A 52,874-nucleotide genomic window follows, 5' to 3' on the forward strand; every position below is an offset into this window, starting at 1 on the left:
GGAGCTCCTGGGCGAGCCGGGGGGCGAGTGGGTGTTCCCCGGCCGAGCAAAGCCGATCACGCCCACGGATCTCGGGCACGCGATTCAGCAGTACCGGCGCCTCACCGGGGTGGAGCGCTTCACCCCCCACGACCTGCGCCGGACCGCGGCTTCGGGGATGGCCTCGTTGGGGGTGCCCCGGCTCGTGATCCGCCAGGTGCTGAACCACACCGACCCCACGGTGACGGCCGTGTACGATCGGCACAGCTACGACCGGGAGAAGCGCGAGGCGCTGGAGGCGTGGGAGCGGAGGGTGCGGGAGATCACGGGGGCCAGATAGACCGAAGGCTCCCTCCGGGGAGGGAGCCTTGCCAGAGCCCCAAGCGGCTTGTCATCGCCGTGTGCCCGCGGCCCGCTGCCCGAAGGCAGTCTCGCTAGCCCGATTGATCGGGAACAGCATCTCGCTGCCTACGCGGGAGTGATTTGCAAGAGCGTGTAGTGGGCTCGCTCCATGCCTGTGGCCTCATTGCGAATGACAACCTTTTCAGCCGCCCCTTTCACTCGTTGCCCAAGGTGGAGGGGGGTGATCATGTCGTGGAAAAGGTCTTGGGCGAAAGTGAGCGAGACCTTTTCACCGGTGTCCAGCATGACCTTGACCCGACCCCTGCGTGCCAGTTCGTCCACCACTCCCTCAAACTCGACCCTTTCCGGCTCCCGCTCTTTGAGTGAGTTCAGGATGCTGGTGATCCTATGCAGATCAGCCTTGCGTCCTGTCCATTGACGGGCCTCTCCCGCTGGGGTGCGCCAATAGAAGTTGGTCTCGAGGTCCGCCTTGAGTATCGCGTCTAGTAACTCTCCCAACTCCCGACCCGCTGCGGCTCCGACTTCCGTTGCGCACTCCACTGTTTCCTCAGCCGATTCTGCTTTCAGAACGTCGAACACTCGCTTGAGGGCCTCCTCGCTGAGGCTGTGACCGAAAAGATCCATCTGGTCTTTTTTGGCGAGTGTCTTGGTGGAGATGACGATTTTGGTCGATCCAGGAGACACAGCGGCTAGTCGCAGATCGAGGGTTTCTTTTAGGTCTCTGGGCACAGGGCCGCCACGGGATGACCGGTTAGACCTCATAAAGTGTGCCGTACGCAGCACTACCTTGAAAAAGCGAGCTGCGATATTCCCGGCGAGATCGAGCGGAAGCGTTCCCCAAACGGCCTTTTCTCCCTTGAGTTGGATGGTAATGTATTCGTTCCGCCTGGATTCGAGTTCTTGGCGCAGTTCTGCCTGGAGTTCCGCTAGGTGGCTTTCAAGGCTAGATGCGGAGAGCTGGTAGGCGAAGTCGTCTGGGGCTTCTTCGAGGTGCAAACGGTCTTTTTCCAGGAGCTTCTCGGCTTCGGAAATTCGTGTGCGGAGCCACTCGACGTTGGTAATCATGGCCGCACCTCCAGCCTGGCGATGCCCTTGGGGGTGTTGTGCCGGTCGAAACCGAACACGCCGCGCCAGTACATCATCAGGTCGTGATTCTCCAGAGGGTAGAAGAACGCATGGCACCCGAACCGGAGCTTCATCTCTTCTGGATGCATTACAAGCCATCCTAGCAGATTTTTGTCGCGCGGCGAGAGGGCATTCGCCTCTCGCGCGGACGCGCCGATCGCCAGGTCGACGTCCCCCGGGTACGGCTTCGTTGTGGCATAGGAACCATTGATCCAGACGACCATGGATATGGGCACCGTGAACAAGTGGCCCAGGTATTTCGTCAAGCCTTCTGTGAGCCGTGCCCGGTGTTCCCGTCCTTCGTTGAACGGGTCGACAAAGACCCGGTGAAGGTCGTCCAGAGCGACATCGTGAAACCCCGGCGGGAAAAGCGGTGGGTACCCCCCTGGCATAGCCTCTCCTTTCTCGAATGGATGGACTACCTCCTCAGGGCATGGCGTAAGAACCAATCGGCATCGTCAAGGCGCGGCTTTACGCCTCCCCCTCCTCCACTCCCACGGCGGCCTCGGGTCTGGGAGCGACCACAGCCCCCGCTTGGCGGCCCGGGCCTCGGCCTCGAGGACACCGAGCTCGTGGTCATCCGGGGCATAACGCCTGTACCACCACGCGAGGCCGGCGCGCACGAGCTCCCGATTGAGGCTCCGGCCGTCCGGGAGGATCACCTCGGCCACCAGTCGCCCGTACCGGTCCCGACCGTGCTCGATGAGGGTGACGGTCTTCCCGAAGGCGAGTTCCGAGGCGAACTGCTTCGCCCTCTTCCCGAAAGGCTGCCGGCGCTCCGGGCAGTCGATGCCGTAGAGGCGGACTCGGATCTCCTGCCTGTTGACGAGGATCTTCAGGGTGTCGCCGTCCACTACCCCCACTACCAGCCCCTGGAGGGAGGCCGCGAGGGCAAATAGAGGGAGAAGAACGAGGGCGGCCGCCGTTCTTCTCAAGGGGTCAAGTCCCAAGGTGCCGCACGGCGACCCTGGCCTCTAGCGAATTCGGGTGCCGCCGGAGGAGTTCCCGATAAAGCACGTCCGCCTTATTCTTGTCGCCGTCCCGCCTAGCCTCTGAAGCGAGGTGGAGGAGTTCCTCTGGTTTTGCGTTTTTCAATTCTGCTAGAAAGGGTGGCGGTTCTTCGGACGGCTTGGCAGGCTCTGACTCTCGCGCTCGTGGTTGTACGAGATCCGCCTGACATTTGGGACACCGGATCGCCTCTGGGTGAATCTTGCTTCTGCAGTAAGGACACCGTTTGCCCCCTGCGAACAGGGCGATCAGGAGCCCAAATGGTCCGAGAAAGACCCCCCCAATGAAACCAAGGAATGCGCTCCCACCTCTCGATGATGCAATGAGTGCTGAACAAACCCCGAAAAGAATCCAAATGACAAACGCGCCAGTGAACATTGCCAACCCCCTCCGTGCTTAGGCTAGCTTCCTCGCCATCCAAACCGCCTGTCCAATCACCCGGAATCCGGGTGCCCCCTCCTTGATCACCTCCTTTCCGTAGCGGGGGTTGTCGCTGATGATCTCGATGCCGCCGCCCAGGGCCGGATGCAGCCGTTTTACCAGCAGCCTGTCGTCGATTCCGATGGCGTAGAGCTTCCCAGGCCGCAACTCCCGTTTGCCCTGGTGGATCATGATCACGTCGTTCTCGTAGAGCGTGGGCTCCATACTGTCACCCTCCACCCGCATGAGCACGAGCTGGCGGGCCGGGCCGATTTGCTTGAGCCACTCTGTCCGGAAATGCAACCACGTTTCCACGCCCTCGTCAATCACCACCGACCCGCCGCCACCGGCGAGCTTGGGTTTCACCAGTGGGATGGGGGTGTAGGTGTCGGAGGAAACCACACCTTCTGATTTGCCTTCCGGTTCGATGATGTAGTCCTCCAGATCAAATGACACATCACAAACCTTCGCCACCCGCCTGAGAAGCTCCGCCTTTGGCGACGTTTCTCCGCGCTCGTACCGCTGGATGGTCGGAAGAGAAACCCCTACCAATCGGGCGAATTCTGACTGGCTCATCCCCATTTTCTTGCGAACCGCTCGCAACTGCTCACCGATAGTCGCCATGCTGGCCCTCCGGGAAAAAAACGCCAGGCATCGTTTTTGATGTTGACGATGCATCATGTTTGATCTATCATTCCCACATCCCGCCGCCCGCTGGCGGGAGCACAGGTTACCACAGGACCGGAGGGATGGAATGGACAAGAGGGAGATCTACCTGGAGCTGATGCGCAGGGGGGTGACGGCGGAGCAGATCGCGGTGGAGGTGGGGTGCGATTCGTCGGTGGTGCAGCGGATCATCCGCCTGGGCCGACCGGGTCGCCCCGGCACGAAGGGGCATGCTGCGGCCCACCGGATCGCGGAGGTGATCGAGCGCCCCTTCGACGAGGTGTGGGGGAAGGAGGCGGCGTGATGAGCGCAGACCACACCACCATCCACGTCCGGGTTCACCCGGAGGTGAAAGAGACGCTGGATAGGCTGTCGGCCAACCTGGAGCAGATGAACGACCTGCTCAGGGAGAACCAGCGCCTACTTGCCGAGTGCCTGAAGGGCGCGCTTTGGGTCACGGACCGTAGGGGAGAGGCCCAGGGCGGAGGGATGTGATGAACGAAAACCGTACGTATCGCCTCAACCTCGATCCAGAGACCAGGAAGGCGATGAATCGCCTCTCGGCCAACCTGGAACGGGTAGCCCCAGGGGTCCTTGCACGAATCCCAGGCTCATTGATCGTGGCGCTGGCTGTGTTCGTGTTTTTGGCCGCGGATGCCTTTTTGAAGCGCTCGGTGGATTACCCCCTCATCGATCGGGGTCTCATCACCATCAATTCGAAGCTGTACGTGAAACTTGACGACAGCCTGCTTGAGGCGGTGTGCCAACCAGCCGGCTATGAAGCCGAGCAAGGCCGCGTCCAGTTCGTCCCGGAGGGCCAGATGGATGAGGGTGAGGTTCTCGACGTTGAAGTCGAGAAACCGGCGCTCGATCGGCGGCGGGGAGAGAAAGACGACGCCCTCAGGGGCGGTGGCGCGGAGAACGGCATAGAGCGACGGGTTGGCGGTCTCGATGCGGATTGAAACGGGCATGGTTCGCTCCTCCTTGGGTGAAACGGGTTACGAGGCCGGGCCCAAAGTAGCCCAGGGAGGGGCCTTCGAGAAGGAGGCGGCGTGATGGAGAGGTTCATCCGGCCGAAGGCGTTGGCGGAGCTGTTGGGGATCGGCAAGAGCAAACTCTACGAGATGGTGCGAGACGGCGAACTCCCCCGGCCCTGCGTGTTGTCGCGAGACCGGAACGGACACCCGCGCATCGTCGGGTGGTGGGAAGGGGATCTTGAGGAGTTCCGGGAGCGCACCAGGAAGGAGGCTGTGTGATGGGAGACGTGATCCGGATCCACGACTCGTCAGTGGACCGGCGCCCCGGGATGGAGGCCGCGGCGGAGTACCTGGGCCGGCCCCGGCGGCGGGTCCCAGGGTGGGCGGTGGTGGTGCTGGGGGCGCTGGCCCTGGCGGACGCCTGGCTCCTGTGGGTGGTGACGCGATGATGGCGCTCACGGCAGCGGAGGCCAATGCGCGGATCGAATCCTGGGCGCGGCACGGGCTCGTGCTCTGGAACGATCTCGAGACGAAGAGCACTCACGCCAGCCGCGTGTGCCCGGAATGCCTCGGCGGCGTGCGCGTGGTGTCCCTGGGCTACCGGTGCGCCCGGGGCTGCGGGTGGGAGCACCTGCGCAGCGATAGCGACAGCGACCACCAAGACCACTGACCAACAACGGGAGGACCCGACATGACCGTGACCGAACTGCTCCGACACGCAGCCGACCAAATCGAGGCCCTTGGCCTCAGCGACGACGACATTGTGGGTGGCACGTGGATGCGTAACGGCGCCATGGGAGAGCCCAAGGCCCACATCCAGCTCTGGCCCGAGGCCTGGATGCGCATCAAGCCCCAGGCGGCCTGGTGGGAATGGCGTCGCGACATGCAGACGGGCAAGCACTACCACTGCACCGCGTTTCTGGGCCACGGGCTCTACGCCACCGTGGTGCTCGACCAGAAGCCCAAGGCCGACGGCAGCGTTCGTCGAGCCGCATGAGGAGGTGAGCCATGGCATGGGTGTACGTACCACCGACCGAGCGAGACCTGGCCGAGGCCGCTATGCTCGACCGCGCCGCCGAGCACCTGCGTGCCGCCGTGCGCGAGCTCGATGGCACCTTCAGCGGCGCCAAAGCGTTCGCCAGGCGCGCCCTGCACGAGGCCGAGGCCCGAGCCGCCAAGCTCCGCCGCGGCCCCGAGCGCTGGGTGCAAGACGAGGCCAGGCAGGCCCCGGCTGAACCAGAGAGCTGCTCGCGGTGTGGCAAACCTGGACCGTTCCGGCTGATCGAGATCCAAGGCGTGCCCGCCTGGTACCACCAACCTCCAAACGGATGCTGCGGGAGCTTTGCCGCGACCGATGAGCCGATCCCCGAGACCTACGGCGGCACATACCGCACGCAGACGGCATTCGGAACGAGAACAGGCGATTGAGCCCCCTCGTTGCCCGGGGCAGGGTTTTCCTCCTTTCCCCTCCCCGGGCCTTTTTGACAACCGCCAGGGCAACGAGGCCCTGGATCCAGCGACAGGAGGCACCAATGCAGACGGCAGAGAAGGCCACAGACCTCGTGGTGATCGACAACCAAAGGGCGCTTCCGGCCGTGCAGACGCGGCTTGCGACCGATGCGGCCGGCGCGTGCAAGGAGATCGTGATCCGGACGGCGCAGCAGATCAGCGGGCGCAAGTACGTCCGAGTGGAGGGCTGGCAGGCCATCGCCAACGCCTTCGGGTGCGTGGCGAGCGCCCGGGACGTGGAGCGCGTGGAGGGCGGATACCGGGCCATCGGCGAGGTCCGGCGCATCGCCGACGGCATGGTGATCGCGACCGCCGAAGGATTCGTCGGCGATGACGAAAAGCTCTGGGCCAAGCGGCCCGAGTACGCCCGCCGGGCCATGGCGCAGACCCGGGCGATCTCCCGAGCCTGCCGGAGCGCGTTCGCGTTCGTCGTGGTGCTCATGGACGCGGGGCTGGAGACAACGCCCGCCGAGGAGATGGTGGGGGTGGAGATCGTGGACGATTCTCCACGGCCCAACAAGACCCCGTCGAAAAAGCCCTCCACAAAGAAGAACGCCACGTCCGACCCCGTGGAGACCGTGCGCGCCCTGGCTCGGGAGCAGGGCCTCACCGACTCCGACCTACTGGACTACGTACGCGCCGCCCCGGGCGAGACCTTGGCCGACCTCGGCACCGAGGCCCTCCGGGAGCTCTACCGCGATCTCAAGGCCGGCGCAGTTCCAAAAATGGAAGACGTGAAGGATGAGCCGGCCAAGGCCGCAGTGTAGCACGTGCCAATACGCGGCATGGCGGGGTTGGGTGATGCGCTGCCGCAAGGCCACGGCAGACGTGGAGCCCACCCGCCCCGCCTGTAGGCACTACTGGGACCTCGAAGAGAAGCGTTACCCCCTGCGGGAGAAAGACCATGCCGAGCATCAATAGGGCGCAGATCCTAGGCCATCTCGGGCAGGACCCCGAGGTCCGGTACACGGCAGCAGGCACTGCCGTCGCCAATCTCTCGCTCGCCACGAACTGGAAGGGCAAAGACGGCCGCGAGTCCACCGAATGGCACCGAGTGACCGTGTGGGGCGACCAAGCGGAATGGATTGGGAACGCGGCAAAAAAAGGCGACCTCGTGTTCGTAGAAGGCCGGATCCAGACCCGCAAATGGGAAGACCGGGAGGGCAACACCCGGTACCAGACCGAGATCGTGGCACACACGGCCGTGCCGCTGGGTCGCACGAAAAAGGCCCAGAACGCCGAGCCCGATCCCAACGACGACATCCCCTTCTAGGAGGTGCGCCATGTTGCTGACGCAGGACCGATTGGACCAGGCCGAGCGGCACGCGGCGGTGCAGCGGGCGACGCTGGGGCTCAAGCGCGCCCTCCCTTGCCCCGGCTGCGGCCTAACGGCCGAGCTGGAAATCCTGGAGACGGATCCGGTCGGACATGAGCCCTGGTATCGCGTGCGCTGCGGCTGGTGCGACTGGCAGGGGCCGGAATGCGACACCCCTGCCCTGGCGGTGGCCGAGTGGAACACGAGGGGTTCGTGATGAGGCAACCGCTGAAGGAGGATAGCCCATGAAACCACAGACCCGAGCCGTGCTGCGTGCGCTGGAACAGGGCCACACCCTCACGCCCATGGAGGCCCTGCGGGACCTGGGCGTGGGGCGGCTCAGCGCCAGGATCAAGGAGCTGCGTGACCTGGGGTACCCCATCGAGACCGAGAGGGTCACGGTGCCCACCCGGGGCGGGGGCGCCGTGGTGGCACGGTACAGGCTCGTGGGGAGGGAGGTGGCGGCATGATTTGGCTCTTGATGGTGCTCATCTTCGTACTCGGCGGTCTCGTTGGTGTTGGCGTGGCGATTTTGTGGTTCTGCCACAACGTGAGGTTGTGGAGGTAAACGCTTGGGCAGAAGCAGACCGGAGAACGGCATGACGAGACGGCGGTTCGATCCACCAGTCAACGAACTCGAACGCCTCATCAACGAGGCAGACAGGATGTATGCCATGGCTAGCGCGGCCGGGACCATGACGTACGGCATCATCAGCCTACGCGATGGCCTGGTGAAACTGCACCGCAGGCTCTACGTGGCCGTGAACGCACACTGCACGTGCGGCGGCAGGGGGGCTGACGACCCTGATGCGTGCCCTGCGTGTTCGGTGTGGCACGCGGCTGTGGGGACTCTAGAGGAGTGACCTGGGCCGAAAGCGCGCTGCGGCGTGGTGGGAACACGCTGAGGCACGGGTAGGTCGAAGAGGAAGGGCCCCGTTCGACAGGTGGAGGCCACAGATCAGGGAACTAGGCCCTGCACAGCCGGTTCGAATCCGGCCAGCGCGTGAGTAGGCCCGCCAGTTCAGCGACATGAAACCCCAGGGTTTGGCATGAGTGAACAGGAGGCGACGATGCAACCGGACTTCGTGCTGGAAGGCGACCTCAAAGGCGTGACGGTGAAAGCCAACAACGGCAACACGAATCGGCTGGTGCTGACGCTCACGGGGGAGCGGGAGGACCTCTCGGATCCAGAAATCCAGCAGGCCATGGACACGGGCAGCGTGTACGCAAGGCGCGTGCTGGAGCTCACCGTGGAGGCTGGGCCCCGGTTCGAGGTGGGATGGATTGCCGCGATCGCCGTGAAGGCGCACCCCGAGCACGGAACGGTGCTGACCTGGCGGGTGGCGGCCGAGGTCCGACTGGACCAGGTGGCCGACGTGCTGGCGCAGATCGTGCCGAGGCAAGGCGCGTGGATCGGTGTCAGCGGCCGCATGCCGCGGCGGCAGCTCGACCTCGCTGGGATAACCCACGATGCAGCCAAGGAGATCGAGGCGGGCCTCAAGGCCAAGGGGCACGACGTCACGGTGGAGGTCGTCCGGCCGGACGGGGAGACGGATCCACATAGGGCCTTTGCCGACGAGATCGCGGCCGGGATGCAGGCTCATGGCGTCCCGGTCGTGGACGCAGGGGAGGCCGCGTGATGCGGCTGCGGGGGCCCACTGCCCGGCGCAGGCTGCGCATGGGGAGCCGAGCGGAGGAGGAGCTGGCCGTGCAAGTGCAGGTGGCCGGCCTGCCCGAGCCGGAGCGGGAGTTCCGGTTCCACCCGGCCCGCAAGTGGCGGTTCGACTTCTCGTGGCCCGACCGGAGGCTGGCCGTGGAGGTGGAGGGCGGGGTCTGGACCCAGGGACGGCACGTGCGGGGCCAGGGGTTCGAGGCCGATTGCGAGAAGTACGCCGAGGCCGTGGCCATGGGCTGGCGCGTGATGCGCGTGACGCCCCGGCAGATTCGCGATGGCCGAGCCCTGGACTGGATCACACGGGCGCTGAGACGGGAGGCGTGAGGTGGCACGGATACGGACAATCAAGCCGAGTTTCTTCTTAGACGACGAACTCGCAGAGCTCCCTTACGCGGCTCGGCTGCTCTTTGCGGGCCTGTGGTGCCTGGCGGATCGCGAGGGCCGCCTCGAGGACCGGCCCAAGAGGATCAAGGCCGAGGTTCTCCCCTACGACGACGAAGACGTGGACGCGCTACTCACCGCCTTGGCCGAAGCCGGGTTCGTGCAGCGCTACGAGGTGGACGGTGCGCGGTACATCCAGGTGGTGAACTTCGCGAAGCACCAGAAGCCGAACCACCGTGAGGCCGCGAGCACGATTCCACCGCCCGGTGGCAACGGGTCACAACCTTTCCCGGGCACACCCGGGCATGCCCAGGAAAGGCAGGGCACGCGTGACAATCCTTCCCGGGCATACCCCGGGGGAACAGGAAGGGAACAGGAAGGGAATATAGCATCCTCCTCCCTTCGGTCGGAGGATGCTTGCGCGGAGCCTTCGCGAGCTCCGGCTCCCGCGCTGCCGGCCGGCACCGCCCCGGGGCGAGATGAGGCGCCACCCGACAACGCCGACCCGCCCCCAGTGATCACGCTGCCCACGAACAGGCGAGGCACCGAGTACCCGGTGACCAAAGCCCAGGTCGCCGAGTGGGCCGAGCTCTACCCCGCCGTGGACGTGGTGCAGGAGTTGCGCAAGATGCGCGGCTGGCTCCTGGCCAACAAGACGCGGCGCAAGACAGCACGGGGCATGCCCAAGTTCATCAACGCCTGGCTGACCAAGGAGCAGGACCGGGGAGGCGCGAAGGCCAGGGCCTCGCCTGCGACACCCACGTCAGGCAACGGAAGGGGGCTGGCGGCTGCTGTGTCCAAGTTCGGCGCGAGAGTTCGGCAGGAGGTGCACCATGACGACGGAACAGGCGACCGAGATCGTGGCGAGGGTGTTCGCGCGTTACCCGGGGTCGGCCGCAACGGTTGACGAGCTTGTGGTTGCCGAATGGGTCGCGGAGTTCCAGGAACGGTTCGAGGCGTACCCGCCAGAGAAGATCTTGGAGTACGCCAGGGATGCGACACGTAGGATGCCAGGGCAGTACGCGCCGAGCTTGCCTCAGCTCTGCGAGGCGATCCTGGAACGGCTGCACCGGGAGGAACAGACCCTCTTGCGCCTGGTGGAGCCGCCACCCAGTGAGACCGAGCGCAAGCGGGCACAGGCGTTCCTGCGCGAGATCTCGGCCAGGATCGGCCGGGGAACGGAGGCTGCGTCATGAGCGGCTTGGTGGGACTGGACGTTGTGAACGCGCTGATGGACCGGGTGGCGGCCGTGGAGCTTGAGCACGGGCCGATCGCGACCGCTCACGAGGGCTACGGCCTCTTGGCCGAGGAGGTCGCCGAGCTCCTGGACGAGATCCGCCACCGGGACCGCGTCTGGCGCCGGATCGAGGAAGAGGCCATAGACGTGGCCGTGGTGGCCCTGCGAATCGCCGCGCTGGCCCGGGCCCACACGGCGGACCTGTGGAAAGACGAGGGTGGCCATGGGATACGCTGCGCTCAAGCTTGCTGATCCCACCCCTCCTGCCGCACCCCCCGAGCAACGCCTGTGGCAGGCCGTCGTGAGGCACGCTGTGGAGACGCTCCTCTACCCCGAGCAGCAGTGCCGACGGATGCAGCGGCGCGATCCAGAGCTTCTCGTAGAGCAGGAACAAGCGTACTTCAGGTCGCCCTTGTTCGAACTGCACTGTTCGTGGGCCGGACTCGATCCGTTCAAGCTACGGGCGGCGCTGCGGAAAGCGGGGCTGCTGTGAACCAGTGGCGTATGGGAGGGAGGTGACAGATGGCGAGATTGACGAAGTGCTCTTGTTGCGGCGGGGACGTGTCCTCCCGCGCGTGGTTCTGCCCCTCCTGCGGGCACCCTGTCTCTTCCCTGGAGTGGACGGACACGGACAAGGCTATAGCGGCCGTCCTCACCGTGATCGTTCCCGGAGGGGGGCATGTGTACAAGAAGCAGTTCCGACAGGCGTTCCTTTGGTTCTGCGGGGTGCTGCTTGGATACGCCCTCTTGCTTGTTCCGGGGCTGGTGTTGCACGGGTTCTGTGTTCTGTCCGCCATGAAGGCGCCAGAGTAGGCGGAGAGAGGCTGAATGAAGGGCGACCGGACCATCAGGCGTTGGCTGGTGTTCCTGCAGCGAGTACGGCAACAGCGCCCACTGCCTGTCTGGTGTCCCAAATGCCAAACCCCTCTGGGCAAGGTTTGGGGACGCTACGAGTTGCGCTGCACGTCATGCGGCAAGATCACGGCCGGGATGCGAAGTTGAGATAGGGCATGTTTCGCTATTGCGAGGCCTAGACATGCTCGTTTAACTGTGCATCGAGACTCCACGGAGGGAGTGCCCAGGCCGCGCAGGGAGAGGCTGACCATGGATGGAGCCGCCCGAGGGGGTGGAAGGCCCCCGCACCGAAAGAGACCCGCCTTGGCAACGGGATTGTCCGTTGTTCTGGCGGGTTTTGTCTTTACGGGTCCTTCCGGGGCCGAAAACCGCGGGTACGCGGCGAGGCGCGATGTTTTCCTAGGCACCGGGGCTGCCTAAGGGGACCGGGACCAATGGCAGCGGAGGGTTGCACGCAACGGCAGGTGGCCGAGGCCTTGGGAGTCTCCCCCCGCCACGTGAGGCGGTTGATCGAGGACGGGGTGCTCCCCAGGCCGAAGGGCCCCCGTCGGTACGACCTCGCGGCCTGCGTGGAGGCGTACTACCGGTGGAAGTTCGACCGGGGAGACGACGGGGACTCCCCCGACCTGGCCCGGGAGCGGGCGTTGCTGGCCCGCAGTCAGCGCCAGAAGGTGGAGCTGGAGCTCCGGGTGCGCCGGCAGGAGCTCGTGGAGCTCGACCGGGTGGAGGCGGCGCTCACCGACGTTTTCGCTCGGTGCCGGGCAAAGCTCTTGGCGCTCCCCACGAAGGCGGCGCCGCTCCTGGTAGGCGTGGACTCGCTTCCGCGGGTGAAGGACGCCCTCGATGGGCTCGTCCGGGAAGTCTTGACGGAGCTCGCCACGCTCGACGTGGAAAGACTGACGGAATCGCATGGGGCTGACGGAGACGATCCAACGGGCGCTGAGGACATGGGCCCCGCCGCCGAAGCTGACGGTGAGCGAGTGGGCCGACGCAAGGCGCGTGCTCAGTCCCGAGGCAAGCGCAGAGCCCGGGCAGTGGGCCACTGATCGTGTCCCGTACCTACGGGGGATCATGGACGCCTTCTCGGACCCCGAGGTGGACACGGTGACGGTGATGAAATCCGCCCAGGTGGGCGGGACGGAGTTCATCCTGAACGTGATCGGCTACCACATCGACCAGGATCCGGCCCCGATGCTCGTGCTCCAGCCGACGCTGGAGATGGGGCAGACGTTCTCGAAGGACCGGCTCGCCCCGATGCTCCGGGACACGCCATGCCTGAGGGGCAAGGTTCAGGACGCCAAGGCCCGGAACAGCGGGAACACCCTGCTCCACAAGACGTTCCCGGGCGGCCACATCACGATCGCTGGGGCGAACAGCCCGGCTGGTCTCGCATCGAGGCCCATCCGGATCGTGCTCTGCGATGAGGTGGACCGGTACCCCCCTTCGGCCGGCACAGAGGGCGACCCCGTGAACCTCGCGTTCAAGCGCTCGACCACGTTCTGGAACCGGAAGCGGGCTTTGATCTCGACCCCGACGATCAAGGGGCTCTCGCGGATCGAAGCGAGCTTCGAGGAATCGGACCAGCGGCGGTTCTGGGTTCCGTGCCCGGAGTGCGGGGAGCCCCAGGTGCTCCGTTGGGCTCAGGTGCGGTGGGAGCCGGGCAAGCCGGAAACGGCCTGGTACGAGTGCGAGCACTGCAGGGCCCACTGGGACGACGCGAAGCGTTGGGAGGCGATTCGGCACGGGGAGTGGAGGGCCGAGGGGGAGTTCCGCGGGCATGCCGGGTTTCATGTGTGGGAGGCCTACAGCCCGTGGGTGCGGTTGTCGGAGATCGTGGCGGCGTTCCTTGAGGCCAAGAAGCGGCCCGAGACGCTCCAAACCTGGGTGAACACGAGCCTCGGCGAGACCTGGGAGGAACAAGGCGACGAGGTGGACGGCCACGAGCTCCAGGAACGGTGCGAACAGTGGGATCCGGAGGTCCTCCCGGAGGGCGTCGTGGTGCTCACGGCCGGCGCCGACGTCCAGGACGATCGGATCGAGGTGGAGGTGGTCGGATGGGGCCGGGACGAGGAGTCCTGGTCTGTCGCCTGGGAAACGCTGTGGGGCGACCCGCGGAAGCCTGCTGTGTGGCGGGAGCTCGATCGGTTCCTGCAGCGGCGCTGGGACCACAGCCTGGAAGGCGTGCGGCTCGGCATCGCGGCAGCGTTCATCGACTCGGGGCACCTCCCCAAGGAGGTCCACAAGTTCACCCGCGGGAAGGCAGGGCGGCGGGTCTTCGCGTGCCGCGGCTCTTCGGAGCCCGGGAAGCCGCTCCTGGCCGGCGTAAGCCGCCGGAACGGCCAGCGCGTGCCCGTGTACTACGTCGGCACCGACACGGCCAAGGGCACGATCCTGGCCCGGCTGAAGATCGAGGAGCCCGGGCCGGGGTACATGCATTTCCCCATCGGCCGGGACCGGGAGTACTTCGAGCAACTCACAGCGGAGAAGGCCGTTCGGAGGTACCGGAAGGGGCAGCCCTACCGGGAGTGGATCAAGAAGCGGGCTCGCAACGAGGCCCTGGACTGCCGGGTGTACGCGATGGCGGCCCTGGAGCAGCTCAACGCCAACCTGGACAAGCTGGCGGCCCAGCTCGAACGGCAGGCCGAGGCGGCCCAGCAGAAGACCCGGGAGCTCCTCGAAGACGCGGAAGATGCTGGGGTGACCCGGGAGGCCGTGGCCGCGGCGCACAAGCGCGTCCGGCCGAGGGCGCGTCGAGCCAGCTGGGTGACCGGATGGAGGCGTTGACGTGAGAAACGTACCCGAGAAGCTCTACGCCGGAGACACGCTCAAGTTCGACGTCCCGGCCCCATCGGATGGCCACGCGACGTACCGGGCCTCCGACGGCTGGGCTCTCTCCTTCCGCCTCGTGGGATCCGGGGGGACCCCGTCGTTCGACGCCACGGCCAACGGGGACGGGTTCTCGGTCAACGTGGACGCCTCCACCACCGCGGGCTGGCCCCCGGGCTTCTACTCTTGGACGGCGTACGTCACCAAGGCCGGCGAGCGGCACATTGTCGGCTCGGGGCACCTGGAGATCGCGCCCGACCCGACGTCCGCTTCGGCTACGGATGCCCGCTCGCACGTCAAGCGCCTCCTGGACGCGATCGAGGCCGTTCTCGAAGGCCGGGTCACCAAGGACGTGGAGTCGTACACCATCGGCGGCCGCCAGCTCACGCGGATCCCGATCCCGGAGCTCCTGCGACTGCGGGACAAGTACAAGGCGGAGTACCGGCGAGAGCTCCAGGCCGAGCGACTGGCCAAGGGGCTCCGGAGCGGCCGGACGGTGCGGGTCCGCAACTTGGGTCAGAGGTACTGACGTGGGCCTCCTGGATTTCTTCCGGAAGAAGGCTGCGGACGCGGCGCCTCCGGCTGCGGCGCAGGCCAAGCGACTCGCTTCCGTGGGCCGCAGGCCGCCGCGGCGTTCATTCGACCTGGGGGGCGCGTCCTCCGTGACCGAGGGGTGGCCGGGTCGCGGGTCTCGCAGCATCAACGAAGACCTCCGGGCGCGGCTCCTGCTCATGCGCAAGCGCAGCCGGGACCTGGCCCAGAACAACGATTACGCGAAGCGGTTCAAGCGGCTGTGCATCACCAACATCGTCGGGCCGAAGGGCGTGGGGATGCAGGCCCAGGCCCGGAACCCGGACGGCGCCCTGGACGTGCCGGCCAACGAGCGGATCGAGGAGGGGTGGAAGCAGTGGGGCCGCCGCGGCAGTTGCGAGATCACCGGGATGCTCAGCTGGGTGGATGTGCAGCGGATGTGTGCCGGGACGGTTCCGGAGGACGGCGAGATCCTGGTGCTCCTGGTGGAGGGACAGGCCGCCGGGAACCCCGAGGGGCTCGCGCTGCAGGTGCTGGAGCCCGACGCGCTTCCCATCCACCTGAACCGCGAGCTGCCCAACGGGAACCGCATCGTGATGGGCGTGGAGGTCACCCCGGCCGGGCGCCCCGTGGCCTACTGGCTCTCGCGCAAGCGGGACGCGTACCACTCTCTGCAGGAAGGGGACTACGTCAGATTTCCTGCCGAGAAGGTGATCCACCTCTTCGTGCCGGAGTATCCGAATCAGCTCCGGGGTATCCCGTGGTTCCACTCCGCCGGCGTGCGGCTCAATCAGATCGGGGCATACGAGGTCGCAGAGGTCGTAGCGGCGCGGCTGGGGGCGGCAAAGATGGGCTTCTTCACGCCCTCGGAGTCGGAGGAGTACGAGGGCGAGGGCGAGGATGACGACGGCGACATCATCACCGAGGCGGAGCCCGGGGTGTTCGAGAAGCTCCCGCCCGGGGTGCAGCTCCAGACCTGGGACCCACAGCACCCCAACGCGAACTTCGACAAGTTCGTGAAGCGAGAGCTCATGGGCGTAGCGGCCGGACTCGGCGTCAGTTATCCGACCTTGGCCTCGGACCTGGAGGGAGTGAGCTACAGCTCCGGCCGGCTCGGGACCCTGGACGAACGCGACATGTGGATGTTCCTCCAGGACTGGTTTGCCGAGACCCTCTGCCAGCGCGTGTTCGAGGCGTGGCTCCCGAGGGCTCTGCTCTCCGGCACCGTGCAGCTACCGCTCCGAAAGCTGGACAAGTTCTCGGCGGTGCGCTGGCAGCCCCGCCGGTGGGCCTGGGTGGATCCCCTCAAGGACATGGTGGCCAACGAGAAGGCCGTGAAGCTGCGGATCAAGAGCCGCCGGCAGATCGTGGAGGAGAACGGCGGGGACTTCGACCAGACGATCGCGCAGCTGGAACAGGAGGAGAAGGCGCTTAAGGAGAAGGGCCTTCTGCCACCCGACAAGGAGGTCGGAAATGGAAAGGCAGCTACCGGCTGAGCTTCGGAGCACGTACGGCAACCGGGCCATTCGGATCGGGGAGCGCGAGTACCGCCTCGAACGCCCCCTGTACCGAACCTTCGCCCTCAGCCGGGAGGAGATCGACGAGGAGGCCCGGACCGTTCCGCTGAGCTTCTCCAGCGAGGCCCCGGTGGAGCGATGGTTCGGGGTCGAGGTCCTCGACCACAGCCCCCAGAGCGTCCGACTCGGGCGCCTCAACAACTCCGGTCCGCTGCTCGTGGACCATGACCCCCGCATCCAGATCGGCGTCGTGGAAAGGGCCGAGGTCGGCAGCGACCGGAGAGGTCGTGCCGTAGTGCGCTTCGGAAGGAGCGCACGAGCCGACCAGGAGTTCCGCGACGTGCTGGACGGCATCCGAGTGAACGTCTCGGTGGGGTACATGGTCCACCGGATGGTCCTGGAAGAGACCTCCGACGAGGACGGGGACGTCTTCCGGGTAGTGGACTGGGAGCCCCTGGAGATCTCCATCGTCAGCATTCCGGCCGACACGAGCGTCGGTGTCGGGCGCCAGGATGGTTTCCAGGGGGTGGAACCTGAGCGGCTCGTCAAGGAGGACCGCGGAAACCACACGGAGGTGAGAGACATGAACCGGAACACCACTCAGCAGACGCAGCAGACCCCGCCCCAGGCCCCCCAGGCCCGGGCGCAGGACCCGCAGGGCCCTCCCCAGGCGGCGCCCAAGGTGACCGAGCCCGACGGGAGCCGGGTGGCGGCCGAGCTGCTCGCCATCGCCGGGCAGTTCGTACGGCACGTCCCCGACGCGTACGAGATCGCCCGGCAGACGCTGGAGTCCGGAGGCGGCGTGGACGCCTTCCGCCAGGCCCTCCTGGAGAAGATGGGCCGGCAGGATCCGGTGGCGGCCGCGCCGGACCCGGTGGACATCCAGCTCTCCGAGGGAGAGCAGCGCCAGTACAGCATCCTCCGGGCCATCCGCATCGCGGCCGGCCTGGAGGACGACGGCATCGAGCTCGACATCTCCAACGAGATCGCCAAGCAGCTCGGCCGCGGAACCGAGGGGATCTACGTGCCCATGAGCCTCCGGAAGGCCCCCTACAGCCGCCAGGCCGTCGAGAACGCGCTCGGCCGGGCCCTCGTGTCCACCGGCGGCGAGGGCCAGGAGCTCGTGCCCACCGAGCTGAGCGACCTGATCGAGCTCCTGCGCAACCGGATGATGGTCCGCCGGCTCGGCGCTCGGGTGCTCTCCGGCCTGAACGGCAACGTCTCCTTCCCGCGCCAGACGGGCGCCGGGACGCTCTCGTGGGTCGCCGAGAACCCGGGGGCTGACCTGGGCGATTCCGACGCCACCCTGGACCAGGTGACCCTCTCGCCCAAGACGGCCATGAGCACCACGGCGTACAGCCGGCAGCTCCTGGCCCAGAGCTCCATCGACGTGGACATGTTCGTCCGCGACGACCTCATGGCGATCGGGGCCCTGGGGCTCGATTACGTGGCGATCAACGGCACCGGTACCAACAACGAACCCTTGGGCATCCTGAACACCACGGGCATCGGCTCGGTGGTGGGTGGAACGGACGGTGCGGCCCCCACCTGGGACCACATCGTGGACCTGGAGTCCGAGGTCGCCATCGACAACGCCGACGTGGGGAACCTGGCCTACCTCACCAACGCCAAGGTCCGCGGCAAGCTCAAGAAGACGACCAAGGTTTCGGGCGACGCCGGCGCCGGGTTCGTCTGGGACCGCGGCGACGAGCCGGGGTTCGGCGATGTGAACGGCTACCGTGCGGCCGTCTCGAACCAGGTGCCCTCGAACCTCAACAAGGGCACGAGCGTGGGCGTCTGCTCCGCGATCATCTTCGGCAACTTCTCCGATCTGCTCATCGGCGAGTGGGGCACGTTCGAGATCATCGCGGACCCCTACTCGAAGAAGAAGCAGGCCCTGGTGGAGCTCACCCTGTTCTTCCTGGCCGATGTCGCGGTCCGGCATCCGGAGAGCTTCGCGGCCATGAAGGACGCGCTGACGGCGTAACCGAGAGGCGGGGAGCGGGGCCCCGAGCCCCCTCCCCGTCCTGAATGGAGGTGACCCATGAAGGTGTTCATCCTGCGCAACACGGTGGCGGACGGAGGGAAGGTGCTCGAAGCCGGCAGGGTCGTGGACCTGTCCAAGGCGGACGCCGAGTTCCTGGTGCGTCTCGGGAAGGCCCGGAGGCCCACGCCGGAAGACGTGAAGGCGGCCAAGCGCGCCAAGGAGGGCTGACCCGTGCGCGTCAAGATCCTGGACACCGTCATGGCCTCGGGACGCGTCCTTGAGGCCGGCGAGGAAGCGACGCTTCCGAGGACCGAGGCCGAGAGCCTGATCCGCCGGAAGAAGGCCGAGGAGATCTCCGAGGGCAACAAGGGGAGGAAGGGCCGGAAGTGATCGACCTGGCTGACGACACGGCCGTCTTCTTCGACACCCAGGACGGGTTCGCCGAAGACTGCGACTTCCTGGGCGGAGGCCTCCAGGCACCCGTCCGGGCGCCGGTCGTGTGGACCGACGAGCGCCTGGAGGACCCCGACGGCGACGCGTACGCCGACCGGGCCGTGATCCTCGCGCCGGCCTCGGCGTTCATCGCCCCGGACGTGCCCGAGCGCGGCTGGACGGTGACCCGCGACCCCGACGGCACGCCCGAGACCTGGACGGTGCGGCGGGTCTCCCGGGACCCCTGGGCCTACCGGCTCGAGATCCAGCGGGGCACGCGGCCCGTTCCGGCGAGGTGACCATGCTCCGGGCGACGTTTCACACGGCCGTGGTCCAGGAGTTTACCCGGGAGTTCACGGGCGAAGCCCACCGCCGGAGTCTCCGGAAGGCGGCCCGCTCCGAAGCCTTCCGGTTGCGCCGATCGCTGCGTGAGCACCTGCGTTCGGGCGCCGGTGTGACTCCGCGGGCGCAGCTTACCCGGCGCCTGGCCCGGAACCGGTGGCGGCAGGCTCTTCGGGCCTTCGCGAACTGGACCGCGTACCGCGTCACCGAGACCTCACATGGCGTGGACATCCTCGTGGGGATCGCCGTGCCTCATCCGGACGCCGGGAAACAGGCCGAGCGGGCTCGGCGCCAGTGGCTTGCTGAGATGGCCGTCAAGGGGGCCCGCTGGGCCATCACCCGGGAGGCCCAGGCGGCCATCGCGGCCCGGATCCGCAAGAAGGGTGCCCGCCCCACCGTGGGGCGTGGCCGGGCCCGCCGAAGCATCATCCCCGAGGTGGGCCACATCGTGCGGCTGCCGCCGCGCCCGTTCACCGACACCTGGCTCCAAAAGGAGCGGGGCGGCAGGAACACGGCGGAGAACATCCAACGGCTTTACGAAATGGCGCAGCGTGGCGAGCGCTGGGCCCGTGACTGGTGGAAATCATGAGCCGCCGAACCGACATCCGGGACGCCATCGTCGCCAAGCTCCAGGGCCTCGGCCTCGGGGCCCCGGTGGGCACATGGACCGGCGATCCGGAGGAGTTCAACGAGGACGAGAGCTTCCCGAGCGTGTGGGTGCTCTACGCCGGAGCCCAGTTCGGCGAGTGGCGCACCCTGGGCACCTCGAACCCGGTCTACGAGCGGGCCTTCGGGTTCGCCGTGTTCGTCGCGGCCACGAGTGAGACGGAAGCCCTCGGCATCCTGGAGGCGATCGAGCAGGGCCTGCCCGGGACCCTCACGGTCGGCAGCGACAAGCGGCGCGTGGAACTCGACGGGAACGAGGAGCTCATCGCCGTGGAGCTCGGCCGCTACCTGTACGGACAACGCTATCGGGTCCCGGACCCGTAACACGGAGGTAACGCCATGCTGGCCAAGAGAGCCAACCTGAAGCTCCTCATGGTGGAAGAGACGACCTGGGGAACCAAGCCCACGATCACCGCGGGCGATTCCGTGAGGATCCCGTTCGACACAGAGAGCCTCGGCGCGTCCCAGGAGCGCCAACAAAACCCCCATTTGAAGGGGGACCGGAATCCGGCTCGCGGTGTCTTGGGGCGAGTCGATGCCGGCGGAGACATCAGCTGCAAGCTGAACGGTCTGGATCACGGCCTTCTGCTGAAGGCCCTCCTCGGGAGCGTGACGACCACGGGCACGGGGCCCTACACGCACACGTTCAAGATCGGGTCCAGCCTCCCGTCGTTCACGATCGAAAAAGGCTTCGCGGACATCGGACAGTACTTCGTGCTGACCGGGTTCAAGTGCGCCTCCGCCCGGTTCGCCCTGAACCCGGACGGGTTCTTCGACCTCTCGACGACCTGGATGGGTAAGGGCGAGGACGCATCGAGCCCGGCGGCGTCGAGCATGGACAGCGCGCCGACCGAACGGACCGACGCCGTCTTCTCGATGACCGATGCCAACATGGTGATCCAGGAAGGCGGAGCGAACATCGCCACACTCACCGGCCTCGAATTCAGCTACGAAAACGGCCTCGACGGCAACGTGTACACGTTGGCCAACCAGGGGCAACGCGGGGCGCTCCCGGCAGGCGCCGTTCGGATCACCGGGGAGCTCACGGCCCTGTTCGAGGACGTCAGCCTCTACAACAAGGCCAAGAACTCCACCGAAACCAGTATCGCCATCACCCTGCAGCGCGGTGACGGCTCGGGGTCGGCCGGCAACGAGAAGCTCCAGCTGTTTCTCGACGAGATTCTGTTCGGCAAGGCCATTCCCAAGGCCGAGGGGCCCGCCGGAGTCCTGCTGAAGCTGCCGTTCGAGGCGTACTACGAGGACGCAGCCGAAGCCAGCGCGTTTCGCGCGGTGCTCTTGAACAGCATCGCAGCCTATTAGGAGGCCACCATGCTCGTGATCGGAAAGCCGGTCGAGATTCGGCGGGTGTTCGAGGTGGACGGGGAGTCCTTCGTGGTCACCTACCCTGTCCGGCCGCCGGGGAAGGCCCTGTGGGAGGAGATCCTGGAGGCCAAGAAGAAGGCCGAGGAGAGCGGCGACACGGACGCCGTCTTCTGGACCCCGGAGCGGCTGGCCCCCTACCTCTCCGGGAACCTTGGCGGGGTCACCTGGCCCGACGGATCCCCCATCCGGCCAACCATCGAGCACCTACGGCGCTTGGAGGTCGAGGCGCCCAGCATCTACGCGGGTGCCATCGAGGCCGTGTACGCGGCGGCCCCCCGGAAGGCAGAGGCCGACCGAAAAAACTCGAAGACCTCGTCCGCTGGCATTTCGGCCACGGCGCCGAGTACTGCCGGGCATGCCGACTAGCGGGCGAGGCGAAAGGGATCGAGCGTGACTGCGCGCAGTGCGAGGGCCGCGAGCCCGTGCCGGATCCGGACAACCGGGAAGCGTGGGAGCTTTTCTGCGCGGCCGCGACCCAGTGGCGGCGGGCCGGCATGGAGGGGATTCCCACCGGGCTCGACTACGCAGCCGTGGACGCACTGCGGCGGGCCTTCGGGATCCGGGCCGGCCGGGATCTCTGGGAACGGATCCGGGTGCTGGAAGCGGAGGCCTTGCGGGTGATGACGAAGCGGATCCAGGAAGAACCCCCCCATGGCTGACGCCAGGCTCAACGTCAAGTTCACGGTCCGCGACGAAGGCGCCCCCGTCATCGAACGGGTGCGGCGCAACTTCCGCCGAATGGCCGATGACGGGGCCCGGGCCGGCAAAGACGTCTCCTCGGCATGGAAGACGGCCCTGGGGGTGTTCGCCGGGATGGGGGCCCTCAACCTGGCCTCGTCGGCTATACGCGGGCTGGCCGGCGCCGTGCGCGACTTCGTCGGCGAGACCCTGGAGCTCGCGGAGATCCAGGAGACGGCCGAGGGGCGCATGGAGGCGGTCCTCAGGGCTACCGGCGGGGCCGTGGGCTACACCGCCGACCAGCTCAAGCGGATGGCGGCCGAGTTCCAGGACGCCCTCGGAATGGGGGACGAGGAGATCCTGCGCCTCCAGGCCGTGATGCTCACGTTCCGCAACGTCACCGGGGACACCTTCCGTGAGGCCATCGAACTTACCGCCGACATGGCCTTCGTCATGGGCACCGACGCCCGCTCCGCCGCCATCCAGCTCGGCAAGGCCCTGAACGACCCGATCCAGGGCGTCTCCGCGCTTCGGCGTGTGGGCGTGTCGTTCACGGAGCAGCAGAAGGAGCAGATCCGCGCCCTGCAGGAGTCCGGTGACCTCATAGGGGCGCAGCGGATCATCCTGGCGGAGCTCCGGCAGGAGTTCGGTGGGGTCAGCCGGGCCATGGACGGCACCTGGAAGCGCGCCGCCACGAACCTGGCAAATGCGTGGGGGGACCTGAAGGAAGAGATCGGGAAGCTCGTAACCGAGAACCGAGGCACGATCGAGTTCCTGAACGATCTGACAGACGCGATCAAGAAGCTTGGCAAGGCCGTGGACGAGTTCCGGCACCCCGACTTGGTGGGCCAGGAGCTCACAATGCTGCGCTGGCAGCTCGACATGGCCACCACGCCGGAGATGCGCGAGGCCATCCAGCGGCGAATCGATGTGCTTACGGCCGCGGAACGGGCGGCTGAGGTGCCGGCGGACCCGTGGCTGGAGGCATGGAAGCGCCGGAAGGCCCTGCCGCCGGAAGTCAATACGATCATCCAGGAATCGGCCAAGTCGCACGCCCAGGCTTACTGGGAAGCATACGCCCGGGCCATGGCCCAACTGCGTGAGTCTGCGCCTGCGGTGCAAGCCCCCAGCCTCCCTAGCAGCGGATTTGCCGACCTGCGCCGCTTGGATGAGATGCTCAACGGTCGTCGCGCCCTGCCTGGTGTGTACGGTGCTGGAGAGACCTCGGGGTTGGCCTTCCTGCGGCAATGGGACGAGGCGTTCGAAGAGCAGGCCCGGGAAATCGCAGCCCTCACCGACAATGCCACCACGAACCCGCTGCGGCGGCTCAAAGAGGTCACCGAGCAAGACCAGCGGGTGATCGACGAGATCACCGAGCACGTGAGGAAGAACGCGAAGCTCCGCGCCGAGGCGGAGAAGACGTGGCTCACCGGGGCCCGGGACGGGCTGCGGGAGTATGCGGACGATGCCCTCAAGACCTACGACGAGGTCGCCCAGGCCGTTCAGGGGGCGTTCGCGGCCATGGAGGACGCCCTGGTGCGGTTCGTGCGGAGCGGGAAGCTCTCGTTCCGCGAGTTTGCCGACGCGGTGATCGAGGACCTGGCGCGCATCGCAATCCGGGCGCAGATCACGGGGCCGCTGGCCCAGATCGTGGGCGGTTGGTTCGGCGCCACCGGGGCCTCGCCGGCTCCGGCCCCGGCGACGGCATCCCCCGCCGGCCCCTCCATTGGGGGCTCCGGCTGGTGGAACAATACGTCGGCGCCGCGGCTCGCGCCCCGGGTGGCTGCCGGGGCGGCAGGCGCCGGGCCGGTGCAGGTGACGGTGATCAACCAGTCCGGTGTGCCCGTGGACGTGCGCGAGCGGCCCGGCTCGATGGGCCGTGAGGTGGAGATCTGGATCGGCCGCACCGTGGCCGGCGACATCGACCGGGGCGGCGATGTGGCCCAGGCGATCCAGCGGGTGTTCGGCCTGACGCGCAGGGGGTACTGAGATGCCGACCTGGCCGGGGACGCTGCCGCAGAAGCCCGATGCAGACGGCTATACCGAAAGCCCGCCGGACGTCGTCCTTCGCACCCAGATGGACGCGGGGCCGCCCAAGGTCCGCCGGCGCTCCACGGCCGGGCCCCGGCCGATCACGATGCAGATGACGCTCACCCTCACTGAGGTGCAGACCCTGGACGACTTCTTCTGGACCACCTGCCAGGCAGGGGCGCTGCCGTTCGACTGGGTGCACCCCCGCACGCAGGCGGCGGCCACGTTCCGGTGGCGCTCGCCCCCCCGGTACCTGGGCAGCGACAGTGACGAGGGCTGGCTGGCGGAGCTCGAGCTGGAGATCGTGCCATGAGGACCCTTTCGGCGGCGGCCACCCGGGCGATCACGGCACAGGAGACCGGCGAGGCGTTTTTGCTGCTCCTCACCATCGACCACCCGGACCTCACCCAGCCGATCCGGGTGGCGCGAAACGGCGAGGACGTCGTGAGCCGGGGCAACACCTACACGGCCTACCCCTTCGAGATCGAGATCCCCGAGGAACGGGGGGACCGGCCGCCCCGGGTGCGCCTGGTGCTCGACAACGTGGACCGGCAGATCACCGAGGCGATCCGGCCGCTCACGAGCTCGCCCACCGTGACCCTGGAGGTGGTGCTGGCGTCGAGTCCCGACACGGTGGAGGCCGGCCCCTACGATTTCACGATCCGCAACATCACCTACGACGCCCAGGTGATCACGGCCGAGCTCGCGTACGAGGACGTGCTGAACCTGCGGTTCCCTGCGGACCGTTTCACCCCGAACCTGTTCCCGGGGCTCTTCTGAGGGCGGGCATGGGTGATCTGCCGGCGTGGGCCGCCGAGTACGTGGGCCTGCCGTTTCGGCCCCACGGCCGGGGCCCCGACGGGTACGACTGCTGGGGGCTCGTGCGGCGGGTGCTCGCCGAGCGCTGGGGCGTGGATCTCCCCGGCTACGACGGTCGCTACGCGACCGTGACGGACCCGCGGATCGCCGAGACCATCGAGGCCGAGGCCCGGGCCTGGCGCCGGGTGGACCCGGCCGAGGCCCGGCCGGGGGACGTGGTGGTGCTGCGGGTGCTGAGCCTGCCCCTGCACACCGGGGTGCTCGTGGCCCCGCCGGCGTTTCTGCACGTAATGGAGGGCGTGGACAGCGTGATCGACCGGCTCGACCGGGCCCACTGGGCCCGCAGGATCGTGGGAGTGTACCGGCATGCCGCGCTCGCCTGACGGCCCCCGCCTGGTCGTTGCGCCGCACCCGTGCACATTCGAGCGGTTCGACCGGCTCGTGCCCGAGGGCTGGACCGTGGCCCGGGCCCTGGAAGAGCTCGGCCTGGCCGAGGCCCCGACCGTGCACGTGCACGTGGACGGCGAGCCGGTGCCCCGGGAGCGGTGGGCCGAGACGACGCTCAAGCACGGCCAGCTCGTGACGGTGCGGGTGGTGCCCCAGGGCGGGGGCGACGGCCGCAAGGTGGCCAACACGGTGCTCACCCTGGCCGTGATCGCGGTTGCTGCGGCCACCGGTACATGGGTAGCGGGGCTCGCTGGCGGCGGAGTCCTCGGGGCGGCCGCCGGCGCTGTGACCACCGCCGCGGTGGGCTACGCCGGCATGTTGGGCGTCAACGCCCTCGCGCCCCTGCCGCGGGCCGGGGTTTCGGGCGGTCGGCCCGGGGCGCCCGAGCGGCTGCCCTCGCTCCTCGGCGGCCGAAACGCCCTGCGGCGCTACGAGCCCATCCCCAGGATCTACGGCCGGCGGCGGATCTACCCGGCCCACGGCGCGCTGCCGTACACCGAGATCGTGGGCTCCGATCAGTACCTGGTGCAGGCGTTCTGCCTGGGCTACGGGCCGCTGCAGATCACCGACCTCAAGATCGGCGACACGCCCATCGACCAGTTCCAGGGCGTGGAGTACGAGATCCTCCAGGGCTACGACACCGACCCGGCGCTCACCCTGTACACGGCCGACGTGTACGAGGAGGCCCCCGGCGTCACCCTGACCGAGGGGGCGGCCGCCACCGTGCGCACCACCCAGGCCGGGGCCGAGGAGATCTCGCTCGACATCACCTTCCCTGCCGGGCTCATCTGGTACGAGGACAACGGCGACAAGCACTCGATCCAGGCCACGTTCCAGATCGAGTACGCCGCGGCAGGCTCCGGCCAGTGGCAGACGCCCACCTTCCTTCGGAAGACCGACGGCCTCACCGAGCCGGCAGCCGGCCAGATCGCGATCGAGGCCACCCGGGCCGAGACGCTGCGCCTCGGCGTGAGCTTCCGGCCGCCCTCGCCCGGGCAGTACGACGTGCGGGTGCAGTTCGTCTCGGCGTCGAGGCACTCGACCTCCGACGACCAGGCCATCGGGGTGGACGTGGCGGGCACCGAGCCCGTGTGGACGGCGCTTCGGTCGATCAAGGCGGTGAATCCGGTGCAGAAGCCGGGCCTGGCCTGGGTGGCCCTGCGGATCAAGGCCACCGACCAGCTCCAGGGCATCGTGGACCGGTTCAACTGCGTGGTGACCTCGATCCTGCCCGTGTGGGACGGCGTGCAGTGGACCGAGCAGGCCACCCGCAACCCGGCCTGGGCGTACTGCGACGTGCTGCGGGGCAAGGCCAACCGCCGGCCGGTGGCGGACAGCCGGCTCGACCTGGCGGCCCTGAAGAGCTGGGCCGACTTGTGCGACCAGAAGGGCTGGTCCCTGGACGCCGAGATCGAGCAGGACACCACGGTCTGGCAGCTCCTGCACGACATCTGCGCCGTGGGCCGAGCCGCGTTCGTGATGCGCGACGGCAAGTACTCGGTGGCCCCCGACGTCGAGCAAACCACGCCCGTGCAGCACTTCAGCCCCCGGAACTCGTGGGGCTGGCGCACGACCCGGGCGTTCCCCGACCCGCCCCATGCCCTGCGGGTGCGGTTCATCGACTCGACCACCTGGCAGCAGGCCGAACGGGTGGTGTACGCCGACGGCTACGACGAGACCACGGCCTCGGTCTACGACGAGATCGAGCTGTGGGGCGTGACCGACGCGGACCAGGCGTGGTCGATGGGCCGGTACTTCCTGGCCGTGGGGAAGCTCCGGCCCGAGACGCACGAGCTGTGGGTGGACGTGGAGCACCTGGTGTGCCAGGTGGGGGACCTGGTGCGGGTGACCCACGACGTGCCCCTGTGGGGGGTGATGGCGGCGCGCATCAAGGCCGTGACCACCGACGGGCAGGGCCAGGTGACGTCGGTCACGCTCGACGAGCTCGTGCCCATGGAGGCCGGCAAGACCTACGCCGCACGGGTGCGACTGGAGGACCTGACGAGCGTGGTCCAGACCATGCAGACCGTGGCCGGCGAGACCGACACGCTCACCTTCACCGCGCCGGTGAGCGGGCCCAAGGTGGGGGACCTCGTGCTTTTCGGCGAGTCGGGCACCGAGAGCGTCGAGTGCCTGGTGAAGGCCATCGAGCCGGGCCCCGAGCTCACGGCCCGGCTCACCCTGGTCGAGCACGCCCCGGCCGTGTACCAGGCCGACCAGGGCACGATCCCGCCCTGGGACCCCAAAATCACCCACCCGGCCGACGTAACCCAGACGGCACCTGCGGCGCCCCAGGTGATCGCTGCGCAGGCCGAGGCCCACGTGCACGACCGCACCACGGGCCAGCTCGACCCGCGCATCGTGGTCACCGTGGCGCCGCCCGGGGGGTACTCCGACCCGGTGACCCACCTGGAGGCCCAGTACCGCCTGGCGCCGCCGGGCGAGACCCCCGGGCCGTGGCTCGCGGCCGGCATGACCCCGGCGGGCTCCGGCATGGCCGTGGTCAGCCCGGTCACTGCCGGAGCCACCTACGAGGTGCGCGTGCGGTGGGTCACCCGGCTGGGCCAGACGTCGGCGTGGACCCAGACCTCCACCCTCACGGTGCAGAAGGACCTGACGCCCCCCGCCACGCCCACGGGCCTCGCCGGCAGTTTCGCCGACACCGTGGTCTGGACCTGGGATCCGGCGCCAGAGGCCGACTTCTCCCACTTCGAGGTCAGCCTCGACGGCGGCACCACCTGGACCCGCGTCGACGCCACCCGGTACGAGATCGCCGCGCCCACGGGCCGGTCCTACACGCTCCAGGTGCGTGCCGTGGACCGCACGGGCAACGCGAGCCCGGCCGCGAGCTCCGCGGTGAGCCTCACCACCCCGGCAGCCCCGAGCACGGGCTACCTCAAGACCCAGGTGCGCGACAACGTGCTCCAGGTGTGGGTGGACTCCGCCTTCCCCGAGTCGCCGGGGCACAGGGGGTTCACGTTCGAGTGGCGGAAGGTCGGAGACGCCACATGGACCGCCATCGACGGCGCCGTGGCCACCATCGTCGTGCCTCTCACGGATTTCTCCGGCGACACCCAGGACGTGGAGATCCGCTACGCCGAGGTGGACGTGCTGGGCCAGGGCACTATGAGCTCGTCCGTCACGGTCACGCTCACCCGGCCGAGCTACGACGACCTGATCCAGGTGCCCCCGCTGGCCCAGAGCCTGTGGGTGCCGAGTGACGGGGAACTGTTCGCGTTCGCCAAGAACGTGACCGGCAGCAAAGGGACGGCGCCGCTATGAGCCGCGCACTCAAGACTGTCACCGTCTCGTGGAGTTGGGCGGGCGACCCCTTCGCCCTGCGGGGGTTCAATGTGGCGATCACCCCGACGGGCTCGGGCGTCCACCCCGACACCCACGCTGTCGCCCGGGGGTTCGCCGGCCCCACGGCCACGAGTTACGAGTTCGACAACGTGGCCCTCGAGGTCGGCGTCGGCTACGCCGCCTGGGTGCAGGCCGTGTACGAGGGCGCCGACAGCGACTGGGTGAACCAGGGCACGGTGACGGCGGCCGACGACGGCACCGCCACGATCCCGCCGGCCCACAGCGCCGCTTCGGGCGCGCGCTGGGAGCTCGCGCCGGGGCAGTACTTCCGAATCTACGACCAGGACGACCAGGTCATCTTCGAGGCCACGCTCTCGGGAACGAACCAGGGCGACGTCTTCTGCGGCGACTTGGCCGCCGACAAGGGGTGGATCTGGGACAAGAGCGCCGGCGAGTTCCGGATCGGGGGAGCGGTCAAGATCGGCGCCACCCTGGCCTCCACCGTCGAGGCCAACGCCGCAGACGGCGCCGCCGCCAAGGCCAAGCTCGACACCGACGTCGGGGCCGACACCATCGAGACCACCACGGGCGCCCAGGCCAAGGCGAACACCGCCGAGGCGAATGCGAAGGCCGCCAGTGAGCCCCGGGTCACGAAGAGCGCCACCGCCCCCTCATCGCCGAACGCCGACGACCTGTGGCTCGACACCTCGGCCACGCCTCACGTGTGGAAGCGGTGGGACGGCAGCGCCTGGGTGAAGGCCACGCCCACCGCGGCCGACGAGATCGCGGAGAGCGCGACCCGCAAGTGGGCGGCCGAGAGCGGGGCCGACGTCACCGCCAACAACCCCCAGGACTACTCCTGGATCACGGGGCAGAAGCCCCCCTCAGACGCCACCCGCAACGTCATCTACCGGCAGGCGAGCCAGCCGACCGGGGCCGCGGACGGTGACCTCTGGTTCGACACCGACGACCAGCTCCTCTACCGCTACAACGGGACCTCCTGGGAGCAGATCGGCACGGCAAACGTCACGTACTCCCAGGCATCCGCCCCGACCGGCACCAAGGGCGACCTCTGGTACGACACCGACGACAACAAGCTGTACCGCCACGACGGCTCCGGCTGGCAACAGGTCTCCACGTCGAACGACATCTACTCCCAGAGCGCCGAGCCGAGCACACCGAAGAAGGGCGACCTCTGGTACGACACCTCCACGAAGAAGCTCAAGCGGTACAACGGAACCGCCTGGGAAGACATCGGCAACGACTTCACGGCCACCAGTCAACTCACCGACGACGCCGGCCTCGGGCAGACCGCCGACTGGCAGCAGGTCACCGGCACGGGCAAGCCCGCCGACAACGCCGACGTCACCGCCGACAAGATGAACGCCGGCGTGGAGATCACCCTGGCCGGCGGCGGGATCCGGGCCGGGAAGAGCGGGTACAGCGACACAGCGGCGGGCTGGTTCATCGGTCGTGATACGGACGGGGTGCCCAAGCTCCGCATTGGGGGCACGACCTACGAACTGGCATGGGACGGCACGGAGTTGGTGGTCAAGGGCAAGCTCACCGTGCAGCCGGGGTCCACGGGGTACGACAACCTCACCGACAAGCCCCCGCTAGCCCAGAGCCTGTGGGTGCCCCCGGACGGTGAGCTGTTCCCCTTTACCGAGCACTTTTCGAGCACCAAGGGAGTGAGCCCGCTATGAGCGTTGTAGCAACGATCCGACCGGCTTGTGATGGGATCTTTGGGCCGTGTGTGGCTGTGGAGGAGGGAACGACGAATCTCTTGGCTGATGTTGGCGTGGATCCGGATTTCGAACTGGACAGCAATAATGATGGCTTGGTTGATGGCTGGTACACATGGGTTGGTGGCGGCGGTGACGCCTCTCGTGTACATTCGTATAGTCTGGTTGATGGTGTTGACAAAGGACAAGCTCAACGGATTGATATTACAGCTACGAGCAACAGCAACTATACGTTTCTTGACAGGAACACAGGAGGTGCTGGTGGAGGCAAGGAAGCGGTATCGCCATCCACTAACTATAGCGCGTCAGCGTACCTAAGAGCAAACCATGATTATTGTGAGCTTAGGATTGACGAGTATGATAGCAGTTCTGCGTGGCTAAAGTCTAATGCAGCACCCGCTATTCCATCTGATGGGGGGTGGCATCGGTCAGAATTGACCATAACCACGACAGCTTCTACAGCCTATATAAGGGTATTTGTCAAGTGCGGCAACGCTGCCGGGCACTGGGTTGAAGTAGACAAAATCCAACTCGAACAAAAATCTTTCGCCACCTCGTTCGTGGATGGGACGCGGGGGGATGGCGTACTGGAATATCCATTGCCTTCTCCATTTACTCAACCGGACTGGACGCTTGCGTTTTGGTGTCAGATCAACGCCATCGGCAATGTTGATAACAGCACAGGCATCTTTTGTGTCGGTCAATACTCGTCGCCTGTGAGTAAGGACCAGTTGAATCTCTATCGCAGGACCGATACAGGCAAGGCGCAACTTCGATACGCCAGTGGAGCCGATGCCGTCATTGTCAATGCTTATTCTGGTCCGACGGTCATTGACACAGGCTCTTGGCATTTTTATTGCGTCACGCAGAACTGGGCCTCTAGGGCTACGGATTTGTATATTGATGGGGTCCAGCAGTTTACGCTTGATATTTCCTCTTTCACTGTGGTGCCGTCCTACCAGGGCGTCGTATATGGGCTGCGCTTGCCACACTACTATTCGCCATACGTACTGTCGAACCTCTATTCCAACATGCTCATATTGCCTGCTTATACAGATGCCAGCGTAGTTCAAGAGTGGTACGACCTCCGCAAGCCCTTCTTCGACCCCGCCCCCCGCATCGTCGTACCACGCCCGAGTGGTGTGAGCCTGAGCGTGGCCTAGGAGGGCCGCGATGGGGAAGACGATCAAGAGCTTCCAGGTTCAATGGGCGTGGACTGGCGACCCGGCGCGGATTCTCGGCTGGAACGTCGTCCTGGGCGGCTCCGCCACGGACCCCTACGCGGAGATCTTCGCCCAGGTGTTCGTGCCGCGCCCGACAGGGAGCTACGACACCTGGCCCAACCCCGTGAGCACCACGCTACGCCACGTCCTGGTCACGGGCGGCGTAGTGGTCCACGCGTGGGTGCAGCAGGTCTACCGGGAGGGGGACTCGGACTGGGTCTCCGAGGCCCAAGTCACGGCGGCAGACGACGGCATCGCCTCGGCCGACGAGATCAACGAGAGCGCGACCCGCAAGTGGGCGGGGGAGAGCGGAGCGGACGTCACCGCCAACAACACGGCGGCCGACACCGCCAATGTGGCGGGCACTGCGGCGGCAACGGTGCGCGACAACGCAGCCAATGGGGCCACGTTCACGAGCTCCGACGCCGGGGCCCTGGCGTACCTGAGCCAGGTCACGGACATGCACATCCAGGACGGTGCGGTCACGGCGGCCAAATTGGCCTCCGCGATCGCCTACTCGGGCCGGTTCGAGGCCAAAGGAGGCGACGGTGTTACGAAGGCAGGCATGGCTGGCGGCGATACTGGCGACAACGCTATTCGCCTGTGGGCAGGAGCCAGTTACGCAAACAGGAGTACCGCGCCCTTTCGCGTGACGCAGGGGGGAAAGGTATACGCGTCCGACGTTGAGATATCCGGCACTAAGAGCGTGTCATGGTCAGCTAATCATGCTGGCCCCACAACAGGGAGTGGTACGACATCATGGAGCGTACTGCTAGAGGAGAGCGGGCAGTACTCCCTAAAGGCAGGCCAAGTCGTGCTTGCAATAGCAGTCGGCGAGGCGGCCTTGTACTCGCCTGGAACGACAGATTCCAAGATAGGTTTTCAAGTTTATCTAAACGATACACTTGGATCAAATGATTTGAGTATATGCTACAACGTGGGCCACAGCGATACGGCCAACGAGTTCTACAACGTCGCCGCAATGGGGCTGGTAGCTATCCCGGCAGATGGGACGTATACGTTCCAGCTATATGCTCGTGGGGAACGAAGCAGCGGTGAAGTGCAGAGCGTAAACGTTGCTGTGCTCGTTTTCCAATGATGCGCCAAGCCAGTTCATGACATCATGACTAAGGGGTTCTCGGATTGACCCTTTTCTCTCTGCCGTCGCCGTCGCAACTCAAGCGGCGAAGTGACGCAAACCTAGGGTCGGGTACCTGGATGTAGGAGGAAACCGCAATGACGGAGACAATTTTGATGACCGCCGCCGGGTCGGCCCTGGCCGCTCTAGGCGGCCGGGTGCTCTGGGATCGCTGGCGTGCTCCCGAGCGAGTGGCCCGGCAAGTCTCTCGGGAGTTCGTGAGCCGCGCCGAGTGTGACCGGTGCCTATCAGGTACGCAACAGCGGCTCCAGACCTTGGAGGCGGGGCTCGTCGAATTCCGGCGCGAGAACCGTGAGGATCACCGCGCTCTTTTCGAGGAGGTCCGCCGGCTCAACGGCCGGGGAGGATGAGGATGGCCTGGGAGTGCCCTCCTCGCGGCGGTCGAGAGCCCCCATGCCCGGGGCGCCGGCGCATGGAGCCGCTCGTTGCGGCCTTGAGGGCTCACCCGGAGCTCGATGCCGTCGATCGGTGCCTGGCGCTCCGCGCGCTGAAACAGACGCTGTGCTGGGACACCTGCCTCATCGTGTGCGACCGATGGGCGCGGGAACTGGCGGGGCACCCGAGGACGGAAGTGGGATGAAGAGAGGAGGTACACCGTGCGCGTTCTGATCGATCCAGGCCACGGAGGCGAAGATCCCGGAGCGGTCGCGGCCGGCGTGCGGGAGGCCGACCTCGCGCTCGACGTGGCCCTACGGCTGGCCCAGGAGCTCGTGGACCAGCGTTGTGTCCCGATCCTCACCCGGTACACGAACGTCACCACGCCGCTCGCGGCCCGGGCGGAGATCGAGCGGCGGGTGGAGCCAGACCTGTTCGTGTCGGTGCACTGCAATGCTGCCGACAACCAGGCGGCTTCTGGGATGGAGGTGTGGACCTCCCCCGGCGAGACCCCGGCCGATCGGGCGGCCACCGCGATCCTGGAATCGCTTTCGGCCGCCTTCCCGGATCGCCGAGTTCGCGCCGACTGGGAAGACGGCGACCCGGACCGGGAGGCGCGGTTCTATGTGCTGCGCAAGACCCGGGCGCCGGCCGTGTTGGTGGAGATGGAGTTCCTGACCAACCCATACGGACTTGAGTTCCTGACGCGCGAGAGCAACCGGTCCCGCATGGCCGAAGCCATCGCGTCGGGGGCTCTGCAATGGCTCAGACAGCGAGGTGTGGCATGAGCTGGAAGGACATCGGGAAGGCCGTGGCCAAGACTGCCCCGTTGATCGGCAGCGTGCTCGGAGGCCCGGCAGGAGGAGCGGCAGGAACTCTCATCGCGGCGGCGTTTGGCGTGAAGGACGAACCGGCAGCGGTGGCCCAGGCGATCCAGAAAGATCCAGAGGCGGCCCTCAAGCTGCGCGAGCTGGAGCTCCGCCACAAGGAGCGCTGGGAGGAGCTGCGGCTCAAGGGGGAGGCATTGGCCCTGGAGGAGAAGAAGGCCCTCCTGCAGGACAAGGCCAACGCCAGGAGCCGCGAGATCGAGCTCGTGAAGGCCGGCGACCGCAAGGGCGCTGCCATGACGCACGTGGTGGCCCTGCTCGTCATCGCTGGGTTCCTGGGAGCTCTCTGGGCCCTCCTGTTCACCGACGCCGACCCCGGGGAGGCCGGCCTGCTCCTGATCGGGCAGCTCTCCACCGCCTTCGGCGTAGCCGTGGCCTACTACCTGGGGAGCTCCCTGGGCTCGAAGGCCAAGGACGCCACGATCGCCGGGCTTGGAAAAATGCGAGGCCGTGTCCAGCCTGGCTGAGAGCCTCACCCGCCATGCGCGGGAGGAGCATCCGGGGCCGCCCAGTTGGGCGGCCTCAGCCGTCTCATAGAGGACACTAAGAGGACACTTTGATAGCCACGCGCAAAAACAGGGCTTAGGCGGTGTCGCCTAAGCCCTTGATTTTGCTTGGTGCCCGGGGCGGGATTCGAACCCGCACGGCCTTGCGGCCTAGGGATTTTAAGTCCCTTGTGTCTACCCATTCCACCACCCGGGCCCGGCATGGGAAGATAGCACCGCGCCGCGGCTCCCCTCAAGACGCGGCGCGGTCAGTCCACTGCACCGGCCCGGCGGAGCAGGGAGGCCAGTGCCTCTGCGATGCGCCGGTACCCTCGAGCATTGGGGTGAATCGGGTCGCTCTTCAGTGCCGGGGCGGTCAGTACCTCTCGCAGCACCTCGGCTTCGACGGGGATCCCGAACTCTTCGCCCAGATCCTCGTAGAGATCCGGCACCGGAACCAGAAGACCCGGCCGGGGCACGGCCACGAGCACGAGCTCTGCCCCGAACTCCCGAACGGTCTGGATCATTCGCCGCAGGTTGGCCACCACGACTTTGGGCGGCGTCCCTCGCAGGAAGTCGTTCCCTCCCTCGCACAGGATCACGAGCCGCGGGTGGTGGGCCTCGAGGACGCTCGAAAGGCGGCGGAGCCCTTCGGTCGTGGTCTCGCCGGGCCGCCCCGCGTTCAACACCGGCCGCCCGAGGAGCCGACCGAGCACCTCGGGATAGCTCTCGCCGGCCGGAGCACCGGTTCCGGCCGTGAGGCTGTCGCCGAGGGCGACCACCGTGTCGTCGGGGGCGAGGGGCGAGAGCCGGGGCTCGTCCCGCGAGCACGACCACAGAGCTGCGAGGATCCCGAGCAGCAGGGCGGTGCCGGCTCGGTGGCGGGGCGGTCCCCTCATCGCGGCTCGACTCCCCGCACCCGCACCCGGCCGGGCGCTCCCTCCGGCGCGTCGATCTCGATCTCCACCCCCGGGAGGAACCGGCGGATCCCCCAGGCGTTGGTGAGGAGATGCCGGGTGACCCGGGCGGTGCGGAACACGGATTCCTCCGGCACGAGGGCCAAAGGCAGCAGGAGTTGGTCGGCCAGGTGGGGGTCCACGGACGCCCCTGAGTCCAGGATCGCCAGGAGTTCGTCCACGGCTTCGTCGGCCATGGCCTCGGCCGGCTTGCCCCGCTCGCCCAGGGCCGAGACGCCCAGCGGCCCGGATTCGGTCTCGGCCTCCAGGAACACGTAGGCCCCCGGGCTGGGGGCATCCACCCGCCGCTCCTCGGTCTGGGGCTCGAACCCCTGGGCCCGGAGGCGCTCCCGCACCCGTTCGGCCGCGCGGCAGGAGACGTGCTGCGGAAGCCGCGCCGTGCCCACGAGGGCCCGGACGGCCCGCACCTCGCCCCTCTCCCCCAGGACCAAAGCCCTCCGCTCCGCGGCCGGGCCCAGGCGGGCGCAGATCTCTCCCCCACCCCTCGGGTAGAACCCCGCCCGTCGCAGCTCCACCCGTACGGGAAAGCCCACCGAGGCGAGCGCGGGCGCCCAGACCCGTTCGAGGTGCTCGAACGGCGGGCTCCAGGGCACGTGGGTGCCGCCCGTTAATCGCACGTCCGATGTCACCTCGGCCACCGCCAGGGGCAGGGCCACGGTGTGGAGCACGAGCGAGGTGGCACCGGCCGTGCCGATGTCCCACCGGTACGACCCGGGAAACAGGCCGGAGGGTTCGAACCGGAGCTCTTTCGACCCCCGTACGTCGCCTTCGACCCGGGCCCGGCCGACCTCGGCCGCGGCCCACACCGCGGTGAGATGCTGGGGGGCGAGCCCCGGCTTGGGGCGGCGGGCGCGGATGTTCCGCAGCACCACCGGCCGCCGGGTGAGCAGGGAGAGCGCCAGGGAGGTGCGGAGCACCTGGCCCCCGCCTTCCCCGTAGGATCCGTCGATGGGTACCGCTTCCGCCCGTGTCATGGGTGACCCTCCGGCGAGAAATCCGTAGCGGGTTGACTCGGGTCAAAGCGACCTTTGTTTACGGGGAATACGGTAACGGTAGAATCAGGAAACGCAACCCCGGGGGGATGGAGGTGCCCCATGGATCGATACACGAAGGGCTTTGTCATCGCGTCGGTGATCTATCTCGCTTTGGCATCCGGGCTGGGGCTCTGGATGGGCATGGGGGACGCTCCGGGCTGGGCCCGGTTCGGCCACGTGCACTTCAACCTGCTCGGGTTCATGGCCATGATGGTCTACGGGGTGGGGTACTTCGTGCTGCCCCGGTTCAACGCCCGGGAGCTCCGGTGGCCCGGGTGGGTGGGCCTCCACTTCTGGATCTCCAACGTGGGGCTGGTGGGGATGGTGGCCGCGTACCCGGCCGAGTCGCCGGCGGCGTTCGGGCTGTTCTCAGGGTTGAGCGTGCTGGGGGTGGTGTTGTTCGCGGTGAACATAGCGGCGACCCTTCTGGCACCGGCACCCCAGGAGGCGGCGCCCCAGGGATCCTCGCCGGCCGAGCCCCCGGCCCCTGAGATCGGGCCCGACACCCGGGTGGGGGAGATCCTTTCCCGGTGGCCGGAGGCGGCCGAGGTGTTCGTACGGCACGGGTTCCAGGGCCTGGCCGATCCCGAGCACCGGGAGCAGGTGAAGGGGCTGCCCATCACCGTGGCCATGGCGTGCCAGCGCCACGGGGTGGACGTGGCCACCCTGCTGGTCGAGTTGCGCCGGGTCGTGGGGGCGGCCCCGGCATCCGCCGGCCCGGCCGTGGGCCCGGAGGACGTGATCGGAGACGTGCTGGCCCGGTACCCGTCCACCGAGGCCGTGTTCCGAACGTACTACGGCTCCGGGTGCTTCTCGTGCCCCGGCCAGAAGACCGAGACCATCCGTCAGAGCGCCCTGATCCACAACGTGGACCTGGACCGGCTGCTCGAGGATCTGAACCGGTCGGTGTGATCGGCCCGCGATCCTGCCTGTTCCAAGGGGGGCGGTGCGGTACAATGGGAACCCGCAGGGCCATGGGTTTCCCACTCATACCGAGTTGCGTTCCAGCCGAGATCCTGCTGGGGCGGGGCATGGGCCTGCTGTTCAGGAGCCAGGGTCCGGAGGACAGAGGACGGAAGACAGAAGCGTGGGGCGCTTTCCACGATACGCGAAGCTCTCCAGCAGCCCCCATGCCCCCGAGTTTTGGCGCGGTTCGAGAGCCGTCCGGCCGCCTAGCTGCCTAGCGGGCCGAAGGCCCCAGACCGGCGACCGTAGACCGTAGACCGACGACCGAAGTTGCTGGGAAGCCGGAGGACGAACCATGAGCGAGGGAAGCGAGCTCAGGCGGATCGACGAGTACCGCTGGGAGATCCCCCGGCAAGGGACCATGCGGGTGCCGGGGGTGATCTACGCCAGCGAGGAGATGATCGGCCACATCCGGTCGGAGCGGGCTCCCGAGCAGGTGCGCAACGTGGCCACCCTGCCGGGGATCCTGAAGGCCAGCATGGCCATGCCCGACGTGCACTGGGGCTACGGCTTCCCCATCGGGGGTGTGGCCGGGATGGACGCGGAGGAAGGGGTGGTCTCGCCCGGCGGGGTGGGCTACGACATCAACTGCGGGTGCCGCCTGATGACCACCCATTTGACCGTGTCCGAGGTCCGACCCCGGCTGCGGGACCTGGTGGGGTTCCTGTTCTCGCGCATCCCGTCCGGGGTGGGGTCCACCGGCGCGATCCGGCTGTCGCGCAAGGACGAGCGCGGGGTGCTGGTGCAGGGCGCCCGGTGGACGGTGGAGGTCGGGTACGGATGGCCCGAGGATCTGGAGGCGACCGAGGAGGAAGGCTGCCTGGAGGGGGCGGATCCGGACGCGGTCTCCCCTCGGGCCTACGAACGGGGATTCAATCAGGTCGGCACCCTGGGGTCGGGCAATCACTTCCTCGAGGTCCAGTACGTGGAGCGGATCTTCGACCCCGAGGCGGCGGAGGCGTTCGGCCTGGCAGAGGGTCAGGTCACCGTGATGATTCACTCCGGCAGCCGGGGGTTCGGCTACCAGGTGTGCGACGATTACCTGAAGGTCATGGCCCGGGAGGTGGCCCGGGAGGGCCTGGAGCTGCCGGACCGGCAGCTCGCCTGCGCGTTCCTGCGGAGCGACGCGGCCCGGAAGTACCTGGGGGCCATGGCCGCGGCGGCCAACTACGCATGGGCGAACCGGCAGGCCCTGATGCACTGGACCCGGGAGGCGCTTCTGGACTTCTTCGGGGCCTCGCCCCGGGATCTGGGGCTCCGGCTCCTGTACGACGTGGCCCACAACATCGCAAAGAGCGAGCTCCACGTGGTGGACGGCCGGGAGCGGTGGGTGCTGGTTCACCGGAAGGGGGCCACCCGGGCCTTCGGGCCTGGCGATCCCCGGGTTCCGGCCCGATACCGGGCCGTCGGTCAGCCGGTGTTGATCCCCGGCGACATGGGGCGGGCCTCCTATATCCTCCGGGGCACGGCCAAGGCCATGGAGGAGACCTTCGGATCCACCTGCCACGGGGCCGGCCGGGTCCTGAGCCGCAAGGCCGCTCTGAAGCGGAAGAGGGGGGCCCAGGTGCGCAGGGATCTGGAGCAGCAGGGGATCTTCGTGTTCTCGGCCGGCACGAAGACCCTGGCCGAGGAGATGCCCGAGGCCTACAAGGACGTGGACGAGGTGGTCGGTGTGGTGGACGGGGCCGGCATCTCCCGGAAGGTGGCCCGGCTCCGGCCCCTGGGGGTGGTGAAGGGATGACCGGGGGCGGCGACCGCACGCTGCCCGACCCGTCCGAGTGGGTGGAGCGTTATGGCGACCTGCTGTATCGATATGCCTTGGCCCGTCTGGCCGACCCGGATGCGGCCCGGGACGTCGTCCAGGAGACCCTGCTCTCGGCCGTGAAGGGGCGGACTTCCTTCGGGGGGCGGGCCGACCCCCGCACCTGGCTGGTCGGCATCCTCAAACACAAGATCGTGGACCACCTCCGCCGGATCGTTCGGGAGGCGCCGGCCGGCGACGGCGACCCGGAGGCCGAGTGGTTCGACTCCTCCGGCCGGTGGAGGAACCCCACCGGGACCGTAACTGAGCCGGATCGGATGCTGGACAGCCGGGAGTTCTGGAGGGCTCTGCGCCGGTGTCTGGCGGGGTTGCCCCGGCGACAGGCCGCGGCGTTCGTGCTGCGGGAGCTCGAGGGGATGGACACGGCCGGGCTGTGTCAGGAGCTGGGGATCACGGCGACCAACGCGTGGGTGCTGCTGCACCGGGCCCGGCTGGGACTCCGCCGCTGCCTGGAGAAGGAGTGGGGTCGCGTGGCAGAGGAGCCGAACCGATGATGACGTGCAGGGAGGCGGCGCGGCTGATCTCGCAGGAACTGGACGCCCCCCTGCCTCGGGGACGGCGGCTGGCCCTTTGGCTCCACGTGGGGCTGTGCCGGGCCTGCCGGGCCTACCGCCGGGATCTGCGGCTCCTGACGGACTGGGTGCGGAGCCGCGTCCAGGACCTGGAGGCCGCTGGGGAAGGGAGCAGGTTGTCCGAGGCCGACCGGCGGCGGTTGGAGGAGGCGCTCGAGGGGGGCCGGGAGTAAGCGCGGGTGGCGGATCGGGTTCGGTCGAGCCTGTTCGCGGTGCCACCCGGTCAGGGTCCCCGAACCCCTACCCTATCTGCGCCGCCGCACGGGTACGCCCCACTCCTCCAGCACCCCGGCTGCGGCCTCCACGAGCCGGGGGAGGTTGTTCCGCACGGGTTCGGTCAGCTCCACCCCCGGGTCGATTCGCTCGGGCTCGATCCCCAGAACGGTGAACCGCTCCGGCATCCGCCCCAGGAGCTCCAGGGCCGCGGCCAGATCCTGGATCCCCATCTGGTGGGGCGACAGGCACTGGGCGAACACCCGGGGGATGTCGTCCCCGTCCACCCGGACCACGGTTCCCGGCGGCCGGCCCGTGGTCACGCAGTCGAGGATCAGCACCCGCGGGTACGCCTCGACGATGTGGAGGAGGTCCAACCCCAGGGTGCCGCCGTCCACCAGGTCCACGCCCTCTGGGACCTCGTAGGCCGAAGAAAACGCGGCCAGGGCTTCGAGCCCGGCCGCGTCGTCGGTCATGATGCGGTTACCGACCCCGAGGATCAGTGTCCGCGAAGCTCTCGAGGTCTCCGTACTTGTATCCACTGAACATGCTCCCGGCGGTGCCGTCCCGCTCGGCCAGGTCGGACATCCACATGGCGTAGATGTGGGTGATGAAAAATGCAAAGATCACCCACATCGCAAAGTAGTGGCCGAGCCGCACCCACTGGTTGGTGGCGATGCCGAACACCCACCCGGTGAGCCGGTAGGCCGTGCCCGCCGGGTCCGCCTGGCCGAACAGGGCAAACCCGGTCACCACCTGGAACCAAAGAAGGAGGAACAGGAACCCATAGGCCGTGGAGGCGATGGCGTTGTGCCCCAGGTGGGAGGGCATCCGCCGGGCGAGGAACAGGTAGTATCGGAGCACGCCCCAGATCTGCTTCCATCCCTTCCGGGTCAGGTAGGGGAAGAAGGTGGGGAGCCGGGCGTACCGGTTCCCCACGAACGCCCAGTAGAGCCGGCCGACGAGGCCGATCATCAGGACCCACCCGGCCACGAAGTGGATCGTCCGGGCCCATCCCATGAGGAACGGGAAGGCCGAGTGGGGGGTGCTCAGGAACGGCCAGTGGATGTAGGCGCCGGTCAGGCTCAGCACCACGATGGCCAGGAAATTGGTCCAGTGGAACAGCCGGACCGGGAACTCCCACACCTTGATCGCGAGCCTTCGCATGGCTCCCTCCTTCCCGGCCTAGAGGCCCTTCACCCGGGTGATCTCCCGACCCTTGGCGTCCAGCACGTGGATGGCGCAGGCTAGGCAGGGGTCGAAGGAGTGGATGGTCCGGAGGATCTCGATGGGCTGCTCGGGGTCGGCGACGGGCGTGCCGATCAGGGCCTCCTCGTAGGGCCCCCGCTGCCCCTGGGGGTCCCGGGGCGAGGCGTTCCAGGTGCTCGGCACCACGGCCTGGTAGTTGGCGATCTCCCCGTTCTTGATGCGGATCCAGTGGCTCAGGGTGCCCCGGGGCGCCTCGTGGAAGCCCACCCCCTCGGCCTCGGCCGGCCAGGCCGACGGGTCCCAACGGTCGTTGTCCGCGATCCGCAGATCCCCCCTGCCCATGTTGGCAGCCAGCATGTCGAGCCACTCCACGTTTTTCCGGGCCATGATCAGGCACTCGATGCCCCGGGCCGCCGTGCGGCCCAGGGTCGAGAACAGGGCCGAGGCCGGAACCTTGAGGGTCTGGAGGACGAAGTCGACCGTCTCCTTGATCTCCTTGTGGCCCTGGGCATAGCCGACCACCATCCGGGCCAGGGGCCCCACCTCGAAGGGGGTGTCGTCGTACCGGGGGGCCTTGACCCACGAGTACTTGGCGTCCACGTCGCTCACGTACTGGTCGGGGTACGGCGGCTTGGGGCCGGTGTAGTGGGGCTCGGTCTCCCCCTGCCAGGGCCGAAGCCCCTTGTCGTCGCCGCCCGAGTACCGGTACCAGCTGTGGGTGACGTACTCCGCGATCTTGTCGGCCTGGGGCGCCGCTGCCGCGGGGAACTCGCCCTTTCGCACGAGGCCGGGCTTGAGCCAGTAGTCCTCCCGGCGCTGACCCTCGGCTGTGGGGAAGTCGCCGAAGGTGAGGTAGTTCTGCACGCCGGCCCCGTACTTGGCCCAGTCCAGGTAGAACGACGCCACGGCCAGCAGGTCGGGGATGTACACCTTCTCCACGAACTCCCGGGCCTGGACCAGCCACTCCCGGATCATCATCAGCTTGTCGGCGTTCAAGGCGTTCTGGGCGTTGGGATCCACCGGCACGCTCATGCCGCCCGTGAGGAATGTCTGGGGGTGGGGGTTCTTGGCGCCCAGGACCGCCTGGACCTTGATGACCTCACGCTGCCAGTCCAGGGCCTCGAGGTAGTGGGCCACGGCCATCAGGTTGGCCTCGGGCGGCAGCTTGTAGGCGGGGTGGCCCCAGTAGGCGTTGGCGAACGGACCGAGCCGTTTGGTCCCCACGAAGGCGGCCACCCGCTTCTGCACCGCGGTGAAGTAGTCCTTGGAGCTCTTGGGCCAGTCGGAGATGGACTGGGCCAGCTTGGCCGTGGCCCCCGGGTCGGCCTTCAGGGCCGACACGATGTCCACCCAGTCGAGGGCGTGCAGGTGGTAGAAGTGGATCACGTGGTCCTGCACGTTCTGGATGCCCATGATCAGGTTGCGGATCAGTTCCGCGTTCAGGGGCACCTGCATGCCCACGGCATCCTCCACGGCCCGCACCGAGGCCAGGGAGTGCACGGTGGTACACACGCCGCAGAACCGCTGGGTCCAATACCAGGCCTCCCGCGGATCCCGGCCGTGGAGGATCTTCTCGATGCCCCGCCACATGGTGCCGATGCTCCAGGCATCGGTGATGACGCCGTCCTCCACCTTCGCCTCGATGCGCAGGTGCCCTTCGATTCGGGTAATCGGGTCGACCACGATCTTCTTGGCCATCGATCGTCTCCTATCCTGTCGATGCGGCTAGCGCCCGTGGGGGGCGGTCAGTCCTTCTTCATCCGAAGCTGGGTCGTCTTGACCACGCCGTGCGCGGCGAACGCGGCCGCCGTGGCCACGGTGAGGCCGACGCCGATCTTGGTGGCGGTGGTCTCCGCGCCGAAGCCGGGCACGTTGGGCAGCCGGCCGTAGAACGGGCTCATGGAGTCCCAGAAGCCCGGCTCAGAGCAGCCCACGCAGGGATGGCCGGCCCCCACCGGCCAGTTGACCCCGTCGTTCCACCGCACCTGGGGGCAGTTGTGGAAGGTTGCCGGCCCCTTGCAGCCCATCTTGTACAGGCACCATCCCTGCCGGTGGCCGTGATCTCCCCACGTCTCCACGAACTGACCGGCGTCAAAGTGGCCCCGTCGCTCGCAGTTGTCGTGGATGCGCTTGCCGTAGGCGAACAGGGGCCTCTTGTACCGGTCGAGCTGGGGAAGGTTTCCGAAGGTGAGCAGGTGGGCCACGGTGCCGGTGAGGTTGGCCGTGTTCACCGGGCAGCCCGGCAGGTTCACCACCGGGATCGAGGGCAGCAGTTCCGACACGCTCACGGCGCCCGTGGGGTTGGGGTAGGCGGCCTGGATGCCGCCGTAGGCCGAGCATGTGCCCACGGCGATCGTGGCCATGGCGTTGCCGCACACCTCGGTGGCGATGTCCACGGCGGAGCGGCCGCCGATACAGCAGTACAGCCCGCCGTCCTTGGTGGGGATGCCGCCTTCCACGACCGCGATGTACTTGCCCTTGTACTCCTCGAGGGTCTTCGCCCGGGCCTGCTCGGCCTGGTGGCCGGCCGCGGCCATGATGGTCTCGTGGTAGTCCACCGAGAGATAGTCGAGGATCAGCTCCGCCACGGTGGGCCGAGACGCCCGCAGCAGCGACTCGCTGTCGCCCGTGCACTCTTGGAAGTGGAGCCAGATCACGGGCGGCCGCTTGTCGTCGGCGATGGCCGCAGCCACCTTCTCGGCAGCGCCCAGAGGCAGGGCCAGCATGGCGGCCAGGCCGGTGCAGTACTTCATGAAGTCGCGCCGGCTCACGCCCCGGCTCTCCAGGTACTGTTCCAGACTGGTGTTTGCGATGGGGTCTCGGTTCTCTGCCATGACGCTCCTCTCCAGCAAGAATGACCTGGGGGCACCGATCCCAGTTTGCCCAAAAAAGGGCGCGGCGAGTTTACAGAACGAGGCGCGCTGGATCAAGGGGAATTTCGAATAACGGTTGATTTCGGGTTGCGGCCTTCGTGGCGAAAAACGGCCAATGCAATGGCGGAGAGCGGCCAGGTTGTGAAAAGTATGCTTCTCCGGCTGAAACATGCTTTTGCAAGGGTGAAATAAAAGAAACAGAAAAGACGTGGAATGAGGAGGGGGTGTCCGACGTGTGTTTCAAACCGAGCCGAGAAGTGTATGGAATGGGTGTTGAAGCTCGTGTTGGGCTCAAGAACGGGTCTCCTCCGGTTCATGGGGGAGCGTGTTCGGACGCCGGCACCCGTCGGTTGACAGGTCGGGAATCCGCAGTAGGGTGCCCTCCACATCTTCCCATCCCCCCCACGAGGAGGAAACGTCATGAGGAATCTGATCTCTGTGGCCGTGCTCGGACTCGCGTTGGCGACCTTCGGGTGTGCCGGCCCCCAGGCCCGAGCGGACAAGCCCATCAGCAAAAAGACCATGATCAAGTGCCCCAAGTGCGGGGTGGAGTTCCCGGTGGGGAAGGGGTTGTCCGAGATGGAGAAGGGCCGTTAGGCTCGGGCGAGGTTCCGCAACCGGAGGCCGGCGGATGCCGGCCTCCGGTGTTTGGGCCCGAGGTTCAGAATCCAGCCCCTCCGAGTCCTTGGCGTCGGGGCTCAGGAGCCGCCCGGCCGCCCAGCCGGCCGAAGGCCCCCGACCGACGACCAACGACTAACGACCAACCACCGAAGTTCCCGGAAAGAGGAGGGATGCCATGGCGTTGATCTCCAAGGGCCGGCTTCGGTGGGCCGCGGCCGCAGTGGTCGCGGCCGCTGTGGTCTGGCTCGGGTGGCGGTATGACGTTCGGGGCCTGCTCCTGGCCGCCCTGGCCCGGATCGAGGCCCTGGGAGTCGTCGGAGCCGCCGCGTTCGCGGCGATCTACGTGGCCGCGTGCATCCTGTTCATCCCGGGCTCGGTGCTGACCCTGGGGGCGGGGGTGGTGTACGGCGTGGTGTGGGGCTCGGTGCTCGTGTCCGCGGCGTCGACCCTCGGCGCCACGGCCGCGTTCCTGGTGGGCCGCTACCTGGCAAGGGACTGGGTGGCCCGCAAGATCGCGGGCAACCCCCGTTTCCGGGCCATCGACGACGCCGTGGCCCGCGAGGGGTGGAAGATCGTGGGGCTGACCCGGCTTTCTCCGGTGTTCCCGTTCAATCTGCTAAACTATGCCTACGGCCTGACCAAGGTGAGCCTGCGGGACTACCTGCTGGCCTCGTGGGTGGGCATGATGCCGGGCACCGTGATGTACGTGTACCTGGGGTCCCTGGCGGGGGACCTGGCGTCGGTGGGCACGGGGCAGACCACCCGCACCCCGGCCCAGTGGACCCTGTACCTGACCGGGCTGGCGGCCACCGTTCTCGTCACGGTCTACATCACCCGGATCGCCCGGGCCGCCCTGGCCAAGAAAGTGGAGACCGACGAGCTCTGATCGAAGACCGAAGTTGCCGGCAGGCTGGAGACTAGAGACTAGAGAAATCTTGGGGACCTCGGTCCGCTTGGCGAGTGCTCCGGCAGGCCCCATGACCCCTGGACTGTGAGGTGGAGGCGAGGAGGTATGGGGATGCCGAGAGCGGGGGGGATCCTGGAGGCCTTCAAGCGGGCCGAAGGCCTTACCGGCAAGGGAGGAGCGAGGATGCGGGTTCGAGTGAATCTGTACGCGGGGCTGCGGAAGTTCGCGCCCGAGGGCAAGGCGCCGTTCGAGATGGACGTGCCGGACGGGATCCGGCTGGCCGATCTGATCTCCCGGCTCGGGATCCCGGCGGAGAAGCCCAAGATCCTCCTGGTGAACGGCCGCCATGCCGATTCGGGTCAGGTCCTGGCCGAGGGGGACGAGGTGGCCCTGTTCCCTCCGGTGGCGGGGGGGTAGCCCAGATCCTCCTGGGCCACCCGGACGATCCCGGCCGTCACCCAGCCCGTGACGACCCCCGAGGCCAGGGCCAGGGTCCCGGCCAGGGGCACCAGGGCCCAGACCGCAGGGGTTCGGAGCAGGGCGGAGGCCAGGGCGAGTTGGGTGAGGAGGTGGGCCTCGGCCCCCAGCGCGCTGACCCCTACGAACCCGAGCATCGGCACCCGAACGGCCGCGGCCATGACCGCCACCGCTGCCAGGGTGCCCCCGGCCGAGAGGAAGAACCCGGGGGTGAGGAACCGGCCGGTGAACAGGGCCCCCACGATCACCTTTCCTACCCCCACCCACAGCCCGGGGCCGGGGCCCCAGAGGGCCAGGGCCGCGAGCACCGGGGCGTTGGCCAGGCCCAGCCGTGCCCACGGGACCGGGGTCGGCAGGAGGAGCTCCAGCACCTGGAGCGCCCCCGCCAACGCGATCAGGAACCCCATGTGGGCGGCCCGGGCCGTGGGCTCAGCGTCCCACTGCATCCACGTCCCCTCCCGGACCCAGGGCTTCCAGGGCCACCCGGTTGGGAAGGCAGGCGGCCACCCGGCCCGCTCGGTCCAGCGCCCCCGTGCGGACGCACAGCTTCAAGGGGCAGGGGCTGTCCACGATGCGGGCGGATCGGTCCCCCACCTCGATCACCGTGGTCCCCAGGGGGCCGAGGACCTCGATCTTGCCGGTGCCGGCGGCTACGGTGCGCGATCCGGCCTGCGAGGTGATCCGGTATGCCGTGGGCCGGCCCGGCCGGCCGGGTGCCCAGGCGATGAGGTTCACCCCCAGGAGGCCCGCCACCACCAGGGCGTCCCAGGGCGTGAACACCTTTCGGCTCACCGCCGCACCTCCGGGGCCACCCGAGCGAATCCGGGGGTCTCGCGAACCGTTCCGTCGGCCGCCACCACCAACCCCTCCACGCCGGGCTGGGTCTCGAGCAGCCGCAGGCCCTCCTCCGGCCCCAGCACGAACACGGCCGTGCTCAGGGCGTCGGCGTCCACCGCGGTGGGGGCCCAGACCGTCACGCTCTGACACCCCCGGGCCGGCCGCCCCGTGCGGGGATCGAGGATGTGGTGGAACCGGCGGCCCTCCCACTCGTAGAACCGCTCGTAGTCCCCGGAGGTGACCAGGGCCCCCTCCATGGGGGCCACCACCCGCAGGAACCGGTCTTGGTCCCTGGGATGCTGGATCCCCACCCGCCAGGGTCGATCCCCCCGCCGGCCGGCCACGTACAGGTCGCCGCCCGCGTTCACGATGAAGTCGGTCACCCCGGCCGTCCGCAGGGCCTCGGCAGCCCGGTCGATGGCCCATCCCTTGGCGATGCCGCCCAGGTCCACCCGCGTCCGACCCAGGTCCACGGTGCGGCCCCCGGCATCGAGGCGGATCCGGTCCCACCCCACCTGGGAAAGGGCCGCTTCCACCGCCAGGGGCGACGGGGGGGGGTGGGGCCCCCGCGGGATGTCCCACAGGTCCAGCAGGGGAGCCACCGTGGGGTCGAACGCTCCGCCGGTGCGCCGGGCCCAGGCCAGGGCGTCGGCAAGGACCGAGGCCAGCGCCTCCGACACCCGGCCCCCTCCGGCCCGGTTCAGCTCCCACAGGGGGGTGCCCTCGACCCGGGCCATCTCCTGGTCCACCGCGGCCAGGGCGGCGAACGCGCGGTCCGCGGCCGCCCTGGCCTCGGGCTCGGGGGGGCCCCACACGGTCACCGTCACCAGGGTGTCCATGAGGAACCGGGTCTCGGTGAACGGCGCGGGCCCCGGGCGTCGGCCGTAGGCGTAGGCCATGACCAGGGCCACGGCCGCGAGCGGCACGGCCCAACGCGCCAGGCGGGTCACGGCGACTCCACCCGGGCCGTGAGATCGTAGAGGTCCGCGTCCGTGATGCGGGCCCGCACGAACGATCCGGCCTCGGCCCGGTCGGCCTCGGGCCCCTCGATCACAGTGAGCCCGTCCACCTCGGGGGCCTGTCCGTAGGTGCGGCCCACCGCCCGCCCCGAGTCGTCCCGTCCCTCCACGAGCACCTCCAGGCTGCGGCCCAGGAACTCCCGGTTCCGCTCCAGGCTGATGCCCGCCTGCACCTCGAGCAACCGCTCGAGCCGGGCCTGGACCACGGCCCGGGGGACCCGGGGCCTCAGCCGCTCCGCCGGGGTTCCCTCCTCCGGCGAGTAGGCAAAGGCTCCCAGGTGGTGGAACCGCACGTCCTCCACGAACCTCAGCAGGGCTTCGAACTCCGCATCGGTCTCCCCCGGAAACCCCACGATGGCCGTGGTGCGAAGCACGAGGCCGGGTACCCGTTCGCGCAGGCCGTCGATCACCCGGCGGACCTCGTCGGCCGTGGTGCGCCGGCCCATGGCCCGCAGGATACGGGGGTGGATGTGTTGGATGGGAAGGTCCAGGTACGGCAGGAGCTTTTCCCCGGCCGCCATCCGCTCGACCACCCCCGGCGGAAACGGCCGGGGGTAGGCGTATAGGAGCCGGATCCACCGCAGCCCCTCGATCCCGGCCAGCCGGTCCAGGAGCCGCGCCAGGGCCCCCGGGTCGCCCCGGTCGAGGCCGTAGGAGGTGACGTCCTGGGCCACGAGGTTGAGCTCCACCACGCCCCGCTCGGCAAGCCCCCGGGCCTCGGCCACCATGGCGTCTTCGGCGAGGCTGTGGAACGGCCCGCGGATCCGCGGGATGGTGCAGTAGGTGCACCGGTTCGAGCACCCGTCGGCGATCTTGAGGTAGGTGGAGTGGGGCTGCTGGGTGAGCAGCCGGGGCAGCGGCCCCCCGGGGGCGCGATCGGTCGGCTCCCCGCCCAGCTCCCGGGCGATCCGGGGTAGGTCCTCGGGGCCGAAGAACCGGTCCACCTCGGGCAGCTCCCGGGGGAGGTCCGGGTAGCGCTTGATCAGGCAGCCGGCCACCACGAGCTGCCGGCACCGCCCCTGCTCCTTGTGGCGGGCCGCTAGCAGGATCTCCTCGATGCTCTCCTCCACGGCGTCCCGGATGAACCCGCAGGTGTTCACGATGAGGATCTCGGCCTGGGCCGGGTCCTCCACGATCCGAAATCCGTGGGCCGCCAGGCCCCCCAGGATGTGCTCGGCGTCCACCCGGTTTTTGGCGCAGCCCAGGCTGATCAGGCCCACGGTCCTCACCGCGCCGTCTCCCCCCCGCCCACCACCTGCACCCCCTCGGGGACCTGGAACGTGAACCGGTCGGCCGGGATATCCTCGTTGACCCTCAGCCCGCTCAGCTCCACCGTGGTGCGGTTGCCCACCGGGTCGTAGGTGGTCACGGCCGCGGGCAGAGCCCGGTCGGGCAGGAGCCGGATCTGGACCCGGTCCAGGCCGGGTTGGGGGGTCTTGGGCCGCAGCTCCAGACACCGGCCGCCGCAGGAGCTCACCTGGAACTCCTGGTCGAGGCGGCCGAGCCCGTTCAGGAGGTCGAGCGCCAGCCGGGCCGCCGGGTTCAAATCGGTCAGGGGCTGCCGGATCACCGTACGGTCCCGCACCTGGTAGATCCAAAGGGTCTGGCCGTCGCTCACGATCACCTGGGGATCGTCGCCCTCGTACTCCCACCGCATCCGGCCGCCCTTGGCGAACCACACCCTGCCCCCGGCCACCTGGTCGAATCCGGTGGTGACCATGCGGGCCGTTTGCACGAACCGGGCCTCCAGGGTTCGGGTGGCCGCCACCGCGGCCCGCAGTTCCTCGACGAGGTCCCGGGCCTCGTCCGCGGCGGCGGCCGTGGCGGCCACCGCCACGGCCGCGAGAGCGGCGAGCACGACGCGTACCCAAACCATGAAACGCTCCTCCTTCCCAGTAACTTCGGTCTACGGTCGTCGGTCGTCGGTCTACGGTCAACGGTCGTCGGTCAGGGGCCTTTGGCCCGCTAGGCGGCTAGGCGGCTCTCGAACCTCGCCGGCAATGGCCCCGGACCAAAGTTACCCGTCTCCGTTGTAAGGTTGTGCAGCGGCCGAAGGGGGCTTCCCCCGAATTCACAGCTTGTGGATCAGGACCTCCCGGGGCTTCGAGCCCCGGGAGGGGCCCACCACGCCCTCCTGCTCCATGCGTTCGATCATGCGGGCCGCCCGGTTGTACCCGATCTGGAGCCGCCGCTGGATCATGGAGATCGAGGCCTGCCGGGTCTCGGCCACCAGGGCCACCGCCTTGTCGTAGAGCTCGTCGAACTCGGGATCGTCCGGCACCAGGGTGGGGTCGGGCTCCTCCAGGATCTCCTCCTGGTACGCCGGCTTCCCCTGCTCTCGCAGGAACGCCGTGAGCCTCGCGATCTCGTCCTCCGACACGAACGAGCCGTGCACCCGCTCCAGCCGGGCCGTGCCGGGCGGGAGGAACAGCATGTCCCCCCCGCCGAGCAACGTCTCGGCGCCCTGGGTGTCGAGGATGGTGCGGGAGTCCACCCGGGACGCCACCTGGAACGCGATGCGGGCCGGAAAGTTGGCCTTGATCATGCCCGTGAGCACGTCCACCGAAGGCCGCTGGGTGGCCACGATCAGGTGGATGCCGGCCGCCCGGGCCATCTGGGCCAGCCGCGCGATGGCCTCTTCCACGTCCTTGGAGGCCACCATCATCAGGTCGGCCAGCTCGTCGATCACCACCACGATGTAGGGCAGCACCTCGGTGTTCTCGTCCTCGGCCGGCGGCCGGCCCCGGAGTTCCTTGATGCGCCGCTCGACCTTCTTGTTGTACGTGGTGATGTTGCGGACCTGCTCGTCGGCCATGAGCCGGTAGCGCCGCTCCATCTCCTGCACGGCCCACCGCAGGGCCAGGGCGGCCTTCTTCGGCTCGGTCACCACGGGCAGGAGCAGGTGCGGGATGTCGTTGTACACCGAGAGCTCGAGCATCTTGGGGTCCACGATGAGGAGCCGCACCTCCTTGGGCGTGGCCCGGAACAGCAGGCTGGCCAGCATGGCGTGCACCGCCACGCTCTTGCCCGAGCCCGTGGCCCCGGCGATCAGCAGGTGGGGCATGCGGGCCAGGTCCGCCACGTAGGGGTTGCCGGCCGTGTCGGTGCCCAAGGCCAGGGTGAGCTTCGACTTGGACTCCTGGTAGGGGGGCGAGGCCAGGATGTCCCGCAGGTACACGGTCTCGCGCTGGTGGTTGGGGATCTCGATGCCCACGGCCGCCTTTCCCGGGATCGGGGCGATGATCCGCACCGACAGGGCCTGGAGGGCCAGCGCCAGGTCGTCCGAGAGGTTCACGATCCGGTTGATCTTGACCCCGGGTGCAGGCTTGAGCTCGTACAGGGTGATCACCGGGCCCGGCCGCACCTTCTCCACGGTGCCGTCCACCCCGAAGTCCTGGAGCTTCTTCTCCAGCACCTTGGAGGCCATGCGCAGGCTCTCCTCGTCCGGACCCGTCCCCGGAGGAGCCCCGGGATCCAGCAGGTCCAAGGACGGCAGGCGGTAGCCGTCGATCTCCCGGGCGAACGGGAACGCCTCCTGCACGGGGGCCTTGGGCCGCGCCGGGATCTCCAGCTTCGGTCCCTTCTCGTCGGGCTTCGCCTTGGGGGGCGAGCCCCTCCCGGCCTTGGACCGGGGTGTCGGGGCGCGGGCCGCCTGCCGGCGTTCGCGCCGCCGGGCCCGCTGCTCCCGGCGGCGGATGAGGTCGTCGCGGACCCGCTGGCTCAGGCCCACCATCCGGAGCCTCAGGCCTTCCCAGAACCCGTACAGGCTCAGGTTCACCGTGAACATGAGCGACGACAGCCAGCCCACCCCCAACACCAGGGCCGTGCCGGGCCCGTTGAGGTAGCGCACGAGCTCCGAGGCCAGGAGCTGGCCCAGGGCGCCGCCGGCCGACAGGTCCAGCTGGTCGAACCGGACCGTGCCGAGCCCCAGGCTCAGCAGCCCGGCCGTGGTCAGGGTGAGGGCCGTGTATCCCACCCCGACCCAGCCGGGGTGGGCGAACGGCCGCAGCAGGATGTACCGGACGGCGCACACCCCCAGGGCCAGGGGCACGAGCCAGGCCGCGATCCCGAGGGTCTGGAGGAGGAGGTCGGCCGCGTGGGATCCGACGATCCCGCCCAGGTTGTGGGGCTGGACCGGGCCGGCCGCGGTGTTGAACGAGGGGTCCGAGGTCCGGTAGGAGGCCAGCGCCAGCACCAGGAACCCGCACGCCAGGCCCAGGGCCAGCCCCACCAGCTCCGCGCGCACGCGGGGGCCCAGGTGGTCGCGCCACCCGTTGAGGGCGTCGCCGAGGCGAGGGGGCGGGGGGTCCTTGCGAGGCCGCGCCATGGGGGACCGGTGTCAGGGCCCGAGCAGGAGATAGCCGGCGCCCAGGATCCAGCAGTACACCGCGAACCACCGGAACCGGCCCCGCCGGATCACCCCCAGGAGCCAATGGATCGCGGCCAGGCCCGAGAGGAACGCCGCAGCCGCGCCGGCCGCGTAGGGGCCCCAGACCAGGCCGGGGGTGGCGGCGTGGCGCAGCTCCAGCACGGCCGCCCCCACGATGGCCGGGATCGAGATCAGGAAGCTGAACCGGGCCGCGTCCTCGGTGCGGATCCCCAGGAGGGTGCCGGCCGCGATGGTGGAGCCCGAACGGCTGATCCCGGGCACGATGGCCATGCCCTGCACCGTGCCCACGGCCACGGCCCGCCACACGCCGATGCGGTCTCCGCCGTCCCGTCCCCGGTTGAGGACCTCGGACACCCACAGGACGGTCCCGGTGACCAGGAGCATGGCGGCCGCGGCCCGCGGAGCATGGAACAGGGCCTCGATCGGATCCTTGAGCGCCAGCCCGATGGCTCCCGTGGGCACCGTGGCTGCCAGGACCCACCCCACGAGCCGGCGCCGGCCCGCGTCTCCGCCCGGGAGGAGCGAGACCGCCATGCCGGCCACGTCCCGCCAGAAGTAGGCCACCACGGCCCCGAGAGTGGCCACGTGCAAGAGCACGTCGAAGAACACGC

At 68.3% G+C, this 52,874-nt stretch carries 67 protein-coding genes and 1 tRNA gene (2 of these 68 only partly in view); 50 read left to right on the top strand and 18 right to left on the bottom strand.

The window, feature by feature from the left end; translation table 11 throughout:
* Window positions 1–319: the final stretch of a tyrosine-type recombinase/integrase gene (locus DEFCA_RS0118460; RefSeq protein WP_025324474.1), read on the top strand. The gene continues 857 nt to the left of window position 1, outside the view; the window shows 319 of its 1,176 coding nt (coding positions 858–1,176); its start codon lies beyond the left edge, outside the window; its stop codon occupies window positions 317–319.
* Between the two features lie 128 nt (window positions 320–447).
* Here the strand turns inward: DEFCA_RS0118460 and DEFCA_RS22525 are convergent, their stop codons facing one another.
* The 4 genes from DEFCA_RS22525 to DEFCA_RS0118480 all read right to left on the bottom strand — a co-directional run bounded on the left by DEFCA_RS22525 (window position 448) and on the right by DEFCA_RS0118480 (window position 3,519).
* The gene (locus tag DEFCA_RS22525) at window positions 448–1,407 is read right to left on the bottom strand and encodes a hypothetical protein (protein WP_169709644.1); all 960 of its coding nucleotides are present in this window, start codon (window positions 1,405–1,407) and stop codon (window positions 448–450) included.
* Window positions 1,404–1,859 (bottom strand): DUF6932 family protein, encoded by a 456-nt coding sequence (locus tag DEFCA_RS24730; protein WP_407919183.1) that lies wholly within the window; start codon window positions 1,857–1,859, stop codon window positions 1,404–1,406. The genes DEFCA_RS22525 and DEFCA_RS24730 overlap by 4 nt, the downstream gene beginning before the upstream one ends.
* Window positions 1,860–1,925: 66 nt before the next feature.
* The gene (locus tag DEFCA_RS0118475; protein ID WP_025324476.1) at window positions 1,926–2,402 is read right to left on the bottom strand and encodes a thermonuclease family protein; all 477 of its coding nucleotides are present in this window, start codon (window positions 2,400–2,402) and stop codon (window positions 1,926–1,928) included.
* 469 nt (window positions 2,403–2,871) lie between these two features.
* Entirely contained in the window at window positions 2,872–3,519 is a 648-nt protein-coding gene (locus DEFCA_RS0118480; protein WP_169709646.1) for an XRE family transcriptional regulator, read from the bottom strand.
* 130 nt (window positions 3,520–3,649) lie between these two features.
* Here DEFCA_RS0118480 and DEFCA_RS0118485 point away from each other — a divergent pair, with 130 nt between their 5' ends.
* The 42 genes from DEFCA_RS0118485 to DEFCA_RS0118695 all read left to right on the top strand — a co-directional run bounded on the left by DEFCA_RS0118485 (window position 3,650) and on the right by DEFCA_RS0118695 (window position 34,328).
* Window positions 3,650–3,865: a hypothetical protein gene (locus DEFCA_RS0118485; RefSeq protein ID WP_025324478.1), complete on the top strand. Its 216-nt coding sequence runs from the start codon at window positions 3,650–3,652 to the stop codon at window positions 3,863–3,865.
* Window positions 3,865–4,056 (top strand): hypothetical protein, encoded by a 192-nt coding sequence (locus DEFCA_RS0118490; RefSeq protein ID WP_025324479.1) that lies wholly within the window; start codon window positions 3,865–3,867, stop codon window positions 4,054–4,056. The genes DEFCA_RS0118485 and DEFCA_RS0118490 overlap by 1 nt, the downstream gene beginning before the upstream one ends.
* Entirely contained in the window at window positions 4,056–4,523 is a 468-nt protein-coding gene (locus tag DEFCA_RS22535; protein WP_169709647.1) for a hypothetical protein, read from the top strand. Before DEFCA_RS0118490 ends, DEFCA_RS22535 begins: the two co-directional genes overlap by 1 nt.
* 93 nt (window positions 4,524–4,616) lie before the next feature.
* On the top strand, window positions 4,617–4,817 hold the full coding sequence (locus DEFCA_RS0118500) for a helix-turn-helix transcriptional regulator (RefSeq protein ID WP_025324481.1): 201 nt from the start codon (window positions 4,617–4,619) through the stop codon (window positions 4,815–4,817).
* Window positions 4,817–4,987, top strand: coding sequence for a hypothetical protein (locus DEFCA_RS22540; RefSeq protein WP_169709648.1), 171 nt, complete (start codon window positions 4,817–4,819; stop codon window positions 4,985–4,987). Before DEFCA_RS0118500 ends, DEFCA_RS22540 begins: the two co-directional genes overlap by 1 nt.
* On the top strand, window positions 4,984–5,208 hold the full coding sequence (locus tag DEFCA_RS0118510) for a hypothetical protein (protein ID WP_025324482.1): 225 nt from the start codon (window positions 4,984–4,986) through the stop codon (window positions 5,206–5,208). The genes DEFCA_RS22540 and DEFCA_RS0118510 overlap by 4 nt, the downstream gene beginning before the upstream one ends.
* Window positions 5,209–5,229: 21 nt before the next feature.
* Entirely contained in the window at window positions 5,230–5,535 is a 306-nt protein-coding gene (locus DEFCA_RS0118515; RefSeq protein WP_025324483.1) for a hypothetical protein, read from the top strand.
* Between the two features lie 11 nt (window positions 5,536–5,546).
* Window positions 5,547–5,966 carry a hypothetical protein gene (locus DEFCA_RS0118520; RefSeq protein ID WP_025324484.1) on the top strand — a complete coding sequence of 140 codons (420 nt, stop codon included), beginning with the start codon at window positions 5,547–5,549 and terminating at the stop codon, window positions 5,964–5,966.
* Window positions 5,967–6,070: 104 nt separating this feature from the next.
* Window positions 6,071–6,814 (top strand): hypothetical protein, encoded by a 744-nt coding sequence (locus DEFCA_RS23850; RefSeq protein WP_025324485.1) that lies wholly within the window; start codon window positions 6,071–6,073, stop codon window positions 6,812–6,814.
* A 137-nt stretch (window positions 6,815–6,951) separates the two neighbouring features.
* Window positions 6,952–7,320 (top strand): single-stranded DNA-binding protein, encoded by a 369-nt coding sequence (locus DEFCA_RS21830; protein ID WP_025324486.1) that lies wholly within the window; start codon window positions 6,952–6,954, stop codon window positions 7,318–7,320.
* A gap of 10 nt (window positions 7,321–7,330) precedes the next feature.
* Window positions 7,331–7,579 carry a hypothetical protein gene (locus DEFCA_RS0118535; RefSeq protein ID WP_025324487.1) on the top strand — a complete coding sequence of 83 codons (249 nt, stop codon included), beginning with the start codon at window positions 7,331–7,333 and terminating at the stop codon, window positions 7,577–7,579.
* 28 nt (window positions 7,580–7,607) lie between these two features.
* On the top strand, window positions 7,608–7,832 hold the full coding sequence (locus tag DEFCA_RS0118540; RefSeq protein WP_025324488.1) for a helix-turn-helix domain-containing protein: 225 nt from the start codon (window positions 7,608–7,610) through the stop codon (window positions 7,830–7,832).
* A gap of 129 nt (window positions 7,833–7,961) precedes the next feature.
* Window positions 7,962–8,225, top strand: coding sequence for a hypothetical protein (locus DEFCA_RS0118550; protein WP_169709649.1), 264 nt, complete (start codon window positions 7,962–7,964; stop codon window positions 8,223–8,225).
* A 207-nt stretch (window positions 8,226–8,432) separates the two neighbouring features.
* Window positions 8,433–9,002, top strand: coding sequence for a hypothetical protein (locus DEFCA_RS0118555; RefSeq protein WP_025324490.1), 570 nt, complete (start codon window positions 8,433–8,435; stop codon window positions 9,000–9,002).
* Window positions 9,002–9,361 (top strand): endonuclease domain-containing protein, encoded by a 360-nt coding sequence (locus tag DEFCA_RS0118560; RefSeq protein ID WP_245693507.1) that lies wholly within the window; start codon window positions 9,002–9,004, stop codon window positions 9,359–9,361. The genes DEFCA_RS0118555 and DEFCA_RS0118560 overlap by 1 nt, the downstream gene beginning before the upstream one ends.
* Before the next feature lies 1 nt (window position 9,362).
* Complete coding sequence (locus tag DEFCA_RS22545; RefSeq protein WP_169709650.1) at window positions 9,363–10,325, top strand: hypothetical protein; 963 nt, start codon at window positions 9,363–9,365, stop codon at window positions 10,323–10,325.
* Window positions 10,252–10,614, top strand: coding sequence for a hypothetical protein (locus tag DEFCA_RS21155; RefSeq protein ID WP_025324492.1), 363 nt, complete (start codon window positions 10,252–10,254; stop codon window positions 10,612–10,614). Before DEFCA_RS22545 ends, DEFCA_RS21155 begins: the two co-directional genes overlap by 74 nt.
* Window positions 10,611–10,907 (top strand): hypothetical protein, encoded by a 297-nt coding sequence (locus DEFCA_RS0118570; protein ID WP_025324493.1) that lies wholly within the window; start codon window positions 10,611–10,613, stop codon window positions 10,905–10,907. The genes DEFCA_RS21155 and DEFCA_RS0118570 overlap by 4 nt, the downstream gene beginning before the upstream one ends.
* Window positions 10,908–11,177: 270 nt before the next feature.
* Window positions 11,178–11,468 (top strand): hypothetical protein, encoded by a 291-nt coding sequence (locus tag DEFCA_RS0118580; RefSeq protein WP_025324495.1) that lies wholly within the window; start codon window positions 11,178–11,180, stop codon window positions 11,466–11,468.
* Window positions 11,469–12,007: 539 nt separating this feature from the next.
* Window positions 12,008–12,556 (top strand): hypothetical protein, encoded by a 549-nt coding sequence (locus tag DEFCA_RS23855; protein ID WP_245693508.1) that lies wholly within the window; start codon window positions 12,008–12,010, stop codon window positions 12,554–12,556.
* Window positions 12,557–12,581: 25 nt separating this feature from the next.
* A complete protein-coding gene (locus DEFCA_RS0118585) occupies window positions 12,582–14,294 on the top strand; it encodes a phage terminase large subunit family protein (RefSeq protein WP_342672962.1) in 1,713 nt (570 codons plus the stop codon).
* 1 nt (window position 14,295) lies between these two features.
* Complete coding sequence (locus DEFCA_RS22550; protein ID WP_025324497.1) at window positions 14,296–14,865, top strand: hypothetical protein; 570 nt, start codon at window positions 14,296–14,298, stop codon at window positions 14,863–14,865.
* A gap of 1 nt (window position 14,866) precedes the next feature.
* Window positions 14,867–16,363: a phage portal protein gene (locus tag DEFCA_RS21835; protein WP_169709651.1), complete on the top strand. Its 1,497-nt coding sequence runs from the start codon at window positions 14,867–14,869 to the stop codon at window positions 16,361–16,363.
* A complete protein-coding gene (locus tag DEFCA_RS0118600; RefSeq protein WP_025324499.1) occupies window positions 16,341–18,371 on the top strand; it encodes a phage major capsid protein in 2,031 nt (676 codons plus the stop codon). The genes DEFCA_RS21835 and DEFCA_RS0118600 overlap by 23 nt, the downstream gene beginning before the upstream one ends.
* Before the next feature lie 57 nt (window positions 18,372–18,428).
* Window positions 18,429–18,599 carry a hypothetical protein gene (locus tag DEFCA_RS22555; RefSeq protein WP_169709652.1) on the top strand — a complete coding sequence of 57 codons (171 nt, stop codon included), beginning with the start codon at window positions 18,429–18,431 and terminating at the stop codon, window positions 18,597–18,599.
* Between the two features lie 3 nt (window positions 18,600–18,602).
* Window positions 18,603–18,761: a hypothetical protein gene (locus DEFCA_RS22560; RefSeq protein WP_169709653.1), complete on the top strand. Its 159-nt coding sequence runs from the start codon at window positions 18,603–18,605 to the stop codon at window positions 18,759–18,761.
* Window positions 18,758–19,102 (top strand): hypothetical protein, encoded by a 345-nt coding sequence (locus tag DEFCA_RS0118615; RefSeq protein ID WP_025324500.1) that lies wholly within the window; start codon window positions 18,758–18,760, stop codon window positions 19,100–19,102. The genes DEFCA_RS22560 and DEFCA_RS0118615 overlap by 4 nt, the downstream gene beginning before the upstream one ends.
* 2 nt (window positions 19,103–19,104) lie before the next feature.
* Window positions 19,105–19,734, top strand: a complete 630-nt coding sequence (locus DEFCA_RS0118620) for a hypothetical protein (RefSeq protein ID WP_025324501.1) — start codon at window positions 19,105–19,107, stop codon at window positions 19,732–19,734.
* Window positions 19,731–20,135: a hypothetical protein gene (locus DEFCA_RS0118625; protein ID WP_025324502.1), complete on the top strand. Its 405-nt coding sequence runs from the start codon at window positions 19,731–19,733 to the stop codon at window positions 20,133–20,135. The genes DEFCA_RS0118620 and DEFCA_RS0118625 overlap by 4 nt, the downstream gene beginning before the upstream one ends.
* A gap of 15 nt (window positions 20,136–20,150) precedes the next feature.
* The gene (locus DEFCA_RS0118630) at window positions 20,151–21,131 is read left to right on the top strand and encodes a phage tail tube protein (protein WP_025324503.1); all 981 of its coding nucleotides are present in this window, start codon (window positions 20,151–20,153) and stop codon (window positions 21,129–21,131) included.
* Between the two features lie 9 nt (window positions 21,132–21,140).
* Window positions 21,141–21,560 (top strand): hypothetical protein, encoded by a 420-nt coding sequence (locus DEFCA_RS22565; RefSeq protein ID WP_025324504.1) that lies wholly within the window; start codon window positions 21,141–21,143, stop codon window positions 21,558–21,560.
* A gap of 56 nt (window positions 21,561–21,616) precedes the next feature.
* The gene (locus DEFCA_RS22570) at window positions 21,617–21,853 is read left to right on the top strand and encodes a DUF1799 domain-containing protein (RefSeq protein WP_025324505.1); all 237 of its coding nucleotides are present in this window, start codon (window positions 21,617–21,619) and stop codon (window positions 21,851–21,853) included.
* Entirely contained in the window at window positions 21,846–23,861 is a 2,016-nt protein-coding gene (locus DEFCA_RS0118645; RefSeq protein ID WP_025324506.1) for a phage tail tape measure C-terminal domain-containing protein, read from the top strand. The genes DEFCA_RS22570 and DEFCA_RS0118645 overlap by 8 nt, the downstream gene beginning before the upstream one ends.
* A gap of 1 nt (window position 23,862) precedes the next feature.
* Window positions 23,863–24,216: a hypothetical protein gene (locus DEFCA_RS0118650; RefSeq protein ID WP_025324507.1), complete on the top strand. Its 354-nt coding sequence runs from the start codon at window positions 23,863–23,865 to the stop codon at window positions 24,214–24,216.
* A complete protein-coding gene (locus tag DEFCA_RS0118655; RefSeq protein ID WP_025324508.1) occupies window positions 24,213–24,683 on the top strand; it encodes a DUF1833 family protein in 471 nt (156 codons plus the stop codon). The genes DEFCA_RS0118650 and DEFCA_RS0118655 overlap by 4 nt, the downstream gene beginning before the upstream one ends.
* Before the next feature lie 8 nt (window positions 24,684–24,691).
* Entirely contained in the window at window positions 24,692–25,105 is a 414-nt protein-coding gene (locus DEFCA_RS0118660; protein WP_025324509.1) for a C40 family peptidase, read from the top strand.
* The gene (locus DEFCA_RS0118665) at window positions 25,089–28,451 is read left to right on the top strand and encodes a host specificity factor TipJ family phage tail protein (RefSeq protein ID WP_025324510.1); all 3,363 of its coding nucleotides are present in this window, start codon (window positions 25,089–25,091) and stop codon (window positions 28,449–28,451) included. Before DEFCA_RS0118660 ends, DEFCA_RS0118665 begins: the two co-directional genes overlap by 17 nt.
* Window positions 28,448–30,178, top strand: coding sequence for a hypothetical protein (locus DEFCA_RS0118670; RefSeq protein WP_025324511.1), 1,731 nt, complete (start codon window positions 28,448–28,450; stop codon window positions 30,176–30,178). The genes DEFCA_RS0118665 and DEFCA_RS0118670 overlap by 4 nt, the downstream gene beginning before the upstream one ends.
* Window positions 30,179–30,228: 50 nt before the next feature.
* Window positions 30,229–31,380: a LamG domain-containing protein gene (locus tag DEFCA_RS21845; RefSeq protein WP_169709654.1), complete on the top strand. Its 1,152-nt coding sequence runs from the start codon at window positions 30,229–30,231 to the stop codon at window positions 31,378–31,380.
* A 10-nt stretch (window positions 31,381–31,390) separates the two neighbouring features.
* Complete coding sequence (locus DEFCA_RS0118675; protein ID WP_025324512.1) at window positions 31,391–32,539, top strand: hypothetical protein; 1,149 nt, start codon at window positions 31,391–31,393, stop codon at window positions 32,537–32,539.
* A gap of 656 nt (window positions 32,540–33,195) precedes the next feature.
* The gene (locus tag DEFCA_RS0118690) at window positions 33,196–33,762 is read left to right on the top strand and encodes an N-acetylmuramoyl-L-alanine amidase family protein (RefSeq protein WP_025324514.1); all 567 of its coding nucleotides are present in this window, start codon (window positions 33,196–33,198) and stop codon (window positions 33,760–33,762) included.
* Complete coding sequence (locus DEFCA_RS0118695; protein WP_025324515.1) at window positions 33,759–34,328, top strand: hypothetical protein; 570 nt, start codon at window positions 33,759–33,761, stop codon at window positions 34,326–34,328. The genes DEFCA_RS0118690 and DEFCA_RS0118695 overlap by 4 nt, the downstream gene beginning before the upstream one ends.
* Window positions 34,329–34,476: 148 nt before the next feature.
* Here DEFCA_RS0118695 and DEFCA_RS0118700 read toward each other — a convergent pair.
* The 3 genes from DEFCA_RS0118700 to rtcA form a co-directional block, all read right to left on the bottom strand.
* Window positions 34,477–34,563: transfer RNA gene (locus tag DEFCA_RS0118700), tRNA-Leu, on the bottom strand.
* Window positions 34,564–34,615: 52 nt separating this feature from the next.
* Window positions 34,616–35,245: an arylesterase gene (locus tag DEFCA_RS0118705; RefSeq protein WP_025324516.1), complete on the bottom strand. Its 630-nt coding sequence runs from the start codon at window positions 35,243–35,245 to the stop codon at window positions 34,616–34,618.
* A complete protein-coding gene (rtcA, locus tag DEFCA_RS0118710; protein WP_025324517.1) occupies window positions 35,242–36,297 on the bottom strand; it encodes an RNA 3'-terminal phosphate cyclase in 1,056 nt (351 codons plus the stop codon). Before rtcA ends, DEFCA_RS0118705 begins: the two co-directional genes overlap by 4 nt.
* 120 nt (window positions 36,298–36,417) lie before the next feature.
* Here rtcA and DEFCA_RS24485 point away from each other — a divergent pair, with 120 nt between their 5' ends.
* The 4 genes from DEFCA_RS24485 to DEFCA_RS22660 all read left to right on the top strand — a co-directional run bounded on the left by DEFCA_RS24485 (window position 36,418) and on the right by DEFCA_RS22660 (window position 39,890).
* Entirely contained in the window at window positions 36,418–37,269 is an 852-nt protein-coding gene (locus tag DEFCA_RS24485; RefSeq protein WP_025324518.1) for a DUF1858 domain-containing protein, read from the top strand.
* Between the two features lie 349 nt (window positions 37,270–37,618).
* Entirely contained in the window at window positions 37,619–39,064 is a 1,446-nt protein-coding gene (locus tag DEFCA_RS0118720) for an RtcB family protein (protein ID WP_025324519.1), read from the top strand.
* Window positions 39,061–39,639: a sigma-70 family RNA polymerase sigma factor gene (locus DEFCA_RS0118725; RefSeq protein ID WP_025324520.1), complete on the top strand. Its 579-nt coding sequence runs from the start codon at window positions 39,061–39,063 to the stop codon at window positions 39,637–39,639. The genes DEFCA_RS0118720 and DEFCA_RS0118725 overlap by 4 nt, the downstream gene beginning before the upstream one ends.
* Window positions 39,636–39,890: an anti-sigma factor family protein gene (locus DEFCA_RS22660; protein WP_025324521.1), complete on the top strand. Its 255-nt coding sequence runs from the start codon at window positions 39,636–39,638 to the stop codon at window positions 39,888–39,890. Before DEFCA_RS0118725 ends, DEFCA_RS22660 begins: the two co-directional genes overlap by 4 nt.
* A gap of 72 nt (window positions 39,891–39,962) precedes the next feature.
* Here DEFCA_RS22660 and DEFCA_RS0118735 read toward each other — a convergent pair whose 3' ends face one another.
* The 4 genes from DEFCA_RS0118735 to DEFCA_RS0118750 are packed head-to-tail and all read right to left on the bottom strand — an operon-like array spanning window position 39,963 to window position 43,973.
* On the bottom strand, window positions 39,963–40,406 hold the full coding sequence (locus tag DEFCA_RS0118735) for a HyaD/HybD family hydrogenase maturation endopeptidase (RefSeq protein WP_051463295.1): 444 nt from the start codon (window positions 40,404–40,406) through the stop codon (window positions 39,963–39,965).
* Between the two features lie 7 nt (window positions 40,407–40,413).
* Complete coding sequence (gene cybH / locus DEFCA_RS0118740) at window positions 40,414–41,097, bottom strand: Ni/Fe-hydrogenase, b-type cytochrome subunit (RefSeq protein WP_025324523.1); 684 nt, start codon at window positions 41,095–41,097, stop codon at window positions 40,414–40,416.
* Window positions 41,098–41,115: 18 nt separating this feature from the next.
* Window positions 41,116–42,837, bottom strand: coding sequence for a nickel-dependent hydrogenase large subunit (locus DEFCA_RS0118745; protein WP_025324524.1), 1,722 nt, complete (start codon window positions 42,835–42,837; stop codon window positions 41,116–41,118).
* Between the two features lie 47 nt (window positions 42,838–42,884).
* Entirely contained in the window at window positions 42,885–43,973 is a 1,089-nt protein-coding gene (locus DEFCA_RS0118750; RefSeq protein WP_025324525.1) for a hydrogenase small subunit, read from the bottom strand.
* A 459-nt stretch (window positions 43,974–44,432) separates the two neighbouring features.
* On the opposite strand from DEFCA_RS0118750, the gene DEFCA_RS22585 reads away from it, so the two are divergent.
* The 3 genes from DEFCA_RS22585 (at window position 44,433) to DEFCA_RS0118765 (ending at window position 45,957) form a co-directional block, all read left to right on the top strand.
* Window positions 44,433–44,609 carry a hypothetical protein gene (locus DEFCA_RS22585; protein ID WP_169709655.1) on the top strand — a complete coding sequence of 59 codons (177 nt, stop codon included), beginning with the start codon at window positions 44,433–44,435 and terminating at the stop codon, window positions 44,607–44,609.
* Between the two features lie 199 nt (window positions 44,610–44,808).
* Window positions 44,809–45,519 (top strand): TVP38/TMEM64 family protein, encoded by a 711-nt coding sequence (locus DEFCA_RS0118760; protein ID WP_025324526.1) that lies wholly within the window; start codon window positions 44,809–44,811, stop codon window positions 45,517–45,519.
* Between the two features lie 132 nt (window positions 45,520–45,651).
* Window positions 45,652–45,957 carry a MoaD/ThiS family protein gene (locus DEFCA_RS0118765; RefSeq protein ID WP_051463296.1) on the top strand — a complete coding sequence of 102 codons (306 nt, stop codon included), beginning with the start codon at window positions 45,652–45,654 and terminating at the stop codon, window positions 45,955–45,957.
* On the opposite strand, the gene DEFCA_RS0118770 is transcribed toward DEFCA_RS0118765, so the two are convergent.
* The 7 genes from DEFCA_RS0118770 to DEFCA_RS0118800 form a co-directional block, all read right to left on the bottom strand.
* Window positions 45,900–46,463, bottom strand: a complete 564-nt coding sequence (locus DEFCA_RS0118770) for a Gx transporter family protein (RefSeq protein ID WP_025324528.1) — start codon at window positions 46,461–46,463, stop codon at window positions 45,900–45,902. The genes DEFCA_RS0118765 and DEFCA_RS0118770 overlap by 58 nt on opposite strands.
* Window positions 46,447–46,809 (bottom strand): NusG domain II-containing protein, encoded by a 363-nt coding sequence (locus DEFCA_RS0118775; RefSeq protein ID WP_025324529.1) that lies wholly within the window; start codon window positions 46,807–46,809, stop codon window positions 46,447–46,449. The genes DEFCA_RS0118770 and DEFCA_RS0118775 overlap by 17 nt, the downstream gene beginning before the upstream one ends.
* A complete protein-coding gene (locus DEFCA_RS0118780) occupies window positions 46,806–47,804 on the bottom strand; it encodes an FAD:protein FMN transferase (protein WP_025324530.1) in 999 nt (332 codons plus the stop codon). The genes DEFCA_RS0118775 and DEFCA_RS0118780 overlap by 4 nt, the downstream gene beginning before the upstream one ends.
* Window positions 47,801–49,102: a 30S ribosomal protein S12 methylthiotransferase RimO gene (gene rimO, locus DEFCA_RS0118785; RefSeq protein WP_025324531.1), complete on the bottom strand. Its 1,302-nt coding sequence runs from the start codon at window positions 49,100–49,102 to the stop codon at window positions 47,801–47,803. Before rimO ends, DEFCA_RS0118780 begins: the two co-directional genes overlap by 4 nt.
* Window positions 49,099–49,749 (bottom strand): LolA family protein, encoded by a 651-nt coding sequence (locus DEFCA_RS21160; protein ID WP_025324532.1) that lies wholly within the window; start codon window positions 49,747–49,749, stop codon window positions 49,099–49,101. The genes rimO and DEFCA_RS21160 overlap by 4 nt, the downstream gene beginning before the upstream one ends.
* Window positions 49,750–49,944: 195 nt before the next feature.
* On the bottom strand, window positions 49,945–52,200 hold the full coding sequence (locus DEFCA_RS0118795; protein ID WP_084319488.1) for a DNA translocase FtsK: 2,256 nt from the start codon (window positions 52,198–52,200) through the stop codon (window positions 49,945–49,947).
* A gap of 12 nt (window positions 52,201–52,212) precedes the next feature.
* On the bottom strand, window positions 52,213–52,874 hold the 3' portion of the coding sequence (locus tag DEFCA_RS0118800; RefSeq protein WP_025324534.1) for an undecaprenyl-diphosphate phosphatase. Its footprint extends 121 nt past the window's final position; only the last 662 of its 783 coding nucleotides appear in the window; the start codon falls outside the window, past its right edge; it ends in the stop codon at window positions 52,213–52,215.

Source organism: Deferrisoma camini S3R1 (assembly GCF_000526155.1).
GTDB classification, from domain to species: domain Bacteria; phylum Desulfobacterota; class Deferrisomatia; order Deferrisomatales; family Deferrisomataceae; genus Deferrisoma; species Deferrisoma camini.

What these genes read in the sequence shown, in the direction of transcription:
- DEFCA_RS22660 (WP_025324521.1), top strand. Translation starts at nt 39,636, where the DNA reads ATGATGACGTGCAGGGAGGCGGCGCGGCTGATCTCGCAGGAACTGGAC.
- DEFCA_RS0118725 (WP_025324520.1), top strand. Translation starts at nt 39,061, where the DNA reads ATGACCGGGGGCGGCGACCGCACGCTGCCCGACCCGTCCGAGTGGGTG.
- DEFCA_RS0118585 (WP_342672962.1), top strand. Translation starts at nt 12,582, where the DNA reads ATGGACGCCTTCTCGGACCCCGAGGTGGACACGGTGACGGTGATGAAA.
- DEFCA_RS0118750 (WP_025324525.1), bottom strand. Translation starts at nt 43,973, where the DNA reads ATGGCAGAGAACCGAGACCCCATCGCAAACACCAGTCTGGAACAGTAC.
- DEFCA_RS0118705 (WP_025324516.1), bottom strand. Translation starts at nt 35,245, where the DNA reads ATGAGGGGACCGCCCCGCCACCGAGCCGGCACCGCCCTGCTGCTCGGG.
- DEFCA_RS22535 (WP_169709647.1), top strand. Translation starts at nt 4,056, where the DNA reads ATGAACGAAAACCGTACGTATCGCCTCAACCTCGATCCAGAGACCAGG.
- DEFCA_RS21830 (WP_025324486.1), top strand. Translation starts at nt 6,952, where the DNA reads ATGCCGAGCATCAATAGGGCGCAGATCCTAGGCCATCTCGGGCAGGAC.
- DEFCA_RS0118625 (WP_025324502.1), top strand. Translation starts at nt 19,731, where the DNA reads ATGAGCCGCCGAACCGACATCCGGGACGCCATCGTCGCCAAGCTCCAG.
- DEFCA_RS0118515 (WP_025324483.1), top strand. Translation starts at nt 5,230, where the DNA reads ATGACCGTGACCGAACTGCTCCGACACGCAGCCGACCAAATCGAGGCC.
- DEFCA_RS0118655 (WP_025324508.1), top strand. Translation starts at nt 24,213, where the DNA reads ATGAGGACCCTTTCGGCGGCGGCCACCCGGGCGATCACGGCACAGGAG.
- DEFCA_RS22525 (WP_169709644.1), bottom strand. Translation starts at nt 1,407, where the DNA reads ATGATTACCAACGTCGAGTGGCTCCGCACACGAATTTCCGAAGCCGAG.
- DEFCA_RS21160 (WP_025324532.1), bottom strand. Translation starts at nt 49,749, where the DNA reads ATGGTTTGGGTACGCGTCGTGCTCGCCGCTCTCGCGGCCGTGGCGGTG.
- DEFCA_RS0118570 (WP_025324493.1), top strand. Translation starts at nt 10,611, where the DNA reads ATGAGCGGCTTGGTGGGACTGGACGTTGTGAACGCGCTGATGGACCGG.
- DEFCA_RS22565 (WP_025324504.1), top strand. Translation starts at nt 21,141, where the DNA reads ATGCTCGTGATCGGAAAGCCGGTCGAGATTCGGCGGGTGTTCGAGGTG.
- DEFCA_RS0118500 (WP_025324481.1), top strand. Translation starts at nt 4,617, where the DNA reads ATGGAGAGGTTCATCCGGCCGAAGGCGTTGGCGGAGCTGTTGGGGATC.
- DEFCA_RS0118490 (WP_025324479.1), top strand. Translation starts at nt 3,865, where the DNA reads ATGAGCGCAGACCACACCACCATCCACGTCCGGGTTCACCCGGAGGTG.
- DEFCA_RS0118485 (WP_025324478.1), top strand. Translation starts at nt 3,650, where the DNA reads ATGGACAAGAGGGAGATCTACCTGGAGCTGATGCGCAGGGGGGTGACG.
- DEFCA_RS22540 (WP_169709648.1), top strand. Translation starts at nt 4,817, where the DNA reads ATGGGAGACGTGATCCGGATCCACGACTCGTCAGTGGACCGGCGCCCC.
- DEFCA_RS0118600 (WP_025324499.1), top strand. Translation starts at nt 16,341, where the DNA reads ATGGAAAGGCAGCTACCGGCTGAGCTTCGGAGCACGTACGGCAACCGG.
- DEFCA_RS22585 (WP_169709655.1), top strand. Translation starts at nt 44,433, where the DNA reads ATGAGGAATCTGATCTCTGTGGCCGTGCTCGGACTCGCGTTGGCGACC.
- DEFCA_RS0118660 (WP_025324509.1), top strand. Translation starts at nt 24,692, where the DNA reads ATGGGTGATCTGCCGGCGTGGGCCGCCGAGTACGTGGGCCTGCCGTTT.
- DEFCA_RS0118520 (WP_025324484.1), top strand. Translation starts at nt 5,547, where the DNA reads ATGGCATGGGTGTACGTACCACCGACCGAGCGAGACCTGGCCGAGGCC.
- DEFCA_RS0118735 (WP_051463295.1), bottom strand. Translation starts at nt 40,406, where the DNA reads ATGACCGACGACGCGGCCGGGCTCGAAGCCCTGGCCGCGTTTTCTTCG.
- DEFCA_RS0118650 (WP_025324507.1), top strand. Translation starts at nt 23,863, where the DNA reads ATGCCGACCTGGCCGGGGACGCTGCCGCAGAAGCCCGATGCAGACGGC.
- DEFCA_RS0118510 (WP_025324482.1), top strand. Translation starts at nt 4,984, where the DNA reads ATGATGGCGCTCACGGCAGCGGAGGCCAATGCGCGGATCGAATCCTGG.
- DEFCA_RS24730 (WP_407919183.1), bottom strand. Translation starts at nt 1,859, where the DNA reads ATGCCAGGGGGGTACCCACCGCTTTTCCCGCCGGGGTTTCACGATGTC.
- DEFCA_RS0118535 (WP_025324487.1), top strand. Translation starts at nt 7,331, where the DNA reads ATGTTGCTGACGCAGGACCGATTGGACCAGGCCGAGCGGCACGCGGCG.
- DEFCA_RS0118760 (WP_025324526.1), top strand. Translation starts at nt 44,809, where the DNA reads ATGGCGTTGATCTCCAAGGGCCGGCTTCGGTGGGCCGCGGCCGCAGTG.
- DEFCA_RS0118550 (WP_169709649.1), top strand. Translation starts at nt 7,962, where the DNA reads ATGACGAGACGGCGGTTCGATCCACCAGTCAACGAACTCGAACGCCTC.
- DEFCA_RS0118560 (WP_245693507.1), top strand. Translation starts at nt 9,002, where the DNA reads ATGCGGCTGCGGGGGCCCACTGCCCGGCGCAGGCTGCGCATGGGGAGC.
- DEFCA_RS21155 (WP_025324492.1), top strand. Translation starts at nt 10,252, where the DNA reads ATGACGACGGAACAGGCGACCGAGATCGTGGCGAGGGTGTTCGCGCGT.
- DEFCA_RS0118555 (WP_025324490.1), top strand. Translation starts at nt 8,433, where the DNA reads ATGCAACCGGACTTCGTGCTGGAAGGCGACCTCAAAGGCGTGACGGTG.
- DEFCA_RS0118630 (WP_025324503.1), top strand. Translation starts at nt 20,151, where the DNA reads ATGCTGGCCAAGAGAGCCAACCTGAAGCTCCTCATGGTGGAAGAGACG.
- DEFCA_RS0118745 (WP_025324524.1), bottom strand. Translation starts at nt 42,837, where the DNA reads ATGGCCAAGAAGATCGTGGTCGACCCGATTACCCGAATCGAAGGGCAC.
- DEFCA_RS0118770 (WP_025324528.1), bottom strand. Translation starts at nt 46,463, where the DNA reads ATGCAGTGGGACGCTGAGCCCACGGCCCGGGCCGCCCACATGGGGTTC.
- rtcA (WP_025324517.1), bottom strand. Translation starts at nt 36,297, where the DNA reads ATGACACGGGCGGAAGCGGTACCCATCGACGGATCCTACGGGGAAGGC.
- DEFCA_RS0118720 (WP_025324519.1), top strand. Translation starts at nt 37,619, where the DNA reads ATGAGCGAGGGAAGCGAGCTCAGGCGGATCGACGAGTACCGCTGGGAG.
- DEFCA_RS0118670 (WP_025324511.1), top strand. Translation starts at nt 28,448, where the DNA reads ATGAGCCGCGCACTCAAGACTGTCACCGTCTCGTGGAGTTGGGCGGGC.
- DEFCA_RS0118480 (WP_169709646.1), bottom strand. Translation starts at nt 3,519, where the DNA reads ATGGCGACTATCGGTGAGCAGTTGCGAGCGGTTCGCAAGAAAATGGGG.
- DEFCA_RS0118580 (WP_025324495.1), top strand. Translation starts at nt 11,178, where the DNA reads ATGGCGAGATTGACGAAGTGCTCTTGTTGCGGCGGGGACGTGTCCTCC.
- DEFCA_RS0118645 (WP_025324506.1), top strand. Translation starts at nt 21,846, where the DNA reads ATGGCTGACGCCAGGCTCAACGTCAAGTTCACGGTCCGCGACGAAGGC.
- DEFCA_RS24485 (WP_025324518.1), top strand. Translation starts at nt 36,418, where the DNA reads ATGGATCGATACACGAAGGGCTTTGTCATCGCGTCGGTGATCTATCTC.
- DEFCA_RS0118795 (WP_084319488.1), bottom strand. Translation starts at nt 52,200, where the DNA reads ATGGCGCGGCCTCGCAAGGACCCCCCGCCCCCTCGCCTCGGCGACGCC.
- DEFCA_RS0118765 (WP_051463296.1), top strand. Translation starts at nt 45,652, where the DNA reads ATGCCGAGAGCGGGGGGGATCCTGGAGGCCTTCAAGCGGGCCGAAGGC.
- DEFCA_RS0118540 (WP_025324488.1), top strand. Translation starts at nt 7,608, where the DNA reads ATGAAACCACAGACCCGAGCCGTGCTGCGTGCGCTGGAACAGGGCCAC.
- DEFCA_RS22555 (WP_169709652.1), top strand. Translation starts at nt 18,429, where the DNA reads ATGAAGGTGTTCATCCTGCGCAACACGGTGGCGGACGGAGGGAAGGTG.
- DEFCA_RS0118665 (WP_025324510.1), top strand. Translation starts at nt 25,089, where the DNA reads ATGCCGCGCTCGCCTGACGGCCCCCGCCTGGTCGTTGCGCCGCACCCG.
- cybH (WP_025324523.1), bottom strand. Translation starts at nt 41,097, where the DNA reads ATGCGAAGGCTCGCGATCAAGGTGTGGGAGTTCCCGGTCCGGCTGTTC.
- DEFCA_RS0118695 (WP_025324515.1), top strand. Translation starts at nt 33,759, where the DNA reads ATGAGCTGGAAGGACATCGGGAAGGCCGTGGCCAAGACTGCCCCGTTG.
- DEFCA_RS0118675 (WP_025324512.1), top strand. Translation starts at nt 31,391, where the DNA reads ATGGGGAAGACGATCAAGAGCTTCCAGGTTCAATGGGCGTGGACTGGC.
- DEFCA_RS0118620 (WP_025324501.1), top strand. Translation starts at nt 19,105, where the DNA reads ATGCTCCGGGCGACGTTTCACACGGCCGTGGTCCAGGAGTTTACCCGG.
- DEFCA_RS23850 (WP_025324485.1), top strand. Translation starts at nt 6,071, where the DNA reads ATGCAGACGGCAGAGAAGGCCACAGACCTCGTGGTGATCGACAACCAA.